This window comes from Flavobacteriaceae bacterium GSB9, from assembly GCA_022749295.1.
In the GTDB taxonomy this organism is placed as follows: Bacteria; Bacteroidota; Bacteroidia; order Flavobacteriales; family Flavobacteriaceae; genus Flavisericum.
Genome location: CP062007.1, coordinates 3,240,515 through 3,298,185, shown reverse-complemented (window position 1 = coordinate 3,298,185; position 57,671 = coordinate 3,240,515). Strand labels below are relative to the sequence as shown.

The following is a 57,671-nucleotide window of genomic DNA, read 5'->3' as shown; positions in this document are numbered from 1 at the left end:
ATATGTACGGTGTCCAATTTGCAAATGGAAAACACTATGCCTTCATTAACAACGATACGGTTTTACAAAATGACTGTTTAAGTATTGTTTTAGAATTTCTTGAAAGTAACAAAAAGGCCGCTATTTGTTGTCCACAGCAATTCAACGAAAAGAACGAAGTACAAAAATCGTTCGATCACTTTTTAAGTTTGAAACGAGAGTTGTTTGGCCGAAAAATATTAGAAAAAACGAGCCCAACAACCTATCCTAAACGCCAAAAGATATACGATAAGCCCCTAAAAGTTCAAAGTGTACCGGGTTCGTTTTTGGTAGTAAAGGCCGAACCGTTTCATAAAATTGGCGGTTTCGATACGAATATTTTTTTATACTATGAAGAAACCGATTTGTGTTACCGCATGGCAAAAAACTCACAAAAAGGCAGTTCTTATTTAGTGCCCAAAGCAAGGTACACACATTTTAAAGGGCAAAGTACCGAAAAGAGTTTGGCTATTAAAAAAGAGCTAAAGATTTCGTTATTGTATGTTATACGAAAAAATTCGGGGTATTGTGCTTATCAAATTTTAAGATGGTGGCTCACTTTGAAGTCCTTTTTTAAAATGCTGTTTAAACCAAAGCGTTTTCGTCTATTTTTAATGTTTTTAAAAGGTGCGCCTATAAGCGATTCTTTAAAACAAAAACAAACTATCTCAGATTAAAACATGAATATATTACATCTTTCGGGCGTATCAAATTGGGGCGGTGGAGAATACCACATTGAAAACTTATGTACAGAATTGGCCGAAACAAATCCTGAGATAAATAATATTGTATTTTGTGTGAAAAATGGTCCTTTTCACCAACGGTTAAAAAACACAGACATACATTATATCACAGCACCTTTAGCGATTAAGATAGATTTGAGGTTTTCATTAAAACTGGGGCGAATATGTAAAGCCAAAAAGATAGATTTAATTCATATCCACGATACAACCGCCATCCAATTGGCCATTATTACCGATAAATTATATAAATTACCTCCTTTTATATTTAGCAAAAAAACATCGTTCGAAATTAAGCAACGCAAAAAAACATTGTATAAATATAATTATCCAAAAATCAAAAAAATACTTTGTGTTTCGGAAGAAACCAAAACTGTTTCAAAAAAAGCCATTGTTGACCACAGCAAGCTGGTTACGATTTACCACGGCACCAATTTAAAAACCAAAAGCGACCAAACACCTTTTAATTTACGTCACAAATTTTCCATCGGTAAAGATAAAATAATTATAGGCAACGTTGCTAACCACATTAGAGCAAAACACCTAGACACTTGGGTTAACGTGGCAAATAAAATTGTGAATGAGAAGAATAAATCCAATTTCATGTTTATTCAATTAGGAACCTTTACCGAACGCACACAACCACTCTTAGACCGTGTAAAGGAATTGAATTTAAGTAAGCACATGCTTTTCTTAGGATACACACCAAGTGCTTCAAATTTTATCCCCCAATTCGATATATCATTGATGACTTCGCAAAGCGAAGGTGTCCCGCAGTTTATTTACGAATCGATGTACCACAAAACTCCTGTAATAAGCACCAGCGTTGGCGGAATTCCAGAAATTATTAAACATGGAGAAAACGGGCTGCTTGCACCGATGCACGATTATAAACAGTTATCAAATTTGGTTTTACAACTAGCTGACCATACTGAAATGAAAAAGCAATTTACTTCAAAGGCATACAACAATCTAATAGATAAATATACAACGAGCCAAATGGCACAACAAACAGTTAAAGTTTATAAAGAAATACTAAACAATGTCTAACCAAAATATCGAGATCCAAAACGCACTACAAGTTTTAAAAAGTGGCGGCATCATCCTCTACCCTACAGATACCGTTTGGGGTATTGGTTGCGATGCCAATAATCCAGAAGCCGTAAAAAAAGTGTACCAATTAAAACAACGGGAAGACAGCAAAGCATTAATTTGTCTGGTGGCTGACGATAGGATGCTAAAAAAATACGTTAAACAAATTCCTATAGCGGCCCTAAACATTATTGAAGTTACCGATAAACCCACGACTATAATTTACGACAAAGCGCAAAATCTAGCAGAAAATTTAATTGCAGACGATGGTTCTATCGCCATTAGAATTCCAGACGATGATTTTTGTTACTGGTTAACTCGAAAATTTAATGGAGCCATAGTCTCTACATCTGCCAATATCAGTGGTTCGCCAACACCAAAATCATTCAAAGAAATAGCGCCGGAGGTTTTAAAAGGTGTGGACTATGTTGTAAATTTGCAACGCGAAAAAATTTGCGACAAACCATCGTCCATCATCAAACTGAGCAACAATGGTTTGGTTAAAGTTATAAGAGCTTAAAATCTCTAAAATGCTAAATGAATTACAAAGAAGCATTACAGCACGACATTTTTAAAATAATATCCAAATCTGCTTCAGAATTAGATCTGGAGAGCTATGTTATTGGCGGATTTGTACGCGACCATATACTAAAACGGGGTTCGGCCAAAGATATTGATATTGTTGCTACAGGAGACGGCATTAAACTGGCAAAGCAAGTGGCCAAAAATTTACCTAACAGACCCAAGGTTCAAGTTTTTAAAACTTACGGCACAGCCATGCTTCGGCACGAAGATATTGAGATAGAATTTGTTGGCGCCCGAAAAGAATCGTACACTGAAGACAGCAGAAACCCTGCGGTTGAGAATGGCACACTACAAGACGACCAAAACCGCCGTGATTTTACTATAAACGCATTAGCTTTAAATTTAGGAGAAAACCATTTTGGCGATTTACTCGATCCGTTTAATGGTATGCAAGACTTAACCGAAAAAATTATCAGGACGCCCTTAAATCCAGATATTACCTATAGTGACGACCCTTTACGAATGTTGCGTGCCATAAGGTTTGCGACTCAATTACATTTTAAAATTGAGGACAAATCTTTTAAAGCTATAGCCAACAATGCCGAACGCATAAAAATAATAACCAACGAGCGCATTGTTACAGAGCTCAACAAAATATTAGAAAGCAAAAAGCCATCCATCGGGTTCTTATTGTTGGAAAAAACCGGGCTATTAAAATATATTCTACCAGAGTTAACCGCTTTAAAAGGCATTGACGAAATTGAAGGTCAACGCCATAAAGACAACTTTTATCACACTTTGGAAGTGCTTGATAATATTGCAAAAAACACCGACAACTTATGGTTACGTTGGGCAGCTTTGTTGCACGATATAGGCAAGGCACCAACAAAAAAATTCAGTAAAAAAATGGGATGGACTTTCCACGGGCATGAGTTTGAAGGTTCAAAAATGGTGTACCGCTTGTTCAAACGTTTAAAAATGCCATTGAACGACAAAATGAAATTTGTTCAAAAAATGGTATTAATGAGTTCGCGGCCCATTGTTTTGGCACAAGATATCGTTACCGATTCTGCCGTTAGAAGATTGGTTTTTGATGCTGGGGATTATGTCGATGACTTAATGACCCTTTGTGAAGCCGATATCACAACCAAAAATCCAAAACGATTCAAGAAATACCATAACAATTTCAAGATTGTTCGTGAAAAAATTGTTGAAGTTGAAGCCCGCGATCATGTTAGAAATTTTCAACCTCCTATTTCTGGTGAAGAAATTATGGAAACCTTCAACCTACAGCCATCAAAAGAAATAGGCATCATTAAAGAAGCCATAAAGGAAGCTATTTTAGAAGGCGAAATCCCTAATGAATATGAAGCAGCTTACGATTTAATGCTAAAAAGGGGAGAAAAATTAGGATTGAAAACGGCTAATACTAAAAAGTAAACTGTTTGCATTCAGCAATTAATAAATTTTATAAATTCGTGTATTTGTGGCAAATTCATCAAGAGACAACAAAAAAGTAATTTACTGGTTACTAACGGGCTGCCTACTTATTTTCATCATGGTTGTAGTTGGCGGCATTACGCGGTTAACCCATTCGGGGTTATCAATTTCCAACTATAAACTTATTTCGGGAACCATTCCGCCAATGAACGAAACCGAATGGCAAGAAGCTTTTAATTTGTACAAACAGTACCCTGAGTACCAAAAACTCAACAACCATTTCAACCTTGAAGATTTTAAGGACATTTACTTTTGGGAGTGGCTGCATCGCGTTATCGGTCGTTTTATTGGGCTGGTATTTTTACTACCTTTTATTTATTTTCTAATCACCAAACAACTTACAAAACCCACCATAAAAAAAGCAATTATTTTATTGAGCCTAGGGGCCTTTCAAGGTTTTTTAGGTTGGTATATGGTGAAAAGTGGTTTAGTTGACAACCCCGATGTTAGTCATTATCGTCTGGCAGCGCATCTCACAACAGCATTTATAACCTTTGCTTACACGTTTTGGGTGGCATTGGACTTGATGTTTCCAAATAAAAAACAAGTCGATTTAAAATTTCGAAATTTTATAAGGCTAACATTAGCTATTGTACTGCTCCAAATTATTTATGGGGCATTTGTAGCTGGCCTTGACGCCGGATTTATTCATAACCATTGGCCTATGATGAGTGAAGGTAAATTTATTCACGAAACTGTTTATACCGAACAGAACCCGTTGTTAAAAAACTTTATTGAAGGTAAAAGTGGTGTGCAGTTTGTACATAGAATTTTGGCATTCTTTGTTGTTGGTTTTATAGTAGCTCTCTACTTTAAAAGCAAAAAAATGGAACTCACCAATTACCAATCAAAAAGCGTTTATATACTTTTGGTTATGGTAGGGCTACAATTCGTTTTGGGCGTACTTACAATACTGTTACAAGTGCCCGTTTGGCTAGGCGTAGCGCATCAAGTAGGGGCTTTTTTCTTACTTAGCGCCACGACATTCACACTCCATCGTTTTACAAAATAATTTAATTACACTACCTTTGTAGCGCAACTTTTAGCTATGATTTACAGATTTAGAGTTATTTTAGACAACGACACCGATGAAGACATTTTTCGAGATCTAGAAATTCGAGAAAGTGACACATTGGAGGATTTGCACAACATCATTACCCAGTCGTTTGGGTTTGACGGTACCGAAATGGCTTCATTTTACATTAGCAACGACCAATGGGAACAGGGTGAAGAAATTTCGTTATTTGACCTAAGCGACGACAATACTGCACGCTTGATGAACGAAACATCCCTTGACAGCGTTGTTCACGAAGCACAGACCAAGCTGATTTATGTTTACGATTTTTTAAGCATGTGGACCTTTTTTGTTGAATTAGCCGAAATTGCCGAAGAAACCGAAGGACACGATTATCCCAACCTCATGTTTGTTCAAGGTCAAGTGCCAGACACTGCCCCCGACCGTGTTTTTGAAACCGAAGACGATGATGATTTTGCCGAATTTGATGACGGTTACGACCTTGACGACTACGACAGCTTAGATTTTGAAGAAAACTGGAACTAAATCTTATTTCTGTCTTAACTTTTCTAAATTGACGTTTTCATAGTTTCTCGTTAAGAACTCTAAAGAACGCTTCAAAATATCGCCCATATTTTTACAGCGCTTAAATTTTACATCTTGCGTATATTCAAAAATTTTCATCTTTAAAAGTTTTACATGCGTCTCTTTAGAGATTACATCCTCTTGCATACAATCCAAGAGCAGGCCTATCCTATCGTGGAAACTTTTTAAACGCTTTACCAAAATTGAACGCTCTTCGGTTTTATACTGGTTAATGGACAGTTTTTGCATGCTATCGGACACCAATTCAACCATTTTTAAATTTTCCTTGAAAAATTGAGGTCTGTAAATATTAAACTTACCCTCGTATGATTGCTGATCAAAATCTATTGCCCTAATTTTGTAAACCACATGGTCAAAATCGTGAGTAGGTACAATAACATAATTGTACGAGCGCATGTCGCCCAAAAGCCTAATCATACAGCGTTCATTAAACTTTACGAACTCTTTAGCAATTTGTGATTTTTCTGATTTATCACATTTTGGCAAAAAATCCTTAATAAACTCGTCACCCGGAATACCCGCAATATGTTCTTCAATTAGGGTGTCTTTATAAACCAAAAAGTTTAAATTATAAGGCGACAACATATGCTCCAATTCTAGCCCATAAACCCTTGATGCATCAGCTGTTTTAACGTAAAAATAGGTGTAATTATCATTTAAAATATTTCTGACTTTTATTCTAAAGGGCTTAGAATTTCCAAAGGTGCAGTAATCAATAGCGTCTACACTCAAGAATGGCAAAACATTCTCGTTTCCATCGGAGTGTAAAATGGTATATACTTTTTTTAAGGACTGTTCGATTTCTTCTCGTTCAAAATCGTTGTAATAAACTCGAATCCAAAGCGTATCGTTATCGTCTTTATCATAGACGACAATAGACCCTTGAAACCTTAGCAAATCATCATAAAAAATTGGAATCTTTATATTCCTATTATATTCCGATAGGTAATCGTTTAATTTAGCCGTTATTGGAAACGATGGCTTTTTCTTCGATATTTTTAAATCTTGCATACTGTAAAGTTATTCAAAAGTTTGTCTTAACACTTCGCCATTCGAATTCCAAAATAATAAAACTTTCCTTTTCGGTAGCATAAAATTTATATTCTCTTAAAAAGGTTTGTAACAAATACTTAAAAAGGTCGTCGTATTTTTAGAATCAAAGTATTTAAATGTGTTGGTTAGCATAAAAAAATGATATCTCTTGGAACCTATACTTACAATTAACAATCTCACTAAAAAATTTGGCTACTTAACAGCTGTAAAAGACTTAACATTTACTATTAACAAAGGCAATGTTTACGGTATTTTAGGCCCAAATGGCAGCGGAAAATCAACTACTTTGGGCATTGTGCTTAATGTGGTAAACAAAACACACGGTAATTTTTATTGGTTTGGTGGCAATACCTCTACACACGATGCCCTAAAAAAGGTTGGCGCCATTATTGAACGTCCCAACTTTTACCCTTACATGACCGCTGTTCAAAACTTGAAATTAGTTTGCAAAATTAAAGGGGTAGCTTATGAAAAAATTGACGAAAAGCTTAAAACTGTTGGCCTTTTAGAACGAAAAGACAGTAAATTCAGTACCTACTCTTTGGGCATGAAACAACGCTTGGCCATAGCATCAGCGTTATTGAACGACCCTGAAATTTTAATTCTCGACGAACCAACCAACGGTTTAGACCCTCAAGGCATACATCAAATACGAGAAATTATTAAACAAATTGCCGCAAATGGCACAACCATTTTGTTGGCCTCTCACCTACTTGACGAAGTTGAAAAAGTATGTTCGCATGTAGTTGTACTCAGAAAAGGTAAAAAATTATATTCTGGTCGAGTTGACGAAATGATTTCCAGCCATGGTTTTTTCGAGCTAAAAACCAATATGCAAGATGAACTGGTTGCATTTTTGGAGAGCAATTCTGATTTTGGAAAAATTAAAGTCCAAAACAATCTAATTACAGCCTTTTTAAATCACCCAATGGATGCAGATGATTTGAATAGGCAGTTATTTGAAAAAGATATTGTACTAACCCATTTGGTAAAACGTAAAGAAAGTTTGGAAGAACAATTTTTACAGTTGACCAATAACAACCAAAATTAATTTTAAATGCTACGACTTTTAAATTTAGAACTACAAAAGCTATTACTTAACCGAACAAGTAAAATTCTTATTTTTATTTCGTTTGTTCTACCATTTTTCATCATTCTTCTATCGTCATTAAAGATTAACGTTTTTGGCTTTTTTACTTTAGAATTGGGTGAACTGGGCGTATTTAACTTTCCTATTATTTGGCATTTAACTACGTTTTTCGCATCGCAGTTTAAATTCTTTTTTGCTATAGTAGTAGTAAGTATGATTGGCAACGAATACAGTAACAAAACCCTAAAACAAAATTTAATTGATGGGCTAAGTAAAAAGGAATTCATACTATCAAAATTTTATACCATTGTATTCTTTTCATTAGTTTCAACCATTTTAATCGGTTTAATTTCACTCTGTATCGGTTTATATTATTCGAGTTATAACGAATTTTCCATCATTGTTATGGAAACCGAGTTTCTTTTGGCATATTTTGTTAGACTAATGGGCTTTTTTAGTTTGTGCCTGTTTTTTGGCATGCTTGTAAAACGTTCGGCTTTTGCATTAGCTTTCCTTTTTATTCTTTTTATTGTGGAGTGGATTGTTTTCGGACTAATGGCTTGGAAAATGGAAACGGATGCCGCAGAGAAAATCCAGAATTTTTTCCCTTTAAAATCCATGTATAAGCTTATAGACCAACCCTTTCAGCGTATAGCGATGACAAAATTCCCTGAAAAATCTGAGCTTATGTATAATTATTCGGTTACCCCTCTAGAAATCGTAATCGTTTTATGTTGGACTGCTATATTTGTATTTTTATCGTGTAGATTATTAAAAAAGCGCGATTTATAATATCTTTGGTAGCATTTGCTAAAGAAAAAGATGATAAAAAAAGCCCTAATTTTAATATTTTTAGCCTTAACCAGTATGTATTCTTTTGGTCAGGCCGAAGCTTCCAATTGGTACTTTGGAGAAAACGCCGGTATTAATTTCAATATTTTTACCGGAACCGTAACCACACTTAACGATGGCGAGCTTTTTACTCGCGAAGGTTGTGCATCCATCTCGAACTCCAACGGAGAGCTATTGTTTTACACAGACGGAACAACGGTCTATAATGCATCACATGAAATCATGTCCAACGGCAGTGCCCTGCTTGGTGATGAATCCAGCACACAATCGGCCATTGTTGTCCCCAAACCTAACGACCCATCTATTTATTATATTTTTACAGTTGGCTCCAACCAAACCAATACGGGTTTAAATTATTCGGTTGTAGATATGTCGGGTGACTCTGGTAAAGGTATTGTAAAAAATAAAAACACCAACCTTTTACCACAATGTGCAGAAAAGATATCAGCTGTTGTTAAAGATTGTGATACACGCTCTATTTGGGTGGTGACGTTATCATCAGAAAGCGGATTTTTCGGAAACCCTCCTAATCTAAATACATTTTATGCTTACGAAATCGGTCCCACGGGTGTTAACTCTAATCCTGTTAAAACTACTCTAGACGTAAACTTTACAGATTCCAGAGGCTACCTAAAGTTATCTCCTAGCGGTTTAAAATTAGCTTGTGCCAGTGTTCACACTTCCGGTCTGTATTTATTTGACTTCGATTCACAAACTGGAATTGTAAGCAACCCCCAACCGTTAAGTATTGACAGTTCTAGTGACAAGCCCTATGGTCTTGAGTTTTCTCCTGATAGTAATTTACTTTATGTAACCTCATCAAACGATTACTTTAATAGAAGTGACCCAGATGAAAACGATGATCCACAAAACCATAGATCCCTTCTAATTCAATATAACTTAAATGCCCCTAACATATCAGATTCTCAAGTTGTTTTAGATGATCAAAACCTTTACCGTGGTGCATTGCAATTAGGGCCAAATGGGAAAATATACCGCTCATTAAGTGAAACATACGATGTAGGAATCAACAAACTAGGCGTTATTAACAACCCAAACAGCATTGGAACAGCTGCCAATTACCAACATAATGCCGTAGATTTAGGAACTAATAATGCAACACAAGGCTTGCCCCCTTTCATCGCTTCGTTTTTTAACGAACAAATAGATATTGTAAAAAATGGAAGCGACACTAATTTTATTGCACTTTGCGAAGGCGAAACCTATACGCTTGTGGCTGATGAAATTTTAGGTGCTACATATACTTGGACCAAAGATCGTGTAGTTTTACCTGAAACCGATTTTGACCTCGAGGTGACAGAAACAGGCATTTACAAAGTTGTTATTGAGCCTCCTGGAGAAGTTCAAATAACGAATTGTGGACTTCCTCAAGGAGAAGCTAGAGTAGAGTTTTATGATTATCCTGAAGCATTTGATACCGATTTGTTCCAATGTGATTATGATTTAGGCTCTATCGATATCACGACTTTTAATTTAACGGAAGCTTATGAAATGATATCACCTTCCATTAATGAAGATTTTTCTGTTACGCTTCACAAATCTGAAGATGATGCTCTAAATAATGTCGACCCAATTAGTAATGTAGATTCTTACCAAAATACGGCTCCAAACGAAATACTTTATGCTCGTGTTGAACATATTTTAAGTGGGTGCTTTAGCACAGCACCACTAAGCCTGAATGTTAGCAACACTCAAGTTCCTTTATACCAAGCTTCTCCGGTTTGTGACGAGGTAGATTCTCCTGATGGGATTAATGTGTTCAATCTAGAACTATACAAAACAGAGATTGCAAATAACTTAGGAGTATCCATAAATGATTTTAATATAACGTTTTACGAAACGCGAGACGATGCTTTATTAGAAATCAATAAGATTAGTGAATATCAAAACAAAACACCTTATAACGATATTTTATTTTACAGAGCAGACACTAACAGCAACAATGCTTGTTATGGCATCAACGAAATACAATTAACGGTAGAAAAATTACCAAATATCAATAAAACAGACACTTCATTTTATTGTCTTAATGAATTTCCTAATCCCATAAAAATCAACGCTGGGTTAACCCAAGGAAATATAAATGATTATACCTATTTATGGAACAATGGCGAAACCAGTTATGAAATAGAGGTAAACGAAACAGGAACATATTCTGTTGTAGTAACCAATAAGGCAAACTGTTCAGATGAAAGATTGGTTACCGTAGAACCCTCAAACCTTGCAACAATAGACGAAATTGAAATAACGGATGTATCAGAAAACAATATTATTAACGTTATGGTATCGGGCGAAGGCACATACGAGTTTGCCTTGGTTAATTCTAAAAACATAATAATACGCCCCTATCAAGAAAGTCCGGTGTTTGAAAACCTCTACCCTGGTGTGTACAACGTCCATATTAAAGACATAAAAAACAATTGCGGTGTCGTCAACCAAACGGTTTCTGTTATTGGGTTCCCTAAGTTTTTCACTCCAAATAACGATGGAATTAATGACACATGGCAGGTTTTTGGCATCTCTGAACTTTTTCAACCCAATACAAAAATCCAAATTTACAACCGTTACGGTAAACTTTTAAAAGAAATAAATCCTTTGGGCAAAGGATGGGATGGGCAAATCCGTGGAAAAAAATTACCAAGTGACGACTATTGGTTCTCTGTAAAACTTCAAGACGGAAGGGTTTTTAAAAATCATTTTACGTTAAAGCATTAAAAAAAGCGTAACATGTTTAAGCCAAACAAATACCGAAACACAAATCTTAAACCAATACGGTAAACCTTTTCAAAGAGTTAGACCATATGGGGAAGACTGGAATAGCTTACCTAATAGGAAAAGGTTGCTAAACGATGATTATTAGTTTTCAGTTAAACAGAACGGTAAAATATTTAAAAACTACTTTACGTTACAACAATAAATTGTACCTATCGAAACAGCAGAGAAAACACAATTCATCGATTTATTTTGCATTTCGCCTAAAAAAAATTTACTTTTCCAGAAAATTTTGGCCTAATTTTAGGGCAAGAATTTCGGCCAAATAAAACCAAACAGAAACCACCTACTTTATATGAGATTTATTTATTTCATTTTATGTTTACTTATTTGTGGCAATAGCCTATTATTCTCGCAGCAAATCTCGGTAGACGACTCTGTAGATTTACAATCTCTAATTCAAAACAATCTGGTTGATGGCTGTGTGGATATTTCAAACATCAGCTCTTCGGTAAATGGTGCCACCATAGGATTGTCAAGTTATGCTTTTTTTGAACGCGGAAGCTCCAACTTCCCTTTTGAACGAGGCATCATGCTTTCTACGGGAGCTGCTTCATCTGGTGGAAATTCGACGTTTACCCCTACACTTAGTGAGGGTTCAGACACTTGGGGTACCGATCCCGATTTAGAAACAGCATTAGGCGTTACCGATACACAGAATGCCACCTCAATTGAATTTGATTTTACTTCCATATCCAATCAGTTTCAGTTTAATTACCTTTTTGCTTCAGAAGAATATTTTGGCGAATACCCCTGTCAATTTTCAGATGGTTTTGTTTTCCTTATAAAAGAAGCAGGCACTACCGATCCTTACCAAAATATAGCCGTAGTACCCAGCACTACTATACCAGTAAACACTAATACTATTCACAATGAAATATTCGGAATTTGTGAAGCGCAAAACAGCCAGTATTTTGATGGCTATAACCTAGGTGACACCAATTACAATGGCCGTACCACGGTATTGACAGCTTCGGGCAACATTCAACCTAACGTTACCTACCACATAAAACTTATAATTGCAGACCAAACCGATAGCACTTTTGATTCTGCCGTTTTCATTGAAGGCGATAGTTTTAGGGTTTTGGAACTAGGAGATGATATTTCAACCTGTGCCAGTTCGGCGGTCTTAAATGCTAATTTGGAAAACCCGCTAGCATCTTATGCTTGGTATTTAAATGGTACATTAATTGCTGGAGCTAATTCTGCAAGTTATACCGCGGTACAAAACGGCTCATATCGGGTGGAAGTTTCGGTTCCTGCAAATGGTTCATCATGTGTTGAAGAAGATGAGATTGAGGTAATTTTAAATACAGAGGAACCGATTGAACCCATATCAGACTATCTACTATGCGATGATTCAAGCGCTGATGGCGTTGAAACCTTCGACCTCTCAACTAAGGACACCGAAATAACAACCAATATCCCCTTTTCAAACTACGAGTTTAGTTACCATTATTCTGAAGCCGAAGCAAGAGACAACACAAACCCTATTACTGTTCCTATTAATAACACCATGAGTCCTCAACCAATTTTTGTAAGGATTCAAGATTTAGACAGTCCATGCTTTGCTCATGCGAGCTTTAATTTAATTGTAAACAGTCCTCCAAATATTGTTGCTCCCACAACTCTTGAAACCTGCGACACCGATGATAATCCAGATGGTTATGCCATTATAAATTTGGCAGAAAAAACAGATGAAATAACTAACGGCCAAAACAATCTGTTCGTAACCTATCACTACTCCTCTTTAGATGCCGATACAGGCAATAACCCAATCTCTGGAGATACATATATAAACACCAACACTCCAACGGACGATGTTTACGTTAGGGTAGTTGATACTTCGACAGGTTGTGTGAACACCACCGATTTACAGGTCATTATTGAGATTAGCCCAATAGTCAACAGGGAAACCCAATATCTCGATGCCTGTGATCGCGACCTAGATGGCCATGCCTTCTTCAATCTAACAGACGTTATTGCTCCCATTCTAGAAGGCTTAACCGGTGTTACAACAACGTTTCACAACTCCTATGGCGATGCCCAGATGAACACTAACCCTATTGCAGACGAGACAAATTATGAGTTCACCAATACTATTACCGAACCCGGATTCGACACTTTGTATTTAAGAATAGAAGACAACGACACCGGTTGTGCCACTATAGTCGATTTTGAAATACATACTAATTTATTACTTACCGGAACAGATATAGGTGATTTTGCTCTGTGCGACAATAACGACGATGCAACAGACACTTTAGATTTTAACTTATTCACTGTTGAAGATTATATAGCCAACGATTTACCTAACCCAATAACTGTTAATTTTTATGAAACCGAAGAAGATAGAAATAATGGCAATAATGCATTAGATAAGACACAGTCCTATGCCGCTGTAAGTCCGCAAGTATTGTACATAACTATTGAAGATACAGACAGTGGTTGTGTTGAAGAAACAGAAATCACGCTCTTGGTAAACCCTATATTGCTGTTCGATAATGTTACATTACCTTATTGCGATGATGACAACGATGGGTATGCGAATATAGACCTTACTTCTCTCGACGATATCATTACAGACGGAAATGATGATTTTATTGTTTCTTACTTTGACAACCTAACCGATGCAGAAAACAATAACGATTTTAACCGTCTACCGCCTATTTACAACAACACCAATCAAGTAGAAACACTCTATGCGCGTATTGAAGCCATTAATTCGGGCTGCTCTACCGTAAACCCTTTTCAGATTGAAGTTTTAGTAGCTCCAGACACCAATCAAGCTACAGATATAATCATATGCGATGACGACCAAGATGGATTTTACATCATCGACCTCAATGCTAAAATTTCAGAAGTAGTGCCCAGCACCACTGGTTTGGATATCGATTTTTTCACCTCGTTTGAAGACGCAGATACAAAAGCAAACGAAATTCCAGAATCTGAACGCAATGCCTATAATTCTGGAACACAAACCATTTATGTGCGTATTGAAGATACTGTTAGTGGCACCGGTTGCTATGCCATAGAACCGTTTGAAATCATTGTTAATACTGTACCCCAGATTCCTTCAATAAGTAATTATCAAATTTGTGAGGATGATAATGATAGGACCGCAGAGTTTCTTTTGTCTGAAAAAGATGCCGAAATCTTAAATGGCCAAACTGGTAAAGAAGTTTACTATTTTGAAGACGAAAATGATGCGTTAATTGGAGATTTAGGCAATGCCCTCAATAAAAATTCATTGTACCAAAACACCAGTAGCCCACAAACCATTTATGTTCGAGTTGAAAATATTACTGATGCTTCTTGTTTTGACACATCTTCGTTTACATTACAAGTATCGCCCGACCCCATTTACAACCCAATATCCCCATATTTAATTTGTGATGACGATAGTAACGACGGCAAAAACGAATTCAATCTAGCTGAAAAAGCTCAAGAAATTCAATCCGGTTCGCCTGACAATCTGAATATTTCGTTCCATTTATCATATGCCTTGGCTGAAAGCAATACCAACCCCTTACCTTCAACTTACACCAATGCAACCAATCCGCAAATTATTTACGCTAGGATAGAAAGCGATGACTCACTTTGCTATGTTATTGAAGAGCTAGGCATAAATATTATTGCGGCACCAAATGTATTGGTTGGCGAACCATCTCTATCGGCATGCTCGCCAGATTATAATGAAACGGCAACCTTCGATTTAACGTTTTATAATTTAGATACGCAAACAGCAGATTTTGAAATTTTAGATCGTGTAAAAAGTAACCTTTCGGTAGACTATTTTGAAAATGAAACAGACATCAATCCTAATGATGGACTTGATAACACAAATGCCATTACCGACCCTGCAAATTTCAATTCTGAAGCCAAAACAGTTTACATAAAAATAGCCAATATACTAACCGGATGTTTTACAATAGCCCCTTTGCAACTTAACGTAAATGTACCACCGACAACAAATACTATCGGAACTATTGAAATTTGTGATAACGCATCGAGCACCTACGACCTATCACTGGTTAACAACATGATTGTAGATACCCCTTCTGAGTTTACCATATCATACCACAACAACCAAACAGATGCAGAAACCAATACATCGCCAATAGGCAACATTTATAACTACACAAGTAACAGCCACACCATATACGCTAGAGTTGTTAACCCTTCAACAGGTTGTTTTATCACTAGTGCCTTTATTTTACAAATCAATCAAAATCCTATAGCCAATACTCCTCCAGATTTAATTGATTGCAATGACGACTATGACGAGTTTTTGGTTTTCGATTTAACACAAAACAACGGTATTATTCTTGGCTCACAAAACCCTTCGAATTTTAACGTAACATTTTATCAAACTGCTGGAAACGCAGAAAACGGCAACAATCAATTAAATAATTTATATCAAGCTACAGATAATGAAACCATCTATGTTAGAGTGCAGAATATAGCAACTGGATGCTACAACACTACACAATTTAATACAAGAATAAACCCAAAACCCATTATCCCTATTAATGACATTGTTCCGTTATGCAATGATTCGCATCTAGTTATAAGCGCAGAAACGGGCTTTGCCGGCGACACCTATTTGTGGTCTACAGGTGCAACAACACCAGAAATTATTATTGGCCCAAATGATATAGGCGATTACAATGTTACCGTAACCAGGCCAAATATAACATCAAACGATTGCTCACATACTCACAACTTTAGTGTTATTGAATCGGATAGCGCCATAATAAACTTCACACAAACCGTAGATTTTGCGGACCCTAACAGCATTACTGTTGATGTTAGCGGTGTTGGGAATTATGTGTATATTTTAGATGATGGCGAACCGCAAACATCAAACGTTTTTGAAGATGTCTCTTTTGGTCCGCATTGGGTCACCGTTCGGGATTTAAACGGTTGTTTAGATGTTTCCAGAGAAGTTTTTGTAGTAGATATTCCTAAATTCTTTACGCCAAATAACGATGGTGCTTACGATACATGGCACATTGTTGGAGCCAATCAATTACCGGGCACTCTAGTTTATATTTATAATAGATATGGTAAACTTTTAAAAACCTTACCTCATACGTCAGCAGGTTGGGACGGTACTTTTAACGGACATAATATGCCATCTGATGATTATTGGTTTGTTGCAAACATTGTACAGGATGGCGAGTCGTTTGATATTAAAGGGCATTTTGCATTAAAACGATAGCACTTTTATTTTATGTAATTTTGCTGAATGAAATTTAAAGTTAAATCAAGTTTTAAGCCCACAGGTGACCAACCAAATGCCATAAAACAACTGGCAGACGGCATCGTTTCTAACGAAAAACACCAAACACTACTTGGGGTCACCGGTTCTGGAAAAACCTTTACTGTAGCTAATGTTATTGAAGAAGTGCAACGCCCTACCCTGGTTTTAGCACATAATAAAACTTTGGCGGCACAGTTGTATTCTGAGTTTAAACAGTTTTTTCCAGATAATGCCGTAGAGTACTTTGTCTCATACTACGATTACTACCAACCAGAAGCCTATATTCCAGTTTCCGGGGTTTATATTGAAAAGGATTTATCCATCAACGAAGAAATAGAAAAAATGCGTCTAAGCACTACCTCATCTTTATTAAGCGGAAGGCGCGATGTGTTGGTTGTGGCATCAGTTTCATGTTTGTATGGTATTGGCAACCCTATCGAGTTTCAAAAAAATGTTATTACCATTACACGCGATCAAGTTATCTCGCGAACACAACTTTTACATCAATTGGTGCAAAGTTTGTATTCAAGAACTGAAGGTGAATTCCACCATGGAAATTTTAGAATAAAAGGCGATACGGTTGATATTTTCCCGAGTTATGCCGATGATGCTTTTAGAATTCACTTTTTTGGTGACGAAATTGAGGATATCGAATCGTTTAACATTCAAACCAACGAAATCGTTGAAAAATATGATCGATTGAATATTTATCCTGCCAATATGTTTGTAACCTCGCCCGAAGTACTTCAAAATGCCATAAAGGAGATTCAAGATGATTTGGTAAAACAACACGATTATTTCAAAGAAATTGGGAAACACCTTGAAGCTAAGCGCCTAAAAGAGCGTACAGAATTTGATTTAGAAATGATTCGTGAATTAGGCTATTGTTCTGGCATCGAAAATTACTCACGCTATTTAGATGGCAGAAAACCAGGTTCGCGCCCATTCTGTTTATTAGATTATTTTCCAGACGATTATTTAATGGTCGTTGATGAAAGTCACGTTACCGTTTCGCAAGTACATGCCATGTATGGAGGCGATAGAAGCCGAAAAGAAAACTTAGTAGAATATGGCTTTAGGTTACCGGCAGCCATGGATAACCGACCACTAAAATTTGAAGAATTTGAAGCCTTACAAAACCAAGTTATTTATGTGAGTGCCACACCGGCCGATTATGAATTGCAAAAAACCGATGGTGTTTATGTAGAACAGATTATACGCCCCACAGGATTGTTAGATCCAGAAATTGAAGTCCGCCCAAGCCTTAACCAAATAGACGATTTAATTGAAGAAATACAGCAGCGTGTTGAAAAAGACGAGCGCACCTTGGTTACCACACTAACAAAGCGCATGGCCGAAGAGCTGACAAAATATTTAGATAGAATTCAAATTAGATGCCGTTACATACACAGTGATGTGGATACCCTAGAACGGGTTGAAATTATGCAAGATTTACGTAAAGGATTGTTTGATGTCTTAGTGGGCGTCAACTTACTGCGTGAAGGTTTAGATTTGCCCGAAGTGTCGTTAGTAGCCATTTTAGATGCTGATAAAGAAGGTTTTTTACGATCTACTAGGTCTTTAACACAAACCGTGGGAAGAGCCGCAAGAAACCTAAATGGCAAGGCTATCATGTATGCTGATAAAATAACCAATAGCATGCAAAAAACTATTGATGAAACCAATTACCGACGCGAAAAACAGCTTGCTTATAATTCGGAAAACAACATCGTGCCAAAAGCTTTAAATAAAAGTTTGGACAATGCACTATCAAAAAACTCTGTTAGCACTTACAGTTACGAATTACAAGCGGCAAAAGCTGCCGAGCCCGAAAGTGAATATCTTAGTAAACCCGAACTAGAGAAAAAAATAAGAGAGAAACGCAAGCTTATGGAAGAAGCTGCAAAAGCATTAGACTTTATTGTAGCAGCAAAGCTTAGAGATGACATTAAAGGCTACCAAGAAAAACTTGAAAAGCTAAAAGTTTAAACTTTTAGCTTTTTTTATTAAACAACATATTGTTGTTTTCATCAACACTTTAATAAGTCTTTTAAAAAGGTGATGTTTTAATTGTATTGCGTTTTAAAAATATCTATTAAAACATCGGGCGGTACAATTTTATTTGGAAAACTTTCCATTAAATACAACACTTTGGTAATCGATTCGTGGCTCAACCCCATTCGTAAACCAAAGTTGTAAAGCTTTGTGACTCCTGCAGCGTTATCTTCCCCTTCATATTCCTGTTCAATATTCATTAACAACACTAGTCTATGGAATTGCACTATGCGTTCACTATGCGATTTTAAATGGGTATATGATACTGGGTTTTCTAATAAATATTCAAAATCTTCTCGTGCAATATCTAGTTGTTTTGCCACGCCCAACAAAAAGTTGTATTCTATTCTCCGTATGTCTTTATCATATTTTGCAAAAGCAATCATTTCAGATAAGAGACTCAATTTTTCTACTCTATTAATCATGTTTTAAGGGATTAATTAATTTACTATAAAGTTACGAACAAAAGGCACTTTTATAATCGTAGATATATTGTAGATTATCGAAAAACTGTACGCATTTAATCGTACATTTTAATTATTTCATCAATCATGAATTTTATTCAACCAAAAAAATTGCATTTTATCTTTTGTTACAATTATAAAACAAAACAACAAAAACCAAAACAAATAACTGATTTACAGTTTTTTACACAGAAATCAAACGGTTTTAATATAAAATCAAACTAATCCTTTTTTTTAGGGTATCTTTGTTGATGACAAAAAAGTCAATTATGGAGGGCTCCATAATGAAAATCGATGAAATACATCCTTAATGAAAGTAAAAACCAATCGACATGACTAATAATGATATTCTTAAAAAATTACGTGTAGCCTTAAAATTAAGAGACGATGATATTGTAAAGATTTTGGCTCTGGTAGATTTTAGGATTTCTAAAAGCGAATTGGGTGCCTTTTTTAGGCGCGAAGACCACCCAAAATATATGGAGTGTGGTGACCAGATACTACGGAATTTTTTAAATGGATTGGTTATTCATATGCGAGGGCCTATGCCCAAAAAAGGAGAAAACAAAGCACAAAAAAAGAGCAACAATTGAATGTGTTGCTCTTTTTTTAATATTTAAATTGGAAATCTTAAGACAAAACTTCCTGAACTTTATCTGCCGCTTCTTGGAATTCAGTTGCGCTCAATACATCCAACCCAGAGTTATCAATTAACTCTTTAGCAACATCGGCATTGGTGCCTTGTAAACGCACAATAATTGGCACATTAATATTGCCCATATTCTTGTATGCATCGATAACACCTTGTGCTACTCTATCACAACGTACAATACCTCCAAATATATTAATCAAAATGGCTTTTACCGCAGGGTCTTTTAAGATGATTTTAAAAGCAGCTTCAACTCGTGCAGCATCGGCAGTACCACCAACATCTAAAAAGTTGGCCGGCTCACCTCCCGCTTGTTTAATTAAATCCATTGTTGCCATGGCCAAACCGGCTCCGTTAACCATACAACCTACGTTTCCATCAAGGTCTACATAGTTAAGTCCTTTTTCACCTGCCTCAACTTCAATGGCACTTTCTTCTCTAATATCTCTTAAATCTACATAATCTTTATGTCTAAAAAGAGCATTATCATCGATAGTCACCTTGGCATCAACAGCCATTATTTTATCATCACTGGTTTTTAAAACGGGATTGATTTCAAATAACGATGAATCAGATTTTACATAAGCCGTGTACAACGCAGTTACAAATTTTGTCATTTCCTTAAATGCCATACCAGACAAACCTAGATTAAAAGCAATACGTCTTGCTTGAAATGGCATGATTCCAACAGAAGGATCGATTTCTTCTGTAAAAATTAAATGTGGAGTTTCTTCGGCTACAGTTTCGATATCCATTCCTCCTTCAGTTGAATACATAATCATATTACGACCTGTACCTCTGTTAAGTAAAACAGACATGTAAAATTCGCTTGTTTCACTTTCACCTGGATAATACACATCTTCAGCAACCAAAACCTGATGTACACGCTTACCAGCAGCAGATGTTTGTGGCGTTACCAAATCCATTCCAATTATTTGTCCCGCTAGCTCTTCTACTTCTTTAAGGTTTTTGGCCAGTTTTACACCGCCCCCTTTACCACGTCCACCAGCGTGAACCTGTGCTTTTATTACATGCCAACTGGTGCCTGTTTCGCTAGTTAGTTGTTTTGCTGCAGCAACTGCCTCATTCGCATTTTGTGCCACAATACCACGTTGGATACGTACGCCAAAACTACTCAATATTTCTTTGCCTTGATATTCGTGTAAATTCATAATGTGCTTAATAAGTTTAAGATGCACAAATGTAAATAATAGCAATAACTTACCCTAATAATTAATTACGAAAACTTACAAAGATGCCAAAACAGCAAAACCTAATGTTAAATAATTAACATTTTGTTTAATATGTATAAATTTTTTGCTGATTTCTTTTTTATAAGGTTTAATGAAATATCTTTGGCGAAAATTTGAAATTATGACAGAAAATCAATTGCTGCAAATTGCACAAGAGTTTGGCAGCCCCGTTTATGTTTACGACGCCCATAAAATTGAAGCGCAATACAAAAGACTTACCGGTGCGTTTAAAAGCGTAAAGCACCTTAAGATCAACTATGCTGTTAAAGCACTGTCTAACATTTCAATTTTAAAACTTTTAAAGTCTTTAGGCTCTGGAATAGATACGGTTTCCATTCAAGAAGTAAAATTGGGCTTAGCTGCTGGGTTTAAGCCCGAGCAAATAATTTTTACTCCTAACGGTGTATCATTAAACGAAATTGAGGAAGCGGCCAAACTTGGGGTAAAAATAAATATAGACAACCTTTCTATTTTAGAACAGTTTGGCACGAAACATCCTAATATCCCAGTTTGCATACGTATAAACCCACATGTAATGGCCGGTGGAAATGCTAACATTTCGGTGGGGCATATCGATTCGAAATTCGGTATTTCCATTCACCAGATTCCACATATCCTTCGTATTGTTGAAAATACTAAAATGACTATTAACGGTATTCATATGCACACTGGAAGTGACATTTTAGATATTGAAGTGTTTTTATATGCTAGTGAAATTTTGTTTGAAACAGCGAAACAATTTAAAAATCTAGATTTTATTGATTTCGGTTCTGGGTTTAAAGTACCTTATAAAGCAGGCGATATTGAAACCAACATTGAAGAATTGGGCCAAAAACTTACTGAAAGATTCAACGAATTCTGTAAAAATTACGGCAAAGACTTAACCTTGGCTTTCGAGCCTGGGAAGTTTTTGGTAAGTGAATCTGGGTACTTTTTAACACAAGTAAACGCCGTTAAACAAACTACATCAACGGTGTTTGCCCAAGTTGATTCTGGCTTTAACCATCTTGTTCGCCCTATGTTTTACGGGTCGCACCATGACATTAGTAACATTTCAAACCCTAATGGCCGAGAGCGTTTTTATACCGTTGTGGGCTACATTTGCGAAACCGATACTTTTGGCAGCAACCGCCGTATTAAAGAAATTACAGAAGGCGATGTGCTTTGTTTTAAAAATGCCGGTGCATATTGTTTTTCTATGGCCAGCAACTATAACTCACGGTTTCGTCCAGCAGAGGTACTTTGGTATAACGACCAAGCGCACCTGATTAGAAAACGCGAAACATTTGACGATATAATAAAAAATCAGGTTGAAGTGGATTTTACTGAAACTGATAAGAAAAAAGCCGTTAAATAGTACGCTGTCTAGAAATTACATTTCTTAGTTATAAAAAAGTCCAACACAGGTTGGACTTTTTTATTTTATCCACATATCAAAAAAGACAAGTATTTAAACAAAAATTAAAACATAAAATACACTTGAAATATTTTGTTGATTTCCAATAAATTAACTAATATTACAACAGTCTCCCTAAATCTTATTTTTTTTCAAACCTTTTAATAAAAAATAAGAATTCTACATGCACATATCTTTCCATTCAAAATACACATAGATTAATTTTCCTGTTATCAATTAATTCCCTTTTAAACTAATTAATAGCATTTCGTTTAAAAACTAAAACCAACCTAAATGAACCAAAACGAGTTTAGAAACGAATTGGTTGAACTAAAGAAAAAAGTCTATTTATCTGAAAACGCCACATTACGTTATTTGGTTTTTTCTGCTTTATACATATCAGAAGGAATCCCTATTGGCATTACGTTCTTGGCTATTCCTGCATGGCTTGCCATGAACGATATAAATGCTGCAGTAATTGCCTCCTATGTTTCTATCATTACAATTCCATGGAGTTTTAAATTCTTTCTAGCCCCCATTATAGACCGCTATACAGCAATTGCTTATGGAAGAAAACGCCCTTGGATCATTATGGGGCAATTAGGTTTAATTTTTAGCTTTCTTGCCTTTGGTTTTGTTCAAGACCCGATAAATAATGTAAGCGGTTTAATGCTTTGCGGCTTTTTTATCAGTTTGTTTGGAGCTATTCAAGACATAGCTATAGATGGTATGGCCGTAGATATTATTCCGTTACACCAGCAAGCAAGAGCTAATGGTGTTATGTGGGGCTCTAGAATTCTAGGCCAATCCCTATCACTTCTTCTAGGGACAACCCTAATTAATATTGTTGGCTTTACTAACGCCATAACTTCTTTAGCTCTTGTAGTTGCACTGATTATTTTAGTTCCCATTTTTTTCAGGGAACATCGAGGAGAAAAACTAATGCCTTGGACAAATGGAAAGGCTTCAAAAACATCTCAAGATGCACAAATACACAATTGGAGTATACTCATTAAAAACCTATTAAAAGCTGTTGTTCTTCCCTCAAGTATTATTTTGTGTTTTGGAATGTTTATTACAGGCACCCTTTCTGGCCTAATAGAAGTATTTTCTCCAATTTTTACTGTTCAAGAACTCAATTGGACCAACACCGATTTTTCTAAAATATATTCTATAGCCTCTATTGTAGGAGGCTGCATAGGCATGGTTGCTGGCGGGTTCATTATCGACCTCATTGGCACAAAAAAGATGATACTAATACTATTAACCATTATAACCGCTCTTATTGTCTCATTAGGTCTAATTCCAAACAACTGGCATAACAATTCCATCATTTATGGCTTCATCATTCTTTACAATTTAGTGGTCACTCTACTTAACATTGCCATTTTAGCCACAGCTATGAAAATTTCGTGGCAAAAAATATCTGCTACCCAATTTACGCTTTACATGACATTAAATAACCTCGGAGTAGCCGCTGGCTCTTGGCTATTTGGTGAACTTCATAAAAATTTGACTTGGAGCCCTATAATATTTTGTATGGCAGCATTTCCTGTTTTAGCATTTTTTGTTTTCAAAACAATTAATATCAAGAAACACTTAATGAGGTTAGAACATTTAAAAGTTAACTAAATTAAAACCAAACATTATGAAAACATCAACAATTATTTTTGCTTTAACATTTGGACTGAGTATTCTGTCCTGCAACAACTCCAAAACTGAAAAAAACATTTCAATCTACACAAGCACTTGGGACCAAATTATTAATGAAGGTAATCTGGATTTGATAAACCATGAGAATTTCACGGAAGATATTACCCTGATTTCCTCCCCTGAAAACATTGTAGGTGTTGAAAACGTAAAAGCCTACTACCAAAACTTTATTACTGGATTTTCTGATATTGAATTCAGAACGGTTGATGCCTTTAGCCAAGGTGATAAAATAGTAAAGCATTGGAGTTTTAAAGGCAATAATACTGGTGAGTTTTTTGGAATGCCACCCACTGGAAAATCAGTAAACATTGATGGGGTAACCTTAGTGAAAATGCAAAATGGCAAAATAGCACAAGAGCATGATTTTATTGACAATATGGTCTTTATGCAACAATTAGGAATCGTATCAGCCTATGAAAACACTAGCATTGTAGACAATATGTACAAGGCCTTTGGTGAGGGTGATATACCAAAAGTACTTGCCAGCTTAGACGAAAATGTTGTGTGGAATGAAGCTGAAGGCAATGCTTATGCAGATGGCAACCCATACATTGGCCCTGATGCGATTGTAAATGGTGTTTTTGCTCGTCTAGGTAAAGACCATGAATATTTTAATTTGACCGACATCAACCTTCACAACATGAACAACAACCAAGTTTTGGCTACACTAAGGTATGATGCCAAACTAAAAACAACAGGAAAAACCTATAACGCACAGGCTGCCCATCTTTGGACACTTGACAATGGTAAAGTTGTCGCTTTTCAACAATATGTTGATACTAAAAAACTAAATGATGTCAGTAAAAAATAAGTTAAGTATTTTTTTTATATAATAAGAGGTTGTATATATACAACCTCTTTTGTTTGTATTTTCATTACAGGAAGTTTCCTTAGGTTTAAAAAAATTGTTTCTTTACTTTTAGGAATTACTATAAGCTCTTTTCTTTTATAAACAACGAATACATGCAACCAAAAAGCAGCCGTATAGAGTCTATTGATATTTTAAGAGGTGTCGTTATGGTGATTATGGCTTTAGACCATGTTCGTGATTATTTCTATTATGGTGCTTTTTTTAACAGCCCTACCAATTTAGAAACCACTACACCATTTTTGTTTTTCACGCGTTTTATAACACACTATTGTGCTCCAGTTTTTATCTTTTTAGCAGGAACATCGGCGTTTTTATATGGTCAAAAGAAAAGTAAACCCGAACTATTTAAGTTTCTGTCTACCAGAGGTATATGGCTTACCCTATTAGAAATAACGGTAAATAACCTTATTTGGAAATTCGATTTAACCTACAGCCGACTTATTCTTCAAGTTATTTGGGCCATTGGTTTGAGCATGGTTGCTTTGTCTTTTTTAATTTTTTTATCAAAAAAAGCCTTGTTGGCAATAGGAAGTATTATAGTTCTCTGTCATAATTTATTAGACGGTGTCATGATGAATGGTACAAGCTTCAAATCCATTGTTTGGTACATACTACACCAACCAAATTTTATTCCTTTAGAAAACGGTAACAATATTGGCGTGTTTTATCCCGTTCTGCCCTGGTTAGGCCTCATGGTTTTGGGTTATTGTTTAGGGACACTTTATACCAAAGATTTCAACATTAAAAGCAGAAAAAAATGGCTACTAATCCTGGGTATTGGCTCTGTAGCTCTTTTTTTTATTCTTCGAGGCATCAATGTTTATGGCGACATGATGCCATGGTCTGTTCAAGATACTACAGCCAAAACCATTATGTCGTTTTTTAAGGTTACCAAATATCCACCATCGTTAGCATATATGCTCATAACCATGGGGCCTGCCCTGTTGTTTCTATATGGTATCGAACATGTGAAAAATAAAATAACCGATTTCTTTTTGGTCTTCGGAAGAGTGCCCTTGTTTTATTATTTTCTACACGTTTTAGTCATTCATCTTCTTGCTATAGTTGGTATTTTAATTTTTGGAGGAAACTGGAAACATATGATTTTAACCAAAGAAGTATTTGATAATGCATTACTTATCAACTATGGTTATTCTCTCTTTTCTGTTTATATGGTTTGGATTTTTGTTATTGCCCTGCTCTATTTCCCCAGCAAAAAGTACATGCTTTATAAAGCCAACAATAAAAATAAATGGTGGTTAAGCTATTTATGATTTTAAACGTTCCCCAAAAGAAATTATATTAATCAACTCACTGCTTTACCATTTATAAAAACAGACTCAACCTGATTAGCGCCAAACGAATACGGCATAAATTGATATGAATTTATTGGTTTTGTAAGGATTAAATTGGCTTTTTTACCTTTGGTTATTGAACCGACTTCATGTTGCAATCCCATGGCATAGGCACCATTTATAGTAGCTGCATTTATCGCTTCTTCAGGCGTCAACTTCATATTAATGCAAGCTAAAGACACTACAAAATTCATATTACCCGAAGGTGCCGAACCAGGATTGTAATCGCTTGCCAAAGCTAGAGGCAAACCATTATCAATTATTTTCCGACCAGGCGTATAAGGAATACCCAAAAAGAACGAGCAGCCAGGCAAGGCTACGGGCATTGTTGTCGCTCCTTTTAAAGCCTCAATATCGTTAGGTTTTATTTCTTCCAAATGGTCCACTGATAATGCATTAAACTTAACACCAACCCGTACCCCTCCTATCGAGTTAAATTGATTAACATGAATTTTTGGTTGTAAACCATAAGTTTTTCCTGCGTTAAGAATACGCTCTGTATCTTCAACAGAAAAATATCCCGCTTCACAAAACACATCTATATAATCGGCCAATTGGGCTTCTGTTACCAACGGAATCATTTCATCTATAATTAGATTCAAATAGCCTTCTTTATTATTTTTATATTCCGAAGGAACCGCATGCGCTCCTAAAAATGTAGCCTTTATTGGCAAATCGTAATGTGCCTTTAGACGTTTAATGACACTGAGCATTTTCAATTCAGATTCGACCGTTAAACCATAACCCGATTTAATTTCGATGGCACCCGTGCCCATGGCTATAACCTCTTCCAATCGTTTTTTTGACTGTTTGTATAGATTGTCTTCTGAAGTGTTTTGAAGCGTTTTTGCTGAATTTAAAATCCCACCACCTTTATCTGCGATTTCTTGATACGACAAGCCTTTTATTTTATCGACAAACTCGCTTTCCCTATTTCCAGCATATACCAAGTGTGTATGCGAATCGCACCAAGTGGGCAAAACCATTTTTCCTTTAGCATCAATAACCTTTTCGACTTGAATTTCAGAACAGTTTTCCATGTTGCCAAAATCAGAAATCAAACCGTCTTCAATCAAAAGAAATGCATTTTTAATGGTGGGCAAATTAGCCATGGCCTTATCAGAAACAAAATCGACAGGTGTTTCCCGAACTTGCAATAGTTCTTTTATGTTTTTAAATAGTGTTCGCATTAAAATAGGTTTTCCAAGCATTCGTTTTTAACTAAATTAGGCAAGGTTACTTTTAAATTAGGTGTTCGTTGCATTTCACGTTTAATGGCAAATAATGCCTCGTCGTTTCTTGCCCAACTCCTACGAGCAATACCATTATTGACATCGAAAAACAACATGCTTTTCAACCGTTCTTCAGCTTCTTTTGTACCATCGAGTAGCATACCAAATCCGCCATTAATGACCTCCCCCCAGCCAACACCGCCACCATTATGGATAGAGACCCAAGTAGCCCCACGAAAACTATCGCCAATCACATTTTGCATCGCCATATCAGCAGTAAACTTACTGCCGTCGAAAATATTGGAGGTTTCCCGGTACGGTGAATCGGTACCGCTAACATCGTGGTGGTCGCGCCCTAAAACAACAGGTCCGATAACACCTCTGCCCACTGCATCATTAAAAGCTTGGGCTATTTTAGTGCGCCCTTCAGCATCTGCATATAAAATACGGGCTTGCGAACCAACCACCAAATTATTGGACTTTGCATTTTTTATCCAAGTAATGTTATCTTGCATTTGCAACTGTATTTCTTCAGGAGCCGTTTGCATAATATTCTGCAAAACTTCAGCTGCCATGGCATCAGTAGCTTCCAAATCTTCAGGTTTTCCTGAAGTGCACACCCATCGGAATGGTCCAAAACCATAATCAAAACACATGGGACCCAAAATATCCTGAACATACGAAGGATATTTAAAATCGATACTGTTTGCCGCCATAACATCAGCTCCTGCTCTCGACGCCTCTAACAAAAAGGCATTACCATAATCGAAAAAATAAGTGCCGCGTTTGGCGTGTTTGTTTATGGCTGCTGCATGACGGCACAACGATTCTTGAACCTTTTCTTTAAATCTTTCTGGTGCTTCCCTAATCATTCGGTTTGCATCTTCATACGGCACCCCTTCAGGATAATAACCACCAGTCCATGGAATATGCAACGAAGTCTGGTCTGAACCTACATCGATAAAAATGTTTTCATCATAAAAACGTTCCCAAACATCAACCACATTGCCGATATAAGCCATAGAAACGATTTCTTTTTCTGTTTGAGCCTTTTTCACCCTAGCAACTAAATCTTTAAGGTTATCGACCAAAACATCTACCCAACCTTGTTCGTAGCGTTTAGTGGCTGCTTTGGGATTTACCTCGGCGCACACCGTAATACAACCTACAATGTTTCCTGCTTTAGGCTGTGCTCCGCTCATTCCACCCAGTCCGGCGGTTAAAAATATTTTCCCAGCTGGGGAACCGTTTTTTGACAACTTTTTTCTAAACGCATTCATAACCGTAATGGTAGTACCATGGACTATACCTTGAGGGCCAATATACATAAACGAACCCGCCGTCATTTGCCCGTATTGGGTAACCCCTAGGGCATTGAATTTTTCCCAATCGTCTGGTTTTGAATAATTGGGAACCATCATGCCATTAGTTACCACTACCCGAGGCGCCTGTATTGGCGAAGGAAACAGCCCCATAGGATGACCTGAATATAAATGCAAGGTATGCTCGTCGGTCATATTAGCTAAATATTGCATCGTTAACAAATATTGCGCCCAATTTTGAAAAACCGCACCATTCCCGCCATAGGTAATCAGCTCTTCGGGGTGCTGTGCCACCTCCGGGTTTAAGTTATTTTGAATCATGAGCATGACGGAAGCCGCTTGCAACGATTTTGCAGGATATTTAGTAATATCTCTAGCATACATTTTATATGTTGGTTTAAAACGGTACATATAAATCCTACCAAAATCCATTAACTCCTGGGCGAATTCCGAAGCCAAAACCTCGTGCCACTTTTTGGGAAAATAACGCAGTGCATTTTTAACAGCTAATTGTTTTTCAGCTTTGCTTAAAATATCCTTTCGCTTTGGTGCACGATTGGCATCTTTGGGATACTTATACGATGGTGGCAATTCCAATGGAATACCTTGTAATATCTGCTCTTTAAATGTCATTTTTTATGTTATTTAATTACAATCGAACGGTTTTCTACCAAAGTTACGAGTGCATTTATATCTTCTTTTAAAACTCTATCGTCTTCCAGTTTTGGAACAACGTTTCTAATAATTTTAAAGTTGCTTTCAAGAATCAATGAAAATGTATTTGGACGCCTAAATTCCATAGCTTGTACGGCATACATCAATTCTATTGCTAGTATTTTTTCAAGATTTTGAAGAATTTGATTGAATTTTCTACCTGATATACTACCCATTGACACGTGGTCTTCCTGGCCCAATGAAGTGGGGATACTATCTGCTGAAGGAGGAAAACACAATGATTTATTTTCTGAAACCAACGCGGCTGTGGTATATTGCGGAATCATAAACCCGGAATTTAAACCGCCACTTGCCGTAAGCAATCTTGGCAATCCGTATTTACCTTCAATGAGGAGGTAACATCGTCTATCTGAGATATTGCCCAATTCTGAAGCCGCCAAAGATGCATAGTCCAAAGCCATTGCTAAAGGTTGCCCATGAAAGTTTCCGCCCGAAATGGCTTCAGTTTCATTCAATACGATAGGATTATCGGTAACAGAGTTCATTTCTATCTCGGCCAGTTCATTTAAATGATAATAAGCATTTCTGGAAGCCCCATGCACCTGTGGAATACATCGCATGGAATATGGGTCTTGCACACGCTCGCAATTTTCATGCGATTTTATATTATTTGAGTCTTTAAACAACATACGCATACGCTCGGCCACTACGGTATTCCCTTTAAACGGTCTCAGGCTATGCAGTAGTTCTTTGAAAGGTGATTCACTGCCTTGATAACCTTCTAAACTCATGGCTCCAGCCACATCGGCCAAATCGAGTAAATATCCCATTTTGTGAAGGCCTACAATAGCATGTGCCAAAACAAACTGTGTTCCATTAATGAGTGCCAAGCCTTCTTTTGCTGCTAATTCTATGGGCGCTAAGTCAAAACTTTTTAAAACCTTTTTTGCTGGGACTATGTCTTCGCCCATCCAAAATTCACCCTCTCCAATCAATGGCAAAAACAAATGGGCCAGAGGAGCTAAATCGCCCGAGGCACCAACCGATCCTTGCTCGGGCACAACAGGCAACAAATCGTTTTCAATAAAAAACAGAATACGCTCAATGACATTTAATCGAATACCCGAAAATCCCTTACTTAGGGCATGTACCTTACAAATCATCATCATTTTGGAAAGCACTTTCGAAATTGGCTTACCAACACCCACAGCGTGTGTTATTAGTAAGTTCTTTTGAAGCCGCCCCGTTTCTTCAGGAGAAATTTTAACATCACATAAGGGGCCAAACCCCGTATTAATTCCGTAAATGGGTTTGCGTGAATTGGCCATATTTTCAACCTTCTCACGGCAATCGTTAATTTTAGAAATAGCATAGTCGGTCAACATGGCCCGCATGCTACCTTTTAAGATGGCCATAACCTTATTGACTGTTAAACGGTCAACACCATACATAAAAACCTGATTTTCAAAAACCTTGTCCATTATTACAAAATTATCGATAAATTTGATAACTATTAATACCATTTAATTCACTTATTAATAGTTATGAATTATCAATTAGAATTAAGACATATTAAATATTTTTTGGCTGTAGCCGACGAATTACACTTTAGAAAAGCTGCCGAAAAGCTGTTTATCTCGCAACCAGGACTTAGCCGGCAAATAAAAGATATGGAAAATTTTTTAGGCATAACACTTTTTAACCGGCACAATCGCCAAGTACTTTTAACACCAGCCGGAGAATACCTAAAAACTGAGTTAACAAAAAACCTAAACAGCCTTAACACCATTTTAAACCACGCCAAACTATTGGAAGACGGCAAAGATGGAAAACTCAACTTCGGCTATGTGGGCTCTGCCATGCAACACATTATACCCTATTTACTTTTAAAGTTTACGCAAAACCACCCAAATATTATGTTCAGTTTAAAGGAAATGGACAACAACCGTCAAATTGAAAGTTTATTAAATCAAAATATCGATATTGGATTTATTCGTTTGGAACGCGTTCCCAGAGGGTTGGACATCAAACCCGTTTTAAAAGAACCTTTTTGCTTAGTGCTACCTAAAAACCATCCTATAGACGCTTCGAACTTTAAAAGCATGATTCAGCTCAAAAACGAACATTTTATCCTGTTCGATTCGGAATATAGCGCTTCTTACTACGACAAGGTTATGGAAATTTTTGATGATAGTGGATTTAGCCCCTTAATATACCACAACACTATCCACGCTGGTTCCATTTACAAATTAGTTGAGAACAATTTTGGTACTTCCATCGTTCCAAAATCATTAATAGACGAAAACAATCCTAAAATTAAATTTATAGAACTCAACAGAATTCGCCAGCGCACAGTACTTTCCGTAGTTTGGAACACCAATAACCGAAACCCTATTTTGAACCAAGCACTTCGCTTAATTCACAACAAAATCATAAAATAGCTTAATTGACAAATAAAAGACTATCTTTGCCGACTGAAACTCAAAAGAGTTGAGTTAAATTCCTCAGGGTGAGGATGTGTTACTGGAAGTTTAGGTTTAAGTATGTCGATTCTCTTCTTATGTAACACTGCATAACATAATCGAATACTTATATTAAAATGAGCACATTCCAAGATTTAGGTCTTAATGACAATCTATTGCAAGCCATCAACGATTTAGGCTTTGAAACCCCCAGCGAAGTACAACAAAAAGCTATTCCGGTATTATTAAATTCTGAAGACGATTTGGTAGCCTTGGCACAAACCGGAACCGGTAAAACTGCTGCTTTTGGTTTCCCTATGCTTCAAAAAATAGATATCAACAGTCGAACCACGCAAGGTTTAATTTTATCACCAACGCGCGAGCTTTGTTTACAAATAGCCAACGAAATGAAACTTTACGGTAAGTACTGCAGAGGTTTAAACGTTGTTGCTGTTTATGGTGGTTCAAGCATTACGGAACAGGCCCGCGAAATAAAACGCGGTGCACAGATTATTGTGGCTACCCCTGGAAGAATGAAGGATATGATTAGCCGCCGTTTGGTTGACATCACAAAAATTGAATATTCTGTTTTAGATGAAGCCGACGAAATGCTGAACATGGGCTTTAAAGAAGATATCACTGATATTTTATCGTATACTCCCGAAGATAAAAGCACATGGTTATTTTCGGCCACTATGCCTAAAGAAGTGGCGGCGATTGCCAAAAATTTTATGCATAAACCCAACGAAATAACCGTTGGAAACAAAAATGAAAGTACCACAAATGTTTCGCACGAATACTATTTGGTAAATGCCAGAGACCGTTACCAAGCCTTAAAACGATTGGCCGATGCCAATCCCGATATTTTTTCGGTTGTATTTTGTAGAACCAAACGCGACACCCAAAAAGTAGCCGAAAAACTCATTGAAGATGGTTACAACGCAGGTGCATTACACGGCGACCTTAGTCAAAACCAACGTGATTTGGTGATGAACGCCTTCCGTAAAAAACAAATACAAATGTTGGTGGCTACCGATGTAGCTGCCCGCGGTATTGATGTTGATGATGTAACCCACGTAATAAACTATCAATTGCCAGACGAGATTGAAACCTATACCCACCGTTCTGGTCGTACGGGCCGTGCAGGAAAAACAGGCGTTTCTATGGTTATTGTTTCAAAAAGTGAGGTTCGAAAAATAAAAAGTATAGAGCGCATTATTAAACGTCAGTTTGAGAAAAAAGACATCCCCAACGGCATGGAAATTTGTGAAGTACAACTCATGTCGCTCGCTAACAAAATCCACAATACTGAAATAAACCACGAAATAGACAAATATTTGTCCAGTATCAACGAATTGTTTGAAGACACGTCTAAAGATGAATTAATCAAAAAGCTATTCTCGGTAGAGTTTACGCGATTCTTCAACTATTACAATAAGGCCAAGGATTTAAATATTTCGGCAAGCACCAGCGATAGCGAACGCCAAGATGCTAAAAATGATTCAACTCGATATTTTATTAATGTTGGCGGAAAAGACGGTTTCGATTGGATGTCGCTAAAAGACTTTTTAAAAGAGCAACTTGATTTAGGACGCGACGATGTTTTTAAAGTAGAAACTAAAGATAGTTTTTCGTTTTTCAACACCGAAAACGAACTGAAAGATAAAGTTTTGGCCCACTTTACAGACTTTAAGCACGACGGTCGTTTTGTAAACGTTGAAGTTTCTGAAAACCGAGGCGGCGGTGGCGGAAAACGACGCAATGGAAAAAAAGGAGGAAAACGACGCGGTGGTGAAAAATCGTTTGGAAATAAAAACGGAAAGCGACGCTCTGAAGGCAAATCAAAATCAAGACGCTCAGGCGGCAATGATTTTGCAGTTTCAAGACCACGACGCTCGAGAAGATGAATTAAACCTATTTGTTAATCTTAAGTCAAAAAACAGATAGAAAAGCACTGCAAATATTTTCTTTAGTACTTTTATGCTTAAATTAGCGTTTTACCACATCATGAAGCACTACTTTATACTTTTTGTAATGTTATTGGTTACTACTATAGGTTTGGCTCAGGAGACCGATAAAGTATTGGGTATTGTTATTAATGCTTCCGATGATAAACCATTGGAAAATGTAAATATTGTTAACCTAAACCAAGTTATTGGAACAACTACCAACAGCAAAGGTGAGTTTAAAATTTCTGCAAAAGCCAACGATACACTCCACTTTTCATATTTAGGGTTTAAATCTATAAAAGTGCGCGTAACCAATGATTGGTTAAAGTTTGGGAGCTCTAAAATTGAGTTAACCGAGTTAGCTTTGGCGTTAGAAGAGGTTGTTGTAAACCAATTAAGGTTAACCGGATATTTGGAAGTTGATATTGAGCAAGTGCCGGAACCTAACAAAAATTACAGATATAGCATTTCTGGTTTGGAAGGCACCGGTTATGAAGCCAGCAAAAAATCTGGTTTGACCAAAGTTATTGGTTCTCTTTTCAATCCGGCCGATTTCCTGCACCGTATGTTTGGCAAAAAGCCTAATGAGCTTCGTAAGCTTAAAAAGATGAAAGAGGATGATGAAATCAGGAATTTATTAGCTTCACGTTTTGACCGGGAAATGCTTATGGTGTTGTTAAACGTAAACCGTGTGGATTTAGATGAAATTGTAAGCCAGTGTAATTACTCTGAAGGCTTTATAAAAACGGCCAACGACCTGCAAATACTCGACGCCATTAGTGGATGCTATGAAGAATACAAACTGTTGAGTCGAAACCGAAGCAAAAGGCTTTAAGAATCAAAAATTATATTTATAAGGAATCCTAAACGGGTTCCTTTTTTATTTATTGGAATGTAATGCTACTCTATTACCTTCGGTATCTATAAAAGCTGCCATAAAACCATGTTCAGGAGAAATTTGTGTTTTAGGTTGGTAAATTTTTCCACCAGCGGCTACAATGCGGTCCAACTCAATCTGCACATCGTCACTCATAAAATAAACCAAAGTGCCTTCTTGGCTAGGAATGTAGCTTTCTTGTTTTATCAGTGTTCCGGCAGCACCTTCCTTACCCTCACTAAACGGGAACCACCCCATAAGCATCCCACCAAAATCGTGTATATCGATTTTAACCTTAAAAACGGTTTCGTAAAATGCTTTGGCCCGATCCATGTCGCTCACTGGAATCTCGAACCAACCTACCATATTGTGTTTCATTTTGAATGTTTTTTAGTTGAAGAATAAAATACGAATTATTGTTGGCTTTTATACCTTTCTACAATCTCTTCATAACTCTTAATTGTCTTTTTGCACCAATCCAAACGTTTTTCAAGTAGTTCACTTTCGGTTAATTGCCATTTAATATTGGTCTGTTTTAGTTTTGTGGTAACATGCTGTAAAATAATAGCTGCCGAAACCGAAATGTTCAAACTTTCAGTAAATCCAACCATAGGTATTTTTAGAAAGCAGTCAGCTTCATCCAAAACGTCCTGCGATAAGCCTTCAGTTTCACGTCCAAAGAAAAAGCAGGACTTTTTGGTCACGTCAAATTCGTGCAACACACAATCGTTGGTGTGCGGCGTAGTAGCGACTATTTGATAGCCTTTTTTCTTTAAATCGGTCATACAACTTTTTACGGAATGGTACCGATTTAAATCCACCCATTTTTGCGCGCCCATGGCTATTTCTCTATCTATACGTTTCGTATTTTGTTCTTCTATAATATTGACTTCCTGAATGCCAAACACATCACAACTTCGAATAACAGCACTAGTATTGTGCAGTTGGTAAACATCTTCGGTAGCCACTGTAAAATGCTTGGTGCGCTGCGATAAAACTTGTCTAAAGCGTTCGCGCCTGCTATCTGTTAAATAGCCTTCAAGGTAATCGATGAGTTTTATATCTGTCATATTTTGGTTAAATTTCCAATTTAATAAAAAAGTGTGGATTCCTGCCTTCGCAGGAATGACAAATAAAACATCTACGTTTATGAAACACCTCGTTGTACTTACAGGCGCAGGTATGAGTGCCGAAAGCGGCATTAAAACCTTTAGGGATGCTGATGGCTTATGGGAAGGCCACGATGTTATGGAAGTTGCTACCCCACAGGGATTTGCTGCTAATCCTGAATTGGTTTTAGACTTTTACAACCAACGCCGAAGGCAACTTTTTGAAGTTGAACCCAACCAAGCACATGTCGATTTAGCTTCGCTTGAAAAGCAATACAAGGTTAGTATTATTACCCAAAACGTAGACGATTTGCACGAACGTGCCGGAAGTAGTGCGGTAACCCACTTACATGGCGAGCTTTTAAAAGTACGCAGCACGTTTGATGACACCGATATACAAGAATGGAAAACCGATTTACTATTGGGCGATTTCTGTAAAAAGGGCTACCAATTGCGACCGCATATTGTATGGTTTGGAGAAGACGTCCCCATGATTGAAACAGCGGTTGATATTTGCGAAACTGCAGATATATTGGCAATTATCGGCACCTCAATGCAAGTTTACCCTGCAGCAGGATTGATGCACTACGTGCCACAGAATACACCCACCTATTTTATAGACCCTAAACCTAATATTAATAGCCATAAAAACTTAACTGTTATTGCTGAGAGTGCTACTGTTGGGGTTAGACAGATGATGGGTTTGATTTGATAGATGGTTTTTGAAAGATTCGCTTAACGGTGTGTATAAGGTTTGTTACGTGAAAATCCGAAGCAATAAATTTTATACGATGTTATGCTACGTTATTTTTCTCTATTTACTAGTGATTCAATTACTAATTCAATTAGTAGGTTCCTTTGTTTATTTAAGGTAGACCATTGTTCTTTACTCCAAGATTCCTCATGTTGCTTATATATTCCGTGGGCTAGTATGTGTCTCATGTCATTTAATTTAGAGTTTCTAAACTTGCCATTTAGATTCTTAATTGTGGTCTTTATTTTTTCTCTAACTTTTTTGTTATCATTTCCAGGCGCATAATCTTGTTTAAGCATTGAATCTAAACTTTTAATTATATCAGAGTTTCCTTTTTGATTGTGCCAAAAACCTTCAATAAAAGAGTAAAGGCATAGCAATTCAAGTAAGACATCATCTATTTCAGTTATCTTGTAAATTTCGTTCAAAGCTGAAAACTTTTTGTTTGAATTGCTTAATATTTTGAAGTACTCTATGACCTTGTTAAATGTCTCCGAGTTTATTTCGTTTTTAGAAACTGTTCTTACATTTTTAAAACTATTCCAAGTAGGCTTTGTTGTTATTAAATTAGGGATAAGTTCAGCGGTATTAGAAATTAAAGTTGGTTGATAATATACAAGTTTTAGGCACAATCTGAACAAATAGTTAAAATCGTTTGCTTCTTCATTGTTATACCCGTTTAATGTTATCACATATATTGAGTTCGTTGGAAGAGGATTATTGCTTAAATAAAGCATGCCATCTTTAATTATTTTATTATGAATCCAATCATGAAATGGCTCAGCTATTTTCTTTGAGTTAGGATAATTTGTCACCAGTAACTCAATTTTTTTTCCACTGAATTCAATAGTTTTTTTAAAGTCTACACCAGAAAACTTAATGTTATCAATTAACCAGCATCCATATCAAATAATATCATTTTTCATAATGGAGCTTAACTTTAAGGATATACGTCTGTTTTAATAACTTATTTCCGGCGTTAAGCGAAGGTAGCTGAAATTTTTTACAAAATCAAGGTTTATTCTTTTCTTCAATCCACTTACTCATGTACTTAGTGCTTTGCAAGGTATGGTGCTGTAGCATTTGTCCTGTAAAGTTGTGGAGTCGTTTATCGTGGAGTTGTTTAGCTGTGTCAAAAATAGCGCTTAAAAGCTTTTTTTGATGTTCGTTTTTATCAAATCGGGCATTTATAATCTTAAAGCCATTTTCCTGTATATTAACCCAAAGTGCTTCGTTTTGATGTAATTCAACGGCTTTTTGTGCAAATTCTTCTGGAATATCTTCAATAAACCCATTGGGAGCTAGATCGCCAAACATGCCTTCTGCTCCAATACTTGTCGTAACAATTGGCGTGCCGTTTAGCATAGCTTCAACCAGCTTGCCTTTTAATCCGGCACCAAAACGTATTGGAGCCAAACAAGCTCTTGCCATTTTCATAACCTCGTTTACATCTTCAACAAAACCCTTTATTAAAAAACCTTCTTTTTCGTTATGCAGCTGGTTCACTTTTTGTGAGGCATAAGCTCCATAAACATGCATTTCGGCTTTAGGAAGTTGGTTTTTTATCAATGGCCAAATGGTTTGCTTCAAATACAGAACGGCATTATAGTTCGGTTCATGCAGAAAATTCCCAATAGTCACAAAGTGATTTCTTTGGTTGAATTTTGGAAGATTTTTAATTTGCTCTTCAGAAACGCTTTCCAACATAAAAGGCAAGTACAACAATAAATCGGCATCGATTTTAAAATCGGTTTTAAGCAGTTCCATTTCAGCTTCCGAAATAATCAAACTCAAATCGCAACGGTAAATACTAGCTATTTCGCGCTTTGCAGTATCGTTGTACAAATAAGTTTTATCGAAAGCCCTTCCTCCTTTAAAAGCCTGTTGGCGACCTTTTCGCAAACTATGCAAATCTTCGGTGTCTAAAATCTTAAGAGCATTGGGGCATTGCTCGGTAACGCGCCACCCAAATTGCTCTTCAACCATAAACCTATCAAAAAGGACGACATCAGGATTCAATTCCTTTATAAAAACATCAAAAGTTGAAGCATTTAAATCAATTGAAGTCTGATGCACACCAATGGTCTTTAAATCAAAAGCATTATCACTTTTTGCACAGGCACTGGCAAAGGTTATTTGATAGTTTAGCCCTCTAAAAAAGTGTATAAGCTGCATCATTCGGCTTCCGGCAGCCGAACTTTTAGGCTCGGGCCAAACAAAGCCAATGATTAACAGTGTTTTATTATTAATTTTTGTCAAGTTTAAATTCAAAAAAAATCCAAATTACATAGCATAACCACTAAAGGAATTTGGAAAATAAATGACTGTATTAGATCTTATTGTGGCTCAGAAGCTATGCTATACTTTAATCTAACCAATTTAGCCCAATTTATCACCGATTCTATTTGGGCATCTGTTAAATTAGCTTCACTATGCGTCCAAGTGTATGAAGGCAGTGGCATTTCTTTTTCTTCAACCATTTCAATGAGCTCCTCAAATTTATGGTCTTTTCTTTTAATGGAGTTATCAACCCAATTCGACACATTAAAATGTTTTTTACCATCTTTAACATGCGCAGCCAACCAATAGTTTACTGGCGTTATATTGTTATACCAAGGGTAATGTGTAACATCGCTGTGGCAGTCGTAACAGGTTTCTTTCAAGATTTGTTTGACGTCTTCTGGCGGATTGGTTTCAGTCAAAAACGGCTCAACTGAACTTAAATCTCCCTGATTTTTTTCAGGACCAAAAAATTGAGCGACCACCAATAGCACCAACAAGGCTAATAGTATTTTCTTTATTATCTTCATTTATAATAATTTTAATTTTCTATAAAAATAACAAAATCGTTTTGACTACAGCCCAACTTTACGAGGAATTAAACTATGTAGACCATTCGCGCGAAAAGCGTTTGTTTTATGCCAATTTGATTCTTGCAAACCCAACGTTAATACCAAAACTTTTGGAGGTACTTTTTATGGTTGACGACAAAACATCTGCCCGTGCCGCCTGGGTTTTGGAGTTTTTATGCAATGAAAACATTGAAATTATAATTCCGTATTTAGACACCTTTACTGCAAACATAGGCAAGGTTCATATCGATTCTGCCGTGCGCCCAGTGGCTAAAATATGTGAACTTCTGGCCAAAGCTTATACCTCAAAATCAGAAAACAACATCAAGAAAAAGATAACATCAGCCCACAAAGAGCGTATTATTGAAACCTGTTTCGATTATATGATAAACGACCAAAAAATAGCACCCAAAGCCTACTCTATGAACACTTTATTTCTGTTGGGCAAAGCATACGATTGGGTACACCCAGAATTAGCTCTTATATTAGAACGCGATTTCCAGATGCAAAGTTCAGGGTTTAAAGCCAGAGCAAGGCATATTTTAAAAAATCTAAAGAAAAACAAATAGCAAAAACTTCAAGTTAGGTACTTCCTGCTTCCGTCTAAAAAAACTATCTTTGCAGTCTTAAAATTCAAACCAAATATGTCATTATCACCACTCAACGCTATCTCACCTATTGATGGGAGATATAGAAGTAAAGTTAGCGAACTAGCACCGTATTTTTCTGAAGCAGCCTTAATTAAATACCGTGTTTTAGTTGAAATAGAATATTTTATCGCTTTATGTGAAATTCCGCTGCCACAACTTGAGTCGGTTGACCATTCAATCTTTGATAGCTTAAGGGACATCTACAAAAACTTCACTGAAGATGATGCACAAGCCATTAAAAAAATTGAAAGTGTAACCAACCACGACGTTAAGGCCGTTGAGTACTTTATAAAAGAAAAGTTTGATGCCTTAAACCTATCAAAGTTCAAGGAGTTTATCCATTTTGGATTGACTTCTCAAGACATTAACAATACCGCTATTCCTTTAAGTATTAAGGAAGCGATGAACGACGTTTATGTACCGGAATACTTATTGGTTTTAAACCGATTAAAGGAACTTTCAAAGGAATGGGCTTCGGTATCAATGTTGGCCAGAACCCATGGTCAACCTGCTTCTCCAACCCGCTTGGGGAAAGAAATTGAAGTTTTTGTAGCGCGTCTTAACGAGCAATTTAACTTATTGAACGACATCCCAAGTGCTGCAAAATTTGGTGGGGCTACCGGTAATTTTAATGCACACAACGTAGCATACCCAAATATTAATTGGAAAGCCTTCGGAACTAAATTTGTACAGGAAAAATTGGGCTTGCAACATTCCTTTCCAACTACACAAATTGAGCATTATGACCACATGGCTGCTTTGTACGACACGTTAAAACGAATCAACACCATTATTATTGATTTAGACAGAGATATATGGACTTATGTATCGATGGATTACTTTAAACAAAAAATCAAGAAAGGTGAAGTAGGAAGTTCGGCTATGCCCCATAAAGTAAACCCTATTGATTTTGAAAACTCCGAAGGAAATTTAGGCATTGCGAACGCTGTTTTTGAACACCTTTCTGCTAAATTGCCTATCTCAAGATTACAACGTGACTTAACAGACAGTACTGTTTTAAGAAATGTAGGCGTTCCTTTTGGCCATACCATTATAGGGTTTAAATCTACTTTAAAAGGTTTAAATAAATTATTATTGAACGAGAGCAAGTTTGCTGAAGATTTAGAAAATAATTGGGCCGTTGTTGCCGAAGCCATCCAAACCATTTTACGAAGAGAAGGTTACCATAACCCTTACGAGGCTTTAAAAGGTTTAACACGAACCAATTCTAAAATAAACCAAGAGTCTATTTCAAATTTTATTGATACCTTAGAGGTGTCAAGCACAATAAAAGACGAATTAAAACGTATTACACCTAGTAATTACACTGGAATTTAATCTATGTTAAGCGACAAACAATCTTTAATTTTAACAGGACTTATGGCCGCAGGTATTTTTGTTTTCGGCATATTAAACCTACTGGATAATTTTGTCGTTTTAACACTGATGACCATTTCTTTTTTTGCGATTATTTTAAATCTACTATATTCAAATTTTAAATCAGAACGAGATACTCAAAATCAAAAAGACAACGTTTCAAAATAAGCAGCCAATAAAATAGTTTCCTGTAATTAAGATAGATTTTTTAAAAATACATAATAAAAAAATCCAGCTCTGTCGGCTGGATTTTTCATTGTTAGTATTCTGTATAACTCCTAAGCATTCTGCTTCTTTATTAAGTTAAGCGCAGAGCCCTCTTTGTACCAAGCAATTTGAGCATTGTTATAAGTATGGTTCAGTTTAATTGTGTCTTTCGAACCATCATCATGAACAACTTCTAAGGTTAATTGCTTGTCTGGAGCAAATTGATCTAAATCAAGAAAATTGAACGTATCGTTTTCTTGAATTAAATCGTAATCGTTTTCATTATCGAAAGTCAAACCTAACATTCCTTGTTTTTTAAGGTTGGTTTCATGTATTCTTGCAAACGATTTTACAATTACAGCAGCAACACCTAAATGCCTTGGCTGCATGGCGGCATGCTCACGCGAAGATCCCTCTCCGTAGTTATGGTCGCCAACCACGACAGACTTAATTCCAGCTCTTTTGTACTCACGCTGCACATCTGGCACTCCGCCGTACTCTCCTGTTAATTGGTTTTTTACAAAGTTAGTTTTTTGGTTGAAGGCATTAACAGCACCAATTAATGTATTGTTGGCTATATTATCCAAATGCCCTCTATAACGTAACCACGGACCTGCCATAGAGATATGGTCGGTAGTACATTTACCAAAGGCTTTAATTAATAATTTGGCACCTGTAATAGAATCTCCTAGCGGTTCAAATGGCGTTAACAGCTGCAAACGTTCTGAGTCTTCTTTAACTACCACTTGAACATGGCTTCCGTCTTTTTCTGGTGCTAAATAACCATTATCTTTTACCTCAAAACCTTTTGGAGGCAATTCCCATCCTGTTGGCTCATCCAACATAACTTCCTCTCCATCTTCATTGATTAATTTATCTTTAAGTGGATTGAAATCCAATCGGCCAGCAATAGCAATAGCTGCTGTTAATTCTGGCGATGCCACAAAAGCATGGGTATTGGGGTTACCATCGGCACGTTTAGCAAAGTTTCTATTAAACGAATGTACTATACTGTTTTTTGGAGCATTTTTAGGGTCTTTATATCTAGCCCATTGCCCAATGCATGGTCCGCAGGCATTGGTAAAAATTTTGGCATCCAGTTTTTCGAAAACTTGCAAAATACCATCACGCTCAGCAGTATAACGTACTTGTTCTGAACCTGGATTAATTCCAAATTCTGCTTTGGTTTTCAGTTTTTTATCTAGGGCTTGTTGTGCAATGGATGATGCTCTCGATAAATCTTCGTACGATGAGTTTGTACATGATCCTATCAAGCCCCACTCTACTTTTATTGGCCAATCGTTTTCTTTTGCTTTTTCAGACATGGCCGAACCGACTTCAGTTGATAAATCTGGCGTAAATGGCCCATTTAATAGTGGTCCCAATTCCGAAAGGTTAATTTCAATAACTTGATCAAAATATTGTTCTGGATTAGCGTAAACCTCGGGGTCTGCAGTTAAGTGCTCTTTAACAGTGTTTGCTGCATCAGCAACATCTTCTCTATCTGTTGAACGCAAGTAGCGCTCCATAGATTCATCATAACCAAAAGTTGAAGTAGTAGCACCGATTTCGGCTCCCATATTACAAATGGTTCCCTTCCCTGTACAAGACATTGAGGTTGCCCCTGGGCCAAAATATTCAACAATGGCTCCTGTTCCTCCTTTTACCGTAAGTATTTCGGCTACTTTTAAAATCACATCTTTTGGAGCTGTCCAACCCGAAAGTTTTCCAGTTAATTTCACCCCAATCAATTTTGGGAATTTAAGCTCCCAAGCCATTCCGGCCATCACATCAACAGCATCAGCTCCTCCAACACCAATAGCTACCATTCCTAACCCTCCAGCATTAACGGTATGCGAATCGGTACCAATCATCATGCCTCCGGGGAATGCATAGTTTTCCAAAACCACTTGATGTATAATACCTGCTCCTGGTTTCCAGAAACCAATACCGTATTTGTTAGAAACCGATTCCAAGAATTTAAAAACTTCGCTACTTACATCATTAGCGTGCCTTAAATCGGTTGCTGCCCCTTCTTTAGCTTGTATTAAGTGATCGCAATGTACTGTTGTTGGCACCGCTACCTTATCTTTACCAGCTTGCATAAATTGCAATAAGGCCATCTGTGCCGTGGCATCTTGACAAGCAATTCTGTCTGGTGAAAAATCTACATAATCTTTCCCTCTTACATAGGCCTCGGTTGGTTCTCCATCCCAAAGATGGGAATATAAAATCTTTTCAGATAGTGTTAATGGTTTACCCACAATATCCCTTGCTTTGTTTACACGTTCGCCCATTTTAGAGTAAACACCTTTTATCATATCAATGTCAAATGCCATATGTATATTCAATTTATTTTAAACGTTAAACTTTTCCTTTTGTCATTCATCACTAAAATACTAAAAATATCAGTTATAGGAAACATAAAAGCCCAAATCTGGCGATTTGGGCTTTTAATTTATAATTAGTTTAATATAATTAAGCGTTTATTAACTGCTTTTGTGACGGTTTAAACTTGGTTAACACAATACCATCTACGGCAGCCTCATATTCTTCCATAGTAGGCGTACGGCCCAAAATAGTTGACAATACAACAACTGGAGTTGAAGACAACAACGATTCGCCTTTTTTCTCGCCAGAGTCTTTTACGACCCTACCTTGGAACAAACGTGTTGACGTTGCCATTACCGTATCGCCCGGTTCTGCCTTTTCTTGGTTCCCCATACAAAGGTTACAGCCTGGACGCTCTAAATAAAGCATATTTTCATATTTAGTACGAGCGGTATCTTTTGGCGCTTCATCATCAAACTCAAAGCCAGAATACTTTTGTAATACTTCCCAGTCGCCTTCTTCTTTTAATTCATCTACAATGTTATAAGTTGGAGGAGCAACCACTAATGGTGCATTAAACTCCACTTTACCATTTTGCGCTTCAATATTCTTAAGCATTTGCGCTAAAATCTGCATATCGCCTTTGTGCACCATGCAAGACCCGACAAATCCAAGGTCTACTTTCTTTGTTCCTCCATAAAACGATAATGGGCGAATAGTGTCATGTGTGTAACGTTTAGAAACATCTTCGTTGTTTACATCTGGATCTGCAATCATTGGTTCTGCGATTTGATCTAAATCAATAACTACATCGGCATAATACTTAGCACTTGCATCTGGTTTTAATGTTGGGTTAATTCCCGTTTTAATTTCTTGGATGCGGGTGTTTGCCTTATCAACCAGCCCTTGAAGTACTTGCTTATCATTGTCCATACCTTTGTCAATCATGATCTGGATACGACCTTTTGCAATCTCCAATGATTCAATCAAAGTCTCATCTTCTGAAATACAGATAGAAGCTTTCGCTTTCATCTCAGCTGTCCAATCAGTAAAAGTAAAGGCTTGATCTGATGTTAAAGTCCCAATATGCACCTCAATAACTCTTCCTTGGAAAACATTCTCACCACCAAACTGCTTTAACATTTGCTGTTGTGTAGCATGAACCACATCGCGGAAATCCATGAAACTGCGCATTTCGCCTTTGAATGTTACTTTAACCGACTCTGGGATTGGCATTGAGGCTTCACCAGTTGCCAAAGCAAGCGCAACCGTACCAGAATCGGCACCAAATGCCACACCTTTAGACATCCGTGTGTGGGAATCTCCACCGATAATGATATCCCAATCACTAACTGTAATATCGTTTAACACTTTATGTATTACATCGGTCAATGCCGGATAAACACCTTTAGGATCACGGGCAGTAATCAACCCGAAGTCGTTCATAAACTTCATCAACTTTGGAATGTTGGCTTTAGATTTATCGTCCCAAACTGAAGCGGTATGGCAACCCGATTGGTAAGCACCATCTACAATTGGAGAAATAACAGTTGCCGCCATAGCCTCTAACTCTTGAGACGTCATCAAACCTGTAGTATCTTGAGACCCTACAATATTAACTTCTACTCGAACATCAGAACCAGCATGTAATGTTTTACCTGGTGTAGTTCCAACAGCATTTTTATTGAAGATTTTTTCAACGGCTGTTAGTCCTTGTCCCTCTATTGAAATTTCTTTAGAAGGCGCATAAACCGTTGGTATTTCAACCCCTAAAATTCCGGCTGCGATGGTTTGTAATTTTTTACCAAAAACAACAGCATACGAACCTCCAGCTTTAATAAACTCCATTTTTTGTGGCGTTAGTGCTGCTGAAATATCTTTTAACTCTTGGTCGCCATTATATAATTTCTTTTCCTTGGTATTAATGGTTAAAACAGTACCTGTTTCAACTGAATATTTTTGCTCTAATACCGGATCTCCGTTTTCATCAATAATGGTATTTCCTTCTGCATCGGATTTCTTTACCCAGTTTTTAAGGTCTATACCTATACCTCCCGTTACACCAACTGTAGTTAAAAAAATTGGTGAAATGCCGTTAGTACCAGCGATGATTGGAGCAATATTAATAAACGGCACATAGGGACTCGCTTGAATACCCGTCCACAATGCTACGTTGTTTACACCCGACATTCTCGATGACCCCACGCCCATGGTTCCTTTTTCAGCGATCAACATCACGCGCTTATCTGGGTGTTGCTCTTTTAATGCAGTCAATTCTTGTTGCATCTGCTTATTGTGCTCAAAAATACACTGTCCGTGCAACTCTCTATCTGAACGTGAGTGCGCATCGGCACCTGGAGACAATAAGTCTGTAGAGATATCACCTGTTCCAGCAATAAAAGTTACAATATCAATTTTTTCTTCTACATCAGGAAGTTTGGTGAAGAACTCAGCTTTAACATAACTTTCCAATAATTCTTTAGCAATGGCATTACCTGCTTTATACGCTTCTTCTAATCGGGCAGTATCTGCTTCATACAAGAACACTTGGGTTTTTAAAACCTCTGCTGCTTGCTTGGAGATAGCTTGATTGTTACCTAAGGCTAAATCTAAAAGCACTTCAATTGAAGGGCCGCCTTTCATATGGGAAAGTAGGTCAAAAGCAAAGCTAGGTGTAATTTCTTCTACAACAGCTTCACCTAGTATAATCTCTTTTAAAAACTTAGCCTTTACGCCTGCAGCCTCTGTGGTTCCTGGTACTACGTTGTAAATAAAAAAATTAAGCGAGTCTTCTCTATGGGCATTTTTTTCGTCTGTAATTTGCTCGATAATTTCAGAAATTAATGCTCCATTCTCTATTGGTTTTGGGTGTAGGCCTTGAGCCTTTCTTTCTTCGATTTCCTTAATGTAATCGTTGTAACTGTTCATATTAGAAGTCTTTTCAATTTTAAAGGCTCTGTAGTAACCACAGCACCTGCATCCAATAAACCGGACACAGATTATTTAGCGGCATGATAAGCCCATTTAATATAATTTTCTTTGTTTTTAGTGTTTTTTAAAGCGTCGCAAAATACTAAAATTAAAACAAAGATTTAAAAATAAACCCCCTAATACACTAGCTAATGATACTAAATTATTATAGTGCCATTACTATTTAAAATGATTTGTTATTTTACAATAAAAAAGAGAAAAAAATGACGATTTATTAAATCAAATTGGTTTCCTTAGAATTAAAACAGACTTTTAATTAATCGTTCTTCGGTAACGCCTTCGGCTTCGGCTTTGTAGTTCTTAATAATTCTATGCCGCAAGATGCTTGGTGCAACAGCCTGAACATCCTCCATATCGGGTGAGAACTTACCGTTAATAGCCGCATGGGTTTTGGCTGCAAGTATTAAATTTTGAGATGCTCTTGGTCCTGCTCCCCAATCGATGTAGGTTTTCACTAATTCTGGGGCTTCATCTGAATTCGGTCTGGTTTTACCCACCATTGCAACGGCATATTCGATGACATTGTCGGGCACTGGAATACGGCGTATTAAATGTTGGAAATCGATAATTTGTTGTGCTGAAAACAATGCATTTACTTTAACTTGGGTATCAGTTGTAGTTGATTTAACCACTTCAACCTCCTCTTTAAAAGAAGGATATTCCAAATTTATGGCAAACATGAAACGATCTAATTGTGCTTCGGGTAACGGATACGTTCCTTCTTGCTCAATTGGGTTTTGTGTTGCCAACACAAAATACGGTAACTCTAATTTATAATGATGACCAGCAACTGTAACGGCTCGTTCTTGCATAGCTTCCAAAAGTGCTGCTTGGGTTTTTGGCGGTGTTCTGTTGATCTCGTCTGCCAGTATTATGTTAGAAAAAATAGGACCTTTTATAAATTTAAAATGACGGTCTTCATCTAAAATTTCACTACCCAAAATATCACTTGGCATGAGATCGGGCGTAAACTGGATACGTTTAAAATCTAGACCTAATGCTTGAGCAATGGTATTCACCATTAGGGTTTTAGCCAAACCAGGAACACCGATTAGCAAAGAATGCCCTCCAGAAAATATAGAAATGAGAATTTGGTTTACAACTTCATCTTGACCAATTATAACTTTGGCTATTTCATCTTTAAGGCTCTTGTATTTTTTAACAAATTGCTCGATAGCAGTGACGTCCGACATACAATTAATTTTTTAACCAGTTATTGGAAAACTCACAATCTCTATATTTTCCACTAATTTTTATGTAGGTATCCATTATTTTTTCCTTTTGCCACTTTTCAATTTCCCTAATTTTCTTTTCCTCTAGTGCCAATTCTTTAATTTTAAGAAAATCACGAGCATAATCGGCCTCATGCTCATCAATTCTATCGGTAACCATCAATATTTTAAACTTAACCTTTCCTGTTCTGTCTTCCTCCTTTAACACCAAACTCACTTCATTATCTTTCAGATTTTGGATTTGGGCATATAACTCAGGATCCATACGGGTTAATTCAAAATTGTAATCTTGTGTAGTTGGATTAATCAATTGCCCACCGTCTGCTCGCGTTTCTTTCTCGTCGCTGGCCTCTCTAGCAGCATCGGCAAACGATATATCACCGTCCACAATACGTTTTCGCACCTTTTCTAAACGCGCTTTGGCATCTTCAACAGCTTCGTCAGATACTTTTGGAGTTAACAGAATATGAGCCACATCGTACTCTTGCCCTCTAATTTTTTCGAGCATGACAATATGGTAGCCATAATCTGTTTTAAAAGGATCGGACACTTCGCCCTCTTGCAAAGAAAAGGCCACATCTCTAAACTCTTTCACCATTTTGGGCTGTTTACGGTTTAAGGTATATTTCCCTCCACGACTGGCCGACCCGGGATCTTCGGAGTACAATACCGCTTTAGAGCGAAAACTAGCTCCATTTTCAACAATATCTGTTTTAAATTGCTTTAAGCGGTCTATAATTTTTTGATTTTCTTCAGCCGAAACTTTAGGCTCTGCCACAATTTGTGCCACTTTAAGTTCGGTACCGAAAGTTGGCCTTTCGTCTTTTGGAATTTTGTTAAAAAACGTTCGAACTTCTTCTGGTGTAATCTCAATTTCGGAAACAATCTTTGCCTGCATTTTTGATGCTAACTGATTGGCCTTATTGATTTCGAACATTTCTTTTCGAAAGGTCTTTTCGTCTTCCATGTTATAGAACTGCAATAGGCGCTCCATTGAGCCGTTGGTTTGCTGCAAAAACTGTTGGATTTGATAATCGACACTTTGTCGTATTTCAGCATCCGAAACAGGTAAACTATCCTGAACGGCATGATGGGCATAGAGCTTTTTTTCCAACATCAATCCAAATAACTGGCAATCGTCTACACCGTCTACCGAGCCGCCCGCCGCTTTTATTTGTTCTCGTTCTTTGGCAACATCAGAATCAAGAACAATATAATCGCCCACAACCGCTGCTACTCCATCCACTTTTTTTCCTGTTTGCACATTAGAAACCGACGTATTGGTTTCGGTAACTGCCACCTCTTTTTCTTCGTCTATAATTTCCTGCGCATTAAAAGCCTGAACCATAAACAAAGTTAAGCTGGTTAATATGAAGTGTTTTAAGTTATTTGTATATTTCAAATTGATTGTTTTTAATAGCATCTTTAGTAATATCTTTTTCTAATTCCCTGATAAGATCCAACTTCCTTTTATTGATCACTATTTGATTTATTGTAGGCTTAACATACTCTAACGGTGCTGTTTCGTTTCGCAAAAGCACGTCGTTAATTTGCATCAAATATACTCCTAATGAATCTTTGAGCTGTATAAAATTAGATTTTTTTAACAATTGATCCTTATTTTCTGTCGTTACCGCTGGTATTTTATTAACGGCTTGGCTCAGTTTTATCCAAACAGAATCTTTAAATGAATATGATTTAAATTGAATTGAAATCGAATCTAAAATACGCTTGTCTTTTTTATTATAACGTTTAAAGCGCGTTTTTACCTCATCATAATTAATCATGTTTTCGTCTACATTAATGTATCTGAATTTAATGAGTTCTTCATTTAATTTAAATATATCTTTGTTAGTATCGTAATATTCTTTGGCTTCATCAATAGTAATTACAGTATCGATACTTCTTTTTACCAAAGCCTCAACATAAGCTTTTGTGTAAAGGTCGTTTTTATATTGCTCCACCAATTTATTGAATGCATGCTGCTGTTCTTCACTTAAATTCAGCATGGCTCCATCCATCAATAGCTGTTGTGTAGCCCAACGGTTAATAAAGTTTTGCACTAAAACGGTACTATCTTCTTTTGAGGCACCTTCGGGCACTAAGTCTTTAATATCATCTGCATACAAATAACTCTCGTTAACTCGGGCCACAGGCTTACGGGGGTCTGTTTTTCTTAAAAAATCGCAAGAAAACAATAATGTAAAGACAGCTATGGCAATAAAATTAATACGCACCTATTGATTGTTGAGTTGTTTTTTCACCTTGGCCAAGACCTCTTTATTGAGCTTTACTGGATACTTTTTGGACAATTCCTTTAACCAATTTTCTTCCTTGTGGTTTTGGTAATCGGCAATCACCAATCCTTTAGACTCTTCAAAGGTTTTTGCCGATTTTGGTAACACGTCTTTTATTTCAACCATAACGAAAGCACCATTGTGTTTGTATATTTTTGAAATTCCCTTTTTAAGCTCCAACGCTTCGGGGAGTGCCTGATGTCCCTCTTCCATGACTCCAGAAGTAAAAATAACCTCAACGTCGTCGTTACCATTTACCAACGATTTTATCTGATCTAAATCCATATTTTTCTTTAACAATTCGCCTACCTTTTTTAAGGTTTTTTGTTTTGAAGAAGAAGCCACTACCGCATCAAGACGTACCGGTGTTATGTATTTGCTTTTGTTAGCTTCGTAATAATTTTCGATGGCTACCGTATCGGTTGAAGCGGCATTCCAAATGGTGCTTTCCATCAACTCAAACAATAACAAACCATCTCGGTACTCGGTAACTATATCGGCATAATCTTGATTTTCGTTTTCTAAATTATCCTCTTGATACTGAATGAGGTTTTGCTTTAAGAAAGCCTCATATTTATCTGAAACCAATTTTTCAAAAGGCATTTTTGGCGTAGTGTTACGCTGTTGGTTTTCTAAATAATTGGCAAAATGTTGATAGGTTAGATGCTTATCACCAATTCTAAGAAGTGGTTTTTCGCCTTTTAAATCTTCAGGTAATTTCCATGTTCTACTGAAATAATCGTCATTTAAAATCGATACAAAATAATTTAATCCTGCTGGAGGATTTTTACTAATTTGATATTTCTCTTTAAGCTTATCAACCAAGGCCTCATCAATTAATTGAGAACGGCTATCGCGCTTTACCTTGCTAACCAGTTCCGGTTTTAAGGTTTCAAAATCTGGAACAGGTTTCTTTTTAATCAATTTTACAATGTGCCATCCAAAATCGGTCTTAAAAGGCTCAGACACGTCTCCCTCCTTTTCTAACTGAAAGGCAACATCTTCAAATTCTTTAGCTCTTAGCTGTCCGCTTGAAAACGGTGCTAAAGCTCCTCCTTTTGCTGCAGAATTTTTATCATCGGAAAACTGCTTGGCCAAATCGCCAAAATCTTCACCCTGCAATACTTTTTTATAGATTTCCTGTATTCTATCTTCAGCCTTATCGGCTAGCGAATCGTTTGGTTTTTCAACTACCATAATGTGTGCCACGGAAACCTCCCCTTTCGATTTGCGTTTATCTAAAACATTAACAATATGGTAACCAAAACGCGTCCTAAACGGCTGTGATATTTCACCTACAGATGTATTAAAAGCAGCACTTTCAAATTTATATACCATTCTAAAACCCGAAAAGTAGCCCAGTTTTTCGCCAAAAACCGTTTGGCCATTGTGTACTTGGGCCCGTACCGTTTCAAAGCCTTCTTTTAATGCCCTTTCGCGTAATTTGAAAATTTTGTTGTAAGCCGCCAAAGTATCTTGTGGGGATGCATTTTGATCTACCTTCACCAAAATATGGCTAGCATTAACATCGTGAGATACACGCTCGTACGCCTCCTCAACCAACGCATTGGTTACTTGGTTATCGGTCATGTATGTTTTGGCCAACTGCTTCTTGTAATTATTAAGCTCTCTTAAATAACTAGCACCTTCATGGAGTCCTTGTACCTTGGCTTCCTTCAACTTTAGCTTATAATTGGTAAAGAGTTTTAGATATTCGTCAACATCCTTTTGGGATTCATCCTTAACCAAATCTAGATTTTTGTTGTAAACCCTAACAAACTCTGATGCATAAACAGGTTCGCCGTCAACTGTAAAAAGCACTTGATCGTCGTTACCGGTCTGTGCATTAACACTATAAAACAATGACGCAAAAAATAACGCAAAAACAACTTTTAATTTCATGAATATTTTCTTTTTCGGATGGTTACAAAAATACTAATATATACCTATTATACAAGTTGTTTTTCTAACGACACAAAATAACAGTTATTGCTTATTTTAAGCTATATTTAACACCTGTTTCAACCAAACTACACATGCGAAAACTGAAATTGATTTGGGATTTTCGAGGACCCAACGGGCACCAAACTGCTTTGCACCACGAAATTCACCTCAAGGAATATATAAAAACCAAAAAACTCAACATTACCTTAACTGGTGCTGAAGCCTTAAACCCGATGCACAGCATAGCCTTTTTGGTGGTTGACGAAAGCCAAATGAAACCCATTCGCGATGCCCTAAAACCACACCGAGGACAGGTTTATGCCACAGGTTAACATTTGGCTCAACAAATTATACTTTATAAAAACTTTCATCAAAACCTGTTTAACACGAACATAACCCTCTATAAAACAGCATATTTACTTCCAAATCACAAGAAATTTCATTAATTTAGTCTAAATATGCAAACAAATGAAAAGTATATCAAAAATTTCAAAAATGACCTTCATTTTTGTCTTATTCAGTTCATTTGTTATTCAAAGCTGTTTAAACAAAAAGACAAATATTAAGGATTATGATTCAAAGTTAGTCTCCTCTTGGAACCAACAAATAATGGAGCTAGCCGTAGCCGAAGACAACCTACTCACCTTGAAAGGAGTGAGAACAGCTGCAATGATGCACACGGCTATGCACGATGCACTCAGTAGCATTGTCCCTAAGTATTCTTCTTACGCTTATAAAGGAGAAATGGCACAAGCCGACCCTATAGCTGCTGCTGCTTACGCTGCATATGAAGTAGCAACCAGCCAATATCCTGACAAAAAAGATATTCTAAAATCTGAACTTAACAAATGGCTAAAGACTGTAACAGATAAAGCTGCAAAAAAAGCTGGAAAGAAAACAGGTAGTAAAGCTGCCCTTTACATAATAAACAAACGCTCAAACGACAAATGGGATGAAGAAGCCGAATACAACTGGCATCCAATGGCTCCTGGTGTTTATGCAGAGTTTAGCGAGCACAGTGGCACTCCAGAAGGCTTTGTGTTTGGTTCGGGCTGGGCAAAAGCAAAACCCTTTCTCCTGCCAAAACAGAATTTTTTTAGGTCTCCCCCTCCTCCTGAAATTAACAGTAATGAATATACCAAAGCATTTAATGAGGTAAAAAAGGTTGGCCGTTTTGAAAGCGCAACAAGGACAAAAGACCAAGCACATTTAGCTATGTGGTGGAAAGATTTTGTTGAAAACTCACACAATCGATTAGCAAGAAACCTTGTAGCCGTTGAACAACTTAATTTATGGGACGCTGCGAAGGTATTTGCCTTAATGAATATGACCATATACGATGCGTATGTCAATGTATTTGATAATAAATTTTACTACAATCATTGGAGGCCTTACACCGCAATAAGATGGGCTGATAATGACGGAAACCCAGACACCGAACTCGATGCCGGATGGAACAATCTACACCAGCACACCTATGCTTTTCCTTCATACCCATCTGCCCATGGAACTGCCAGTACAGCTGCGATGACAGTTCTCGCAAACACTCTAGGTAGAGGAAACACATATAAGTTTACAATGACAACGGAGATGGTAGAGAAAGCTGGTCCTTTTTCGGAAAAAATAAAGATGAACCCTCCCACTCGTTCTTTCAACAGTTTTTCTGAAGCAGGTTTGGAAGCAGCAATGTCTAGAGTCTATCTAGGTATTCATTTTAGGTACGACTCAGAAGAAGGCCATAAATTGGGAACTAAAATTGGCGAATATGCAAGTAAAAATTTTCTTAAACCACTAAAATAAAACTGAAAAATCAAGCATACCTATCATAGTATGGTAACAGCTGTGTTTAATAATAAAACATAATTGCTTTATTGGATTTCGTTTTATATTTAGTAAGTTATGTAAATTAGCCATCTATTTAAGCGACAAATTTTAAACCCCGTCAAATATCCCTGACTTATGAAGAAAATCATTTTCATCGCAATAGCCGTTTTTATTTTTACAAACTGCAAACAAAAACCAAAAACCAAAGAAGTCAAACCTGAAATATCGGTAGCCCAAAAAATAGCCAATGCCCATGGTTTTAAACATTGGAACAAGGTTTCTAAAATTCAATTTACATTTGCTGAAAAACGAAGCTGGATTTGGCACCCTAAAACCAATGCGGTGACCCTAATGACTGAAAACGACACGCTTAACTACAACAGAAAACAAGTAGACAGCACCACTCTAAAAGCCGACCAAGCTTTTATAAACGATAAGTTTTGGCTGCTTATTCCTTTTCAGTTGGTTTGGGACAAAAGTGCCAACATTTCAGCACCTGAAAAAGCTATGGCACCCATTAGCAAAATGCAACTCAATAAAATCACCATCACCTATCCTAATAAAGGCGGTTACACGCCTGGCGATGCATACGATATTTTCTATAACGACAATTACACAATCAAAGAGTGGATTTACAGAAGAGGCAACCAAAAAGAAACTTCCTTAGCCAACACCTTTGAAAATTATCAAAATTTTAACGGCCTAAAAATAGCATTAGACCATAAAAAAGGGAAAAGTGACTGGAACCTAAAAATTTCAGAGGTTTCGGTGATTAAGGAATAGTCTAGCAGAACACTATAAACATCCAACAGCAAACTAAGCAACGTATATACAGTATAAAAACTACTATTCCGCGTATGCGTCTATATATTTTAAAGCGCTTTAACCACTGGTTGAAGCGCTTTTTCGTGTTCTGGCCTACCCTTTAAATTTCGACTTTACATGGCTACCATCACAATACGGCTTGTTACCCGATGAACCGCACCTACAAAACGCCGTGGTCTTATTTTTCATTTCGGTACTACCATCCGCATTAATTACCTTAATTGTACCATGAACCATTAAAGGTCCGTTGCTTAATACTTCCACTTTTGCCTCATTAACCGTAGAAGCCGATTTAACATGAGCATTTATATAATAACTTAACGCACCCGATGGGCACTGTGCTACTTGATTAATTAAATCTTCGGTCTCAGCGCCATCAATGGTTATCCATGGCCTCATATTGGGCCTAAAAACCCTGGGCAACCCTTTAACACAAATACCTGAATGAATACAGGCTTCGGGCTTCCAAACTATAGTAACCTCGCCATTAGTATATTCCTTTGTTCCTTTCATCAAATAAAGTTTTTAATAAATATACGAAATATGCCGCAAATTTTTCTTCCGTTTCCCGTTGGCATTTCTATTTTTATAATTGTTATTTTTGTTAGAAACCGAAAATCAAAAACACCTTGTCCACATATAAAAGCGGTCTGGAGTACGCCTTACAACAAGACCATAAAGACGAATTAAAACACTACCGAAATCAGTTTTACATCCCAAAAGATGCTAACGGCAGCAATTTAATTTACATGACTGGAAATTCGTTGGGCTTACAACCTAAAACCACAAAAGCTTACGTAAACCAAGAACTCGACGATTGGGCCCATTTAGGTGTAGAAGGCCATTTTGCAGCAAAAAACCCGTGGTTATCTTATCATGAGTTTTTAACCGAAAGCATGGCGAAAACTGTAGGGGCCAAGCCCATTGAGGTGGTGGTTATGAACACCCTCACCGCCAACCTGCACTTTTTAATGGTGTCGTTTTATCAACCCACAAAAAAACGGTATAAAATTTTAATTGAAGGTGACGCATTTCCTTCGGATAAGTATGCCGTAGAATCGCAATTGCGCCATCACGGATTTGACCACCACAACGGATTGGTTTTATGGAAACCCCGCGATGGCGAAGAGTTACTCCGTTATGAAGATTTAGAAAATATTTTAGCCAAACAAGGCGACGACATTGCCTTGATTATGATTGGTGGCGTAAATTATTACACTGGCCAGTCTTTCGATTTAAAACGTATTACCCAAATAGGCCATAAATACGGTTGCAAAGTTGGGTTTGATTGTGCCCACGGCGCTGGTAACGTAAAACTTAATTTGCATGAATCCGGAGCCGATTTTGCCGCATGGTGCACCTATAAATATTTAAATTCCGGACCGGGCAGTTTGGCGGGGTGCTTTGTACACGAACGGCATGCCTACAACAAAGCCCTTAACCGATTTACAGGTTGGTGGAGCCACAACAAACAAACCCGGTTTAACATGCGAGGTGAATTTGACCAACTTCCGGGAGCCGAAGGCTGGCAGTTAAGTAACCCGCCTATTTTATCGATGGCCGCCATAAAAGCCTCATTGGACATGTTCAGTGAAGTGGGCATGGAAAAACTCACGAAAAAATCAAAAAAACTAACGGGCTATTTAGAGTTTTTATTGAAACAATTGGGAGAAGACACCATTAAAATTATTACGCCCGAAAACCCAAACGAGCGCGGTTGTCAACTATCTATTCAAGTGAAAAATGCCGATAAATCGCTATATGATCAACTAACAAAGTCTGGAGTTATTAGTGATTGGCGCGAACCCGACGTTATCCGGTGTGCCCCTGTGCCCTTTTATAATTCGTTTGAAGACGTCTACAAATTGGTTGAAAAACTGAAAGCTATTTTAAATGAATAAACAACAAAACATATTGATAATTGGAGCAGGGCTCTGTGGTAGCCTTTTGGCCTTACGTCTAGGCCAGCGCGGGTATAATGTTTCGGTTTACGAAAAACGCTCCGATTTACGTAAAGTGGATATCAGTGCTGGTCGTTCCATTAATCTGGCATTTTCCAATCGCGGCAGTAAAGCCATGAAATTGGTGGGACTAAAAGAGCAGGTTAAAGCCCTTTGTATCCCAATGAACGGACGTATGATTCACGACACGCATGGCAACACGTTCCTCTCAAATTATAGCGGACGTGATTACGAATACATCAATTCTGTTTCCAGGGGCGATTTAAATGCATTGCTTTTGGATGAAGCCGAAAAGCATGACAACGTTAAAATTTATTTCAACCAAAAATGCAAGTCGGTCGATTTCGAAAAAACCACAGCGCTATTTGAAGATTACCACACCAAAAAGCAATTTATTGAAGATGCAGATGTTATTATTGCAGCAGATGGTGCGGGGTCAGCCATGCGAAAGAGTTATTATCTAGGCAAAAAATTCTTATTCAGCTTTTCCCAGG

General features: G+C 37.0%; 45 protein-coding genes (2 of these 45 running past the window's edge). 27 read left to right on the top strand and 18 right to left on the bottom strand.

The annotated features are described in order from the left end of the window. The 6 genes from GSB9_02939 to GSB9_02934 form a co-directional block, all read left to right on the top strand. A protein-coding gene (locus GSB9_02939; GenBank protein ID UKM66357.1) for a glycosyltransferase family 2 protein crosses the window boundary here: on the top strand, positions 1–695 show its 3' portion. The gene continues 232 nt to the left of window position 1, outside the view; 695 of the gene's 927 nt are visible here — the last part of the coding sequence; the start codon falls outside the window, past its left edge; its stop codon occupies positions 693–695. Between the two features lie 3 nt (positions 696–698). Continuing rightward, on the top strand, positions 699–1,808 hold the full coding sequence (locus GSB9_02938; protein ID UKM66356.1) for a glycosyltransferase family 4 protein: 1,110 nt from the start codon (positions 699–701) through the stop codon (positions 1,806–1,808). Further along, entirely contained in the window at positions 1,801–2,370 is a 570-nt protein-coding gene (locus GSB9_02937; protein ID UKM66355.1) for an L-threonylcarbamoyladenylate synthase, read from the top strand. The genes GSB9_02938 and GSB9_02937 overlap by 8 nt, the downstream gene beginning before the upstream one ends. A 17-nt stretch (positions 2,371–2,387) precedes the next feature. Continuing rightward, positions 2,388–3,815 (top strand): CCA tRNA nucleotidyltransferase, encoded by a 1,428-nt coding sequence (locus tag GSB9_02936; protein ID UKM66354.1) that lies wholly within the window; start codon positions 2,388–2,390, stop codon positions 3,813–3,815. Positions 3,816–3,933: 118 nt separating this feature from the next. Beyond that, positions 3,934–4,887 (top strand): COX15/CtaA family protein, encoded by a 954-nt coding sequence (locus GSB9_02935; GenBank protein UKM66353.2) that lies wholly within the window; start codon positions 3,934–3,936, stop codon positions 4,885–4,887. Positions 4,888–4,923: 36 nt separating this feature from the next. Next, positions 4,924–5,436 (top strand): plasmid pRiA4b ORF-3 family protein, encoded by a 513-nt coding sequence (locus GSB9_02934; protein ID UKM66352.1) that lies wholly within the window; start codon positions 4,924–4,926, stop codon positions 5,434–5,436. 3 nt (positions 5,437–5,439) lie between these two features. On the opposite strand, the gene GSB9_02933 is transcribed toward GSB9_02934, so the two are convergent. Next, complete coding sequence (locus tag GSB9_02933; protein UKM66351.1) at positions 5,440–6,507, bottom strand: hypothetical protein; 1,068 nt, start codon at positions 6,505–6,507, stop codon at positions 5,440–5,442. A 190-nt stretch (positions 6,508–6,697) separates the two neighbouring features. On the opposite strand from GSB9_02933, the gene GSB9_02932 reads away from it, so the two are divergent. The 5 genes from GSB9_02932 to uvrB all read left to right on the top strand — a co-directional run bounded on the left by GSB9_02932 (position 6,698) and on the right by uvrB (position 18,539). Beyond that, a complete protein-coding gene (locus GSB9_02932) occupies positions 6,698–7,600 on the top strand; it encodes an ABC transporter ATP-binding protein (protein UKM66350.1) in 903 nt (300 codons plus the stop codon). Positions 7,601–7,606: 6 nt separating this feature from the next. Then, the gene (locus tag GSB9_02931) at positions 7,607–8,431 is read left to right on the top strand and encodes an ABC transporter permease (GenBank protein UKM66349.1); all 825 of its coding nucleotides are present in this window, start codon (positions 7,607–7,609) and stop codon (positions 8,429–8,431) included. A gap of 30 nt (positions 8,432–8,461) precedes the next feature. After that, positions 8,462–11,227, top strand: coding sequence for a T9SS type B sorting domain-containing protein (locus GSB9_02930; protein ID UKM66348.1), 2,766 nt, complete (start codon positions 8,462–8,464; stop codon positions 11,225–11,227). Between the two features lie 352 nt (positions 11,228–11,579). Then, the gene (locus tag GSB9_02929) at positions 11,580–16,508 is read left to right on the top strand and encodes a T9SS type B sorting domain-containing protein (GenBank protein UKM66347.1); all 4,929 of its coding nucleotides are present in this window, start codon (positions 11,580–11,582) and stop codon (positions 16,506–16,508) included. 27 nt (positions 16,509–16,535) lie between these two features. After that, positions 16,536–18,539: an excinuclease ABC subunit UvrB gene (gene uvrB, locus GSB9_02928; protein UKM66346.1), complete on the top strand. Its 2,004-nt coding sequence runs from the start codon at positions 16,536–16,538 to the stop codon at positions 18,537–18,539. Positions 18,540–18,616: 77 nt separating this feature from the next. Here uvrB and GSB9_02927 read toward each other — a convergent pair whose 3' ends face one another. Beyond that, positions 18,617–19,030 (bottom strand): TerB family tellurite resistance protein, encoded by a 414-nt coding sequence (locus GSB9_02927; GenBank protein UKM66345.1) that lies wholly within the window; start codon positions 19,028–19,030, stop codon positions 18,617–18,619. 371 nt (positions 19,031–19,401) lie between these two features. On the opposite strand from GSB9_02927, the gene GSB9_02926 reads away from it, so the two are divergent. After that, a complete protein-coding gene (locus tag GSB9_02926) occupies positions 19,402–19,662 on the top strand; it encodes a DUF1456 family protein (GenBank protein UKM66344.1) in 261 nt (86 codons plus the stop codon). A 37-nt stretch (positions 19,663–19,699) separates the two neighbouring features. Here GSB9_02926 and sucC read toward each other — a convergent pair whose 3' ends face one another. Beyond that, complete coding sequence (sucC, locus tag GSB9_02925) at positions 19,700–20,890, bottom strand: ADP-forming succinate--CoA ligase subunit beta (GenBank protein UKM66343.1); 1,191 nt, start codon at positions 20,888–20,890, stop codon at positions 19,700–19,702. A 202-nt stretch (positions 20,891–21,092) separates the two neighbouring features. Between sucC and lysA the strand changes: the two genes are divergently transcribed. The 4 genes from lysA (at position 21,093) to GSB9_02921 (ending at position 26,225) form a co-directional block, all read left to right on the top strand. Continuing rightward, positions 21,093–22,328, top strand: a complete 1,236-nt coding sequence (gene lysA / locus GSB9_02924; GenBank protein UKM66342.2) for a diaminopimelate decarboxylase — start codon at positions 21,093–21,095, stop codon at positions 22,326–22,328. Between the two features lie 333 nt (positions 22,329–22,661). Beyond that, the gene (locus GSB9_02923; GenBank protein ID UKM66341.1) at positions 22,662–23,999 is read left to right on the top strand and encodes an MFS transporter; all 1,338 of its coding nucleotides are present in this window, start codon (positions 22,662–22,664) and stop codon (positions 23,997–23,999) included. 16 nt (positions 24,000–24,015) lie between these two features. After that, the gene (locus tag GSB9_02922) at positions 24,016–24,891 is read left to right on the top strand and encodes an ester cyclase (GenBank protein ID UKM66340.1); all 876 of its coding nucleotides are present in this window, start codon (positions 24,016–24,018) and stop codon (positions 24,889–24,891) included. A gap of 152 nt (positions 24,892–25,043) precedes the next feature. After that, positions 25,044–26,225 carry a heparan-alpha-glucosaminide N-acetyltransferase domain-containing protein gene (locus GSB9_02921; protein UKM66339.1) on the top strand — a complete coding sequence of 394 codons (1,182 nt, stop codon included), beginning with the start codon at positions 25,044–25,046 and terminating at the stop codon, positions 26,223–26,225. 32 nt (positions 26,226–26,257) lie between these two features. Here GSB9_02921 and hutI read toward each other — a convergent pair whose 3' ends face one another. From hutI to hutH, 3 genes are read right to left on the bottom strand one after another with little or no spacing between them, the layout of a single operon-like run. Next, positions 26,258–27,496 (bottom strand): imidazolonepropionase, encoded by a 1,239-nt coding sequence (gene hutI / locus GSB9_02920; GenBank protein UKM66338.2) that lies wholly within the window; start codon positions 27,494–27,496, stop codon positions 26,258–26,260. Then, complete coding sequence (locus tag GSB9_02919; GenBank protein UKM66337.1) at positions 27,496–29,493, bottom strand: urocanate hydratase; 1,998 nt, start codon at positions 29,491–29,493, stop codon at positions 27,496–27,498. The genes hutI and GSB9_02919 overlap by 1 nt, the downstream gene beginning before the upstream one ends. An 8-nt stretch (positions 29,494–29,501) precedes the next feature. After that, positions 29,502–30,986: a histidine ammonia-lyase gene (gene hutH, locus GSB9_02918; GenBank protein UKM66336.2), complete on the bottom strand. Its 1,485-nt coding sequence runs from the start codon at positions 30,984–30,986 to the stop codon at positions 29,502–29,504. Between the two features lie 93 nt (positions 30,987–31,079). On the opposite strand from hutH, the gene GSB9_02917 reads away from it, so the two are divergent. The 3 genes from GSB9_02917 (at position 31,080) to GSB9_02915 (ending at position 34,781) form a co-directional block, all read left to right on the top strand. After that, the gene (locus GSB9_02917; protein UKM66335.1) at positions 31,080–31,976 is read left to right on the top strand and encodes a LysR family transcriptional regulator; all 897 of its coding nucleotides are present in this window, start codon (positions 31,080–31,082) and stop codon (positions 31,974–31,976) included. Positions 31,977–32,134: 158 nt separating this feature from the next. Continuing rightward, positions 32,135–33,904: a DEAD/DEAH box helicase gene (locus GSB9_02916; protein ID UKM66334.1), complete on the top strand. Its 1,770-nt coding sequence runs from the start codon at positions 32,135–32,137 to the stop codon at positions 33,902–33,904. Between the two features lie 100 nt (positions 33,905–34,004). Then, a complete protein-coding gene (locus tag GSB9_02915) occupies positions 34,005–34,781 on the top strand; it encodes a carboxypeptidase-like regulatory domain-containing protein (protein UKM66333.2) in 777 nt (258 codons plus the stop codon). 45 nt (positions 34,782–34,826) lie between these two features. Here the strand turns inward: GSB9_02915 and GSB9_02914 are convergent, their stop codons facing one another. Then, on the bottom strand, positions 34,827–35,201 hold the full coding sequence (locus GSB9_02914; GenBank protein UKM66332.1) for a VOC family protein: 375 nt from the start codon (positions 35,199–35,201) through the stop codon (positions 34,827–34,829). A gap of 35 nt (positions 35,202–35,236) precedes the next feature. Then, positions 35,237–35,893 (bottom strand): RNA methyltransferase, encoded by a 657-nt coding sequence (locus GSB9_02913; protein UKM66331.1) that lies wholly within the window; start codon positions 35,891–35,893, stop codon positions 35,237–35,239. Positions 35,894–35,972: 79 nt separating this feature from the next. Here GSB9_02913 and GSB9_02912 point away from each other — a divergent pair, with 79 nt between their 5' ends. Beyond that, complete coding sequence (locus GSB9_02912) at positions 35,973–36,644, top strand: NAD-dependent deacylase (protein ID UKM66330.1); 672 nt, start codon at positions 35,973–35,975, stop codon at positions 36,642–36,644. A 92-nt stretch (positions 36,645–36,736) separates the two neighbouring features. On the opposite strand, the gene GSB9_02911 is transcribed toward GSB9_02912, so the two are convergent. From GSB9_02911 to GSB9_02909, 3 genes are all read right to left on the bottom strand, one after another. Further along, entirely contained in the window at positions 36,737–37,501 is a 765-nt protein-coding gene (locus tag GSB9_02911) for a hypothetical protein (GenBank protein ID UKM66329.1), read from the bottom strand. 196 nt (positions 37,502–37,697) lie between these two features. Next, a complete protein-coding gene (locus tag GSB9_02910; GenBank protein ID UKM66328.2) occupies positions 37,698–38,936 on the bottom strand; it encodes a glycosyltransferase family 4 protein in 1,239 nt (412 codons plus the stop codon). Between the two features lie 86 nt (positions 38,937–39,022). Next, complete coding sequence (locus GSB9_02909) at positions 39,023–39,496, bottom strand: heme-binding domain-containing protein (GenBank protein ID UKM66327.1); 474 nt, start codon at positions 39,494–39,496, stop codon at positions 39,023–39,025. Between the two features lie 41 nt (positions 39,497–39,537). Here GSB9_02909 and GSB9_02908 point away from each other — a divergent pair, with 41 nt between their 5' ends. Next, positions 39,538–40,107 carry an adenylosuccinate lyase gene (locus GSB9_02908; GenBank protein UKM66326.1) on the top strand — a complete coding sequence of 190 codons (570 nt, stop codon included), beginning with the start codon at positions 39,538–39,540 and terminating at the stop codon, positions 40,105–40,107. A 75-nt stretch (positions 40,108–40,182) separates the two neighbouring features. Continuing rightward, positions 40,183–41,526, top strand: a complete 1,344-nt coding sequence (gene purB, locus GSB9_02907; protein ID UKM66325.1) for an adenylosuccinate lyase — start codon at positions 40,183–40,185, stop codon at positions 41,524–41,526. A 317-nt stretch (positions 41,527–41,843) separates the two neighbouring features. Here the strand turns inward: purB and GSB9_02905 are convergent, their stop codons facing one another. From GSB9_02905 to GSB9_02900, 6 genes are all read right to left on the bottom strand, one after another. Then, positions 41,844–44,111 carry an aconitate hydratase gene (locus GSB9_02905; protein ID UKM66323.1) on the bottom strand — a complete coding sequence of 756 codons (2,268 nt, stop codon included), beginning with the start codon at positions 44,109–44,111 and terminating at the stop codon, positions 41,844–41,846. A 139-nt stretch (positions 44,112–44,250) separates the two neighbouring features. Further along, positions 44,251–47,031: a bifunctional aconitate hydratase 2/2-methylisocitrate dehydratase gene (locus tag GSB9_02904; protein UKM66322.1), complete on the bottom strand. Its 2,781-nt coding sequence runs from the start codon at positions 47,029–47,031 to the stop codon at positions 44,251–44,253. A gap of 302 nt (positions 47,032–47,333) precedes the next feature. After that, entirely contained in the window at positions 47,334–48,287 is a 954-nt protein-coding gene (locus GSB9_02903; protein UKM66321.1) for a MoxR family ATPase, read from the bottom strand. A 4-nt stretch (positions 48,288–48,291) separates the two neighbouring features. Then, positions 48,292–49,749, bottom strand: coding sequence for a peptidylprolyl isomerase (locus tag GSB9_02902; protein UKM66320.1), 1,458 nt, complete (start codon positions 49,747–49,749; stop codon positions 48,292–48,294). After that, positions 49,712–50,563: a peptidyl-prolyl cis-trans isomerase gene (locus GSB9_02901; GenBank protein ID UKM66319.1), complete on the bottom strand. Its 852-nt coding sequence runs from the start codon at positions 50,561–50,563 to the stop codon at positions 49,712–49,714. The genes GSB9_02902 and GSB9_02901 overlap by 38 nt, the downstream gene beginning before the upstream one ends. Beyond that, positions 50,564–52,525, bottom strand: coding sequence for a peptidylprolyl isomerase (locus GSB9_02900; GenBank protein UKM66318.1), 1,962 nt, complete (start codon positions 52,523–52,525; stop codon positions 50,564–50,566). A 134-nt stretch (positions 52,526–52,659) separates the two neighbouring features. On the opposite strand from GSB9_02900, the gene GSB9_02899 reads away from it, so the two are divergent. From GSB9_02899 to GSB9_02897, 3 genes are all read left to right on the top strand, one after another. Next, entirely contained in the window at positions 52,660–52,899 is a 240-nt protein-coding gene (locus tag GSB9_02899; protein ID UKM66317.1) for a hypothetical protein, read from the top strand. A 136-nt stretch (positions 52,900–53,035) separates the two neighbouring features. Further along, entirely contained in the window at positions 53,036–54,367 is a 1,332-nt protein-coding gene (locus GSB9_02898) for a vanadium-dependent haloperoxidase (GenBank protein ID UKM66316.1), read from the top strand. A 159-nt stretch (positions 54,368–54,526) separates the two neighbouring features. Next, positions 54,527–55,174, top strand: a complete 648-nt coding sequence (locus GSB9_02897) for a hypothetical protein (protein ID UKM66315.1) — start codon at positions 54,527–54,529, stop codon at positions 55,172–55,174. A 135-nt stretch (positions 55,175–55,309) separates the two neighbouring features. Here the strand turns inward: GSB9_02897 and GSB9_02896 are convergent, their stop codons facing one another. Then, positions 55,310–55,729 (bottom strand): (4Fe-4S)-binding protein, encoded by a 420-nt coding sequence (locus GSB9_02896; protein ID UKM66314.1) that lies wholly within the window; start codon positions 55,727–55,729, stop codon positions 55,310–55,312. Between the two features lie 116 nt (positions 55,730–55,845). Between GSB9_02896 and kynU the strand changes: the two genes are divergently transcribed. Both kynU and GSB9_02894 read left to right on the top strand, forming a co-directional pair. Beyond that, positions 55,846–57,117, top strand: a complete 1,272-nt coding sequence (gene kynU / locus GSB9_02895; GenBank protein UKM66313.1) for a kynureninase — start codon at positions 55,846–55,848, stop codon at positions 57,115–57,117. Continuing rightward, positions 57,110–57,671: the 5' portion of an FAD-dependent monooxygenase gene (locus tag GSB9_02894; protein UKM66312.1), read on the top strand. Its footprint extends 836 nt past the window's final position; the window shows 562 of its 1,398 coding nt (coding positions 1–562); the start codon lies at positions 57,110–57,112; its stop codon lies off the right edge, out of view. The genes kynU and GSB9_02894 overlap by 8 nt, the downstream gene beginning before the upstream one ends.

Excerpts from the sequence above, each read along its gene's own strand:
- GSB9_02938 (UKM66356.1), top strand. The coding sequence starts at position 699 with ATGAATATATTACATCTTTCGGGCGTATCAAATTGGGGCGGTGGAGAA.
- GSB9_02937 (UKM66355.1), top strand. The coding sequence starts at position 1,801 with ATGTCTAACCAAAATATCGAGATCCAAAACGCACTACAAGTTTTAAAA.
- GSB9_02936 (UKM66354.1), top strand. The coding sequence starts at position 2,388 with ATGAATTACAAAGAAGCATTACAGCACGACATTTTTAAAATAATATCC.
- GSB9_02935 (UKM66353.2), top strand. The coding sequence starts at position 3,934 with ATGGTTGTAGTTGGCGGCATTACGCGGTTAACCCATTCGGGGTTATCA.
- GSB9_02934 (UKM66352.1), top strand. The coding sequence starts at position 4,924 with ATGATTTACAGATTTAGAGTTATTTTAGACAACGACACCGATGAAGAC.
- GSB9_02933 (UKM66351.1), bottom strand. The coding sequence starts at position 6,507 with ATGCAAGATTTAAAAATATCGAAGAAAAAGCCATCGTTTCCAATAACG.
- GSB9_02931 (UKM66349.1), top strand. The coding sequence starts at position 7,607 with ATGCTACGACTTTTAAATTTAGAACTACAAAAGCTATTACTTAACCGA.
- GSB9_02930 (UKM66348.1), top strand. The coding sequence starts at position 8,462 with ATGATAAAAAAAGCCCTAATTTTAATATTTTTAGCCTTAACCAGTATG.
- GSB9_02929 (UKM66347.1), top strand. The coding sequence starts at position 11,580 with ATGAGATTTATTTATTTCATTTTATGTTTACTTATTTGTGGCAATAGC.
- uvrB (UKM66346.1), top strand. The coding sequence starts at position 16,536 with ATGAAATTTAAAGTTAAATCAAGTTTTAAGCCCACAGGTGACCAACCA.
- GSB9_02927 (UKM66345.1), bottom strand. The coding sequence starts at position 19,030 with ATGATTAATAGAGTAGAAAAATTGAGTCTCTTATCTGAAATGATTGCT.
- GSB9_02926 (UKM66344.1), top strand. The coding sequence starts at position 19,402 with ATGACTAATAATGATATTCTTAAAAAATTACGTGTAGCCTTAAAATTA.
- sucC (UKM66343.1), bottom strand. The coding sequence starts at position 20,890 with ATGAATTTACACGAATATCAAGGCAAAGAAATATTGAGTAGTTTTGGC.
- lysA (UKM66342.2), top strand. The coding sequence starts at position 21,093 with ATGACAGAAAATCAATTGCTGCAAATTGCACAAGAGTTTGGCAGCCCC.
- GSB9_02923 (UKM66341.1), top strand. The coding sequence starts at position 22,662 with ATGAACCAAAACGAGTTTAGAAACGAATTGGTTGAACTAAAGAAAAAA.
- GSB9_02922 (UKM66340.1), top strand. The coding sequence starts at position 24,016 with ATGAAAACATCAACAATTATTTTTGCTTTAACATTTGGACTGAGTATT.
- GSB9_02921 (UKM66339.1), top strand. The coding sequence starts at position 25,044 with ATGCAACCAAAAAGCAGCCGTATAGAGTCTATTGATATTTTAAGAGGT.
- hutI (UKM66338.2), bottom strand. The coding sequence starts at position 27,496 with ATGCGAACACTATTTAAAAACATAAAAGAACTATTGCAAGTTCGGGAA.
- GSB9_02919 (UKM66337.1), bottom strand. The coding sequence starts at position 29,493 with ATGACATTTAAAGAGCAGATATTACAAGGTATTCCATTGGAATTGCCA.
- hutH (UKM66336.2), bottom strand. The coding sequence starts at position 30,986 with ATGTATGGTGTTGACCGTTTAACAGTCAATAAGGTTATGGCCATCTTA.
- GSB9_02917 (UKM66335.1), top strand. The coding sequence starts at position 31,080 with ATGAATTATCAATTAGAATTAAGACATATTAAATATTTTTTGGCTGTA.
- GSB9_02916 (UKM66334.1), top strand. The coding sequence starts at position 32,135 with ATGAGCACATTCCAAGATTTAGGTCTTAATGACAATCTATTGCAAGCC.
- GSB9_02915 (UKM66333.2), top strand. The coding sequence starts at position 34,005 with ATGAAGCACTACTTTATACTTTTTGTAATGTTATTGGTTACTACTATA.
- GSB9_02914 (UKM66332.1), bottom strand. The coding sequence starts at position 35,201 with ATGAAACACAATATGGTAGGTTGGTTCGAGATTCCAGTGAGCGACATG.
- GSB9_02913 (UKM66331.1), bottom strand. The coding sequence starts at position 35,893 with ATGACAGATATAAAACTCATCGATTACCTTGAAGGCTATTTAACAGAT.
- GSB9_02912 (UKM66330.1), top strand. The coding sequence starts at position 35,973 with ATGAAACACCTCGTTGTACTTACAGGCGCAGGTATGAGTGCCGAAAGC.
- GSB9_02909 (UKM66327.1), bottom strand. The coding sequence starts at position 39,496 with ATGAAGATAATAAAGAAAATACTATTAGCCTTGTTGGTGCTATTGGTG.
- purB (UKM66325.1), top strand. The coding sequence starts at position 40,183 with ATGTCATTATCACCACTCAACGCTATCTCACCTATTGATGGGAGATAT.
- GSB9_02905 (UKM66323.1), bottom strand. The coding sequence starts at position 44,111 with ATGGCATTTGACATTGATATGATAAAAGGTGTTTACTCTAAAATGGGC.
- GSB9_02904 (UKM66322.1), bottom strand. The coding sequence starts at position 47,031 with ATGAACAGTTACAACGATTACATTAAGGAAATCGAAGAAAGAAAGGCT.
- GSB9_02903 (UKM66321.1), bottom strand. The coding sequence starts at position 48,287 with ATGTCGGACGTCACTGCTATCGAGCAATTTGTTAAAAAATACAAGAGC.
- GSB9_02902 (UKM66320.1), bottom strand. The coding sequence starts at position 49,749 with ATGCTATTAAAAACAATCAATTTGAAATATACAAATAACTTAAAACAC.
- GSB9_02900 (UKM66318.1), bottom strand. The coding sequence starts at position 52,525 with ATGAAATTAAAAGTTGTTTTTGCGTTATTTTTTGCGTCATTGTTTTAT.
- GSB9_02899 (UKM66317.1), top strand. The coding sequence starts at position 52,660 with ATGCGAAAACTGAAATTGATTTGGGATTTTCGAGGACCCAACGGGCAC.
- GSB9_02898 (UKM66316.1), top strand. The coding sequence starts at position 53,036 with ATGAAAAGTATATCAAAAATTTCAAAAATGACCTTCATTTTTGTCTTA.
- GSB9_02897 (UKM66315.1), top strand. The coding sequence starts at position 54,527 with ATGAAGAAAATCATTTTCATCGCAATAGCCGTTTTTATTTTTACAAAC.
- GSB9_02896 (UKM66314.1), bottom strand. The coding sequence starts at position 55,729 with ATGAAAGGAACAAAGGAATATACTAATGGCGAGGTTACTATAGTTTGG.